This window comes from Trichocoleus sp. Lan (assembly GCF_039961855.1).
Lineage (GTDB): Bacteria > Cyanobacteriota > Cyanobacteriia > Cyanobacteriales > FACHB-T130 > FACHB-T130.
In genome coordinates, this window is the sequence record NZ_JAMPKA010000024.1 from 1 (window position 1) to 57,671 (window position 57,671).

Annotated in this window: 55 protein-coding genes, 2 pseudogenes and 1 riboswitch (1 of these 58 running past the window's edge); of the genes and pseudogenes, 30 read left to right on the top strand and 27 right to left on the bottom strand. The window is 47.4% G+C overall.

Annotation, left to right across the window (positions count from 1 at the left end; all coding sequences use genetic code 11):
* From NDA03_RS20125 to NDA03_RS20155, 7 genes and pseudogenes are all read left to right on the top strand, one after another.
* Positions 1–113: pseudogene (locus tag NDA03_RS20125) on the top strand (photosystem II protein D2); the annotation flags it as partial.
* Positions 114–797: 684 nt separating this feature from the next.
* Positions 798–881 carry a hypothetical protein gene (locus tag NDA03_RS20130; RefSeq protein ID WP_347275959.1) on the top strand — a complete coding sequence of 28 codons (84 nt, stop codon included), beginning with the start codon at positions 798–800 and terminating at the stop codon, positions 879–881.
* Between the two features lie 647 nt (positions 882–1,528).
* Positions 1,529–3,220, top strand: a complete 1,692-nt coding sequence (locus tag NDA03_RS20135; RefSeq protein ID WP_347276576.1) for an iron uptake porin — start codon at positions 1,529–1,531, stop codon at positions 3,218–3,220.
* A gap of 197 nt (positions 3,221–3,417) precedes the next feature.
* A complete protein-coding gene (locus NDA03_RS20140) occupies positions 3,418–5,412 on the top strand; it encodes an iron uptake porin (RefSeq protein ID WP_348238956.1) in 1,995 nt (664 codons plus the stop codon).
* Positions 5,413–5,655: 243 nt separating this feature from the next.
* Entirely contained in the window at positions 5,656–6,093 is a 438-nt protein-coding gene (locus tag NDA03_RS20145) for an Rrf2 family transcriptional regulator (RefSeq protein WP_348238957.1), read from the top strand.
* A 123-nt stretch (positions 6,094–6,216) separates the two neighbouring features.
* The gene (gene cysK, locus NDA03_RS20150; RefSeq protein ID WP_190411710.1) at positions 6,217–7,179 is read left to right on the top strand and encodes a cysteine synthase A; all 963 of its coding nucleotides are present in this window, start codon (positions 6,217–6,219) and stop codon (positions 7,177–7,179) included.
* A 107-nt stretch (positions 7,180–7,286) separates the two neighbouring features.
* Positions 7,287–8,123: a J domain-containing protein gene (locus NDA03_RS20155; RefSeq protein WP_190411709.1), complete on the top strand. Its 837-nt coding sequence runs from the start codon at positions 7,287–7,289 to the stop codon at positions 8,121–8,123.
* 147 nt (positions 8,124–8,270) lie between these two features.
* On the opposite strand, the gene NDA03_RS20160 is transcribed toward NDA03_RS20155, so the two are convergent.
* The 4 genes from NDA03_RS20160 to groL form a co-directional block, all read right to left on the bottom strand.
* Entirely contained in the window at positions 8,271–8,936 is a 666-nt protein-coding gene (locus tag NDA03_RS20160; RefSeq protein ID WP_190425235.1) for a hypothetical protein, read from the bottom strand.
* Between the two features lie 188 nt (positions 8,937–9,124).
* Positions 9,125–10,294 (bottom strand): magnesium/cobalt transporter CorA, encoded by a 1,170-nt coding sequence (gene corA / locus NDA03_RS20165; RefSeq protein WP_190432336.1) that lies wholly within the window; start codon positions 10,292–10,294, stop codon positions 9,125–9,127.
* A gap of 51 nt (positions 10,295–10,345) precedes the next feature.
* On the bottom strand, positions 10,346–11,506 hold the full coding sequence (locus NDA03_RS20170; protein ID WP_348238958.1) for a hypothetical protein: 1,161 nt from the start codon (positions 11,504–11,506) through the stop codon (positions 10,346–10,348).
* A 323-nt stretch (positions 11,507–11,829) separates the two neighbouring features.
* Positions 11,830–13,524 (bottom strand): chaperonin GroEL, encoded by a 1,695-nt coding sequence (gene groL / locus NDA03_RS20175; protein ID WP_190432341.1) that lies wholly within the window; start codon positions 13,522–13,524, stop codon positions 11,830–11,832.
* 252 nt (positions 13,525–13,776) lie between these two features.
* On the opposite strand from groL, the gene NDA03_RS20180 reads away from it, so the two are divergent.
* Positions 13,777–14,850 (top strand): M4 family metallopeptidase, encoded by a 1,074-nt coding sequence (locus NDA03_RS20180; RefSeq protein ID WP_348238959.1) that lies wholly within the window; start codon positions 13,777–13,779, stop codon positions 14,848–14,850.
* A 45-nt stretch (positions 14,851–14,895) separates the two neighbouring features.
* On the opposite strand, the gene NDA03_RS20185 is transcribed toward NDA03_RS20180, so the two are convergent.
* A complete protein-coding gene (locus tag NDA03_RS20185; RefSeq protein ID WP_190411705.1) occupies positions 14,896–15,195 on the bottom strand; it encodes a protealysin inhibitor emfourin in 300 nt (99 codons plus the stop codon).
* Between the two features lie 134 nt (positions 15,196–15,329).
* Positions 15,330–16,094 (bottom strand): 3-oxoacyl-[acyl-carrier-protein] reductase, encoded by a 765-nt coding sequence (fabG, locus tag NDA03_RS20190; RefSeq protein WP_190411704.1) that lies wholly within the window; start codon positions 16,092–16,094, stop codon positions 15,330–15,332.
* A gap of 141 nt (positions 16,095–16,235) precedes the next feature.
* Between fabG and trxA the strand changes: the two genes are divergently transcribed.
* A complete protein-coding gene (gene trxA, locus NDA03_RS20195; RefSeq protein ID WP_190411703.1) occupies positions 16,236–16,553 on the top strand; it encodes a thioredoxin in 318 nt (105 codons plus the stop codon).
* Between the two features lie 102 nt (positions 16,554–16,655).
* Positions 16,656–16,901 (top strand): hypothetical protein, encoded by a 246-nt coding sequence (locus NDA03_RS20200; protein WP_348238960.1) that lies wholly within the window; start codon positions 16,656–16,658, stop codon positions 16,899–16,901.
* A 102-nt stretch (positions 16,902–17,003) separates the two neighbouring features.
* Here the strand turns inward: NDA03_RS20200 and psb29 are convergent, their stop codons facing one another.
* Positions 17,004–17,741 carry a photosystem II biogenesis protein Psp29 gene (psb29, locus tag NDA03_RS20205; protein WP_348238961.1) on the bottom strand — a complete coding sequence of 246 codons (738 nt, stop codon included), beginning with the start codon at positions 17,739–17,741 and terminating at the stop codon, positions 17,004–17,006.
* A gap of 217 nt (positions 17,742–17,958) precedes the next feature.
* Here psb29 and NDA03_RS20210 point away from each other — a divergent pair, with 217 nt between their 5' ends.
* Positions 17,959–18,573, top strand: coding sequence for a chromophore lyase CpcT/CpeT (locus NDA03_RS20210; RefSeq protein WP_190425386.1), 615 nt, complete (start codon positions 17,959–17,961; stop codon positions 18,571–18,573).
* A gap of 50 nt (positions 18,574–18,623) precedes the next feature.
* On the opposite strand, the gene NDA03_RS20215 is transcribed toward NDA03_RS20210, so the two are convergent.
* The 4 genes from NDA03_RS20215 to NDA03_RS20230 all read right to left on the bottom strand — a co-directional run bounded on the left by NDA03_RS20215 (position 18,624) and on the right by NDA03_RS20230 (position 20,976).
* The gene (locus NDA03_RS20215; protein WP_190411700.1) at positions 18,624–18,992 is read right to left on the bottom strand and encodes an STAS domain-containing protein; all 369 of its coding nucleotides are present in this window, start codon (positions 18,990–18,992) and stop codon (positions 18,624–18,626) included.
* Between the two features lie 262 nt (positions 18,993–19,254).
* A complete protein-coding gene (locus NDA03_RS20220; protein ID WP_190425388.1) occupies positions 19,255–19,677 on the bottom strand; it encodes an anti-sigma factor antagonist in 423 nt (140 codons plus the stop codon).
* A gap of 74 nt (positions 19,678–19,751) precedes the next feature.
* A complete protein-coding gene (gene hemF, locus NDA03_RS20225; protein WP_348238962.1) occupies positions 19,752–20,798 on the bottom strand; it encodes an oxygen-dependent coproporphyrinogen oxidase in 1,047 nt (348 codons plus the stop codon).
* Positions 20,799–20,817: 19 nt separating this feature from the next.
* On the bottom strand, positions 20,818–20,976 hold the full coding sequence (locus tag NDA03_RS20230; protein WP_190432348.1) for a hypothetical protein: 159 nt from the start codon (positions 20,974–20,976) through the stop codon (positions 20,818–20,820).
* A gap of 187 nt (positions 20,977–21,163) precedes the next feature.
* Between NDA03_RS20230 and NDA03_RS20235 the strand changes: the two genes are divergently transcribed.
* From NDA03_RS20235 to NDA03_RS20255, 5 genes are all read left to right on the top strand, one after another.
* Positions 21,164–21,655 (top strand): SRPBCC family protein, encoded by a 492-nt coding sequence (locus NDA03_RS20235; RefSeq protein WP_190411696.1) that lies wholly within the window; start codon positions 21,164–21,166, stop codon positions 21,653–21,655.
* 258 nt (positions 21,656–21,913) lie between these two features.
* A complete protein-coding gene (locus tag NDA03_RS20240) occupies positions 21,914–22,978 on the top strand; it encodes an Mrp/NBP35 family ATP-binding protein (RefSeq protein WP_190411695.1) in 1,065 nt (354 codons plus the stop codon).
* 71 nt (positions 22,979–23,049) lie between these two features.
* A complete protein-coding gene (gene rodA, locus NDA03_RS20245) occupies positions 23,050–24,303 on the top strand; it encodes a rod shape-determining protein RodA (RefSeq protein ID WP_348238963.1) in 1,254 nt (417 codons plus the stop codon).
* A 96-nt stretch (positions 24,304–24,399) separates the two neighbouring features.
* The gene (locus tag NDA03_RS20250) at positions 24,400–24,597 is read left to right on the top strand and encodes an NAD(P)H dehydrogenase subunit NdhS (RefSeq protein ID WP_190411693.1); all 198 of its coding nucleotides are present in this window, start codon (positions 24,400–24,402) and stop codon (positions 24,595–24,597) included.
* Between the two features lie 115 nt (positions 24,598–24,712).
* Positions 24,713–25,381 (top strand): HAS-barrel domain-containing protein, encoded by a 669-nt coding sequence (locus tag NDA03_RS20255; protein WP_190411692.1) that lies wholly within the window; start codon positions 24,713–24,715, stop codon positions 25,379–25,381.
* 51 nt (positions 25,382–25,432) lie between these two features.
* Here NDA03_RS20255 and NDA03_RS20260 read toward each other — a convergent pair whose 3' ends face one another.
* Complete coding sequence (locus NDA03_RS20260) at positions 25,433–25,612, bottom strand: hypothetical protein (protein WP_190411691.1); 180 nt, start codon at positions 25,610–25,612, stop codon at positions 25,433–25,435.
* A 59-nt stretch (positions 25,613–25,671) separates the two neighbouring features.
* On the opposite strand from NDA03_RS20260, the gene NDA03_RS20265 reads away from it, so the two are divergent.
* Positions 25,672–27,789, top strand: coding sequence for a cation:proton antiporter (locus NDA03_RS20265; protein WP_348238984.1), 2,118 nt, complete (start codon positions 25,672–25,674; stop codon positions 27,787–27,789).
* 127 nt (positions 27,790–27,916) lie between these two features.
* On the opposite strand, the gene NDA03_RS20270 is transcribed toward NDA03_RS20265, so the two are convergent.
* The gene (locus NDA03_RS20270; RefSeq protein ID WP_348238964.1) at positions 27,917–28,375 is read right to left on the bottom strand and encodes a hypothetical protein; all 459 of its coding nucleotides are present in this window, start codon (positions 28,373–28,375) and stop codon (positions 27,917–27,919) included.
* A gap of 168 nt (positions 28,376–28,543) precedes the next feature.
* Positions 28,544–31,573: a valine--tRNA ligase gene (locus tag NDA03_RS20275; RefSeq protein WP_348238965.1), complete on the bottom strand. Its 3,030-nt coding sequence runs from the start codon at positions 31,571–31,573 to the stop codon at positions 28,544–28,546.
* A 61-nt stretch (positions 31,574–31,634) separates the two neighbouring features.
* On the opposite strand from NDA03_RS20275, the gene NDA03_RS20280 reads away from it, so the two are divergent.
* Positions 31,635–32,060, top strand: coding sequence for a GxxExxY protein (locus tag NDA03_RS20280; protein WP_190411688.1), 426 nt, complete (start codon positions 31,635–31,637; stop codon positions 32,058–32,060).
* A 42-nt stretch (positions 32,061–32,102) separates the two neighbouring features.
* The gene (locus NDA03_RS20285; protein ID WP_348238966.1) at positions 32,103–33,167 is read left to right on the top strand and encodes an ADP-ribosylglycohydrolase family protein; all 1,065 of its coding nucleotides are present in this window, start codon (positions 32,103–32,105) and stop codon (positions 33,165–33,167) included.
* A gap of 11 nt (positions 33,168–33,178) precedes the next feature.
* On the opposite strand, the gene NDA03_RS20290 is transcribed toward NDA03_RS20285, so the two are convergent.
* Both NDA03_RS20290 and NDA03_RS20295 read right to left on the bottom strand, forming a co-directional pair.
* On the bottom strand, positions 33,179–33,382 hold the full coding sequence (locus NDA03_RS20290; protein ID WP_190411686.1) for a hypothetical protein: 204 nt from the start codon (positions 33,380–33,382) through the stop codon (positions 33,179–33,181).
* A gap of 138 nt (positions 33,383–33,520) precedes the next feature.
* On the bottom strand, positions 33,521–34,633 hold the full coding sequence (locus NDA03_RS20295; RefSeq protein ID WP_348238967.1) for an acyltransferase family protein: 1,113 nt from the start codon (positions 34,631–34,633) through the stop codon (positions 33,521–33,523).
* A 464-nt stretch (positions 34,634–35,097) separates the two neighbouring features.
* Here NDA03_RS20295 and NDA03_RS20300 point away from each other — a divergent pair, with 464 nt between their 5' ends.
* The 4 genes from NDA03_RS20300 (at position 35,098) to sipA (ending at position 38,619) form a co-directional block, all read left to right on the top strand.
* Positions 35,098–35,535, top strand: a complete 438-nt coding sequence (locus tag NDA03_RS20300) for a nucleoside deaminase (RefSeq protein WP_348238968.1) — start codon at positions 35,098–35,100, stop codon at positions 35,533–35,535.
* A gap of 448 nt (positions 35,536–35,983) precedes the next feature.
* Complete coding sequence (locus tag NDA03_RS20305; protein ID WP_348238969.1) at positions 35,984–36,700, top strand: hypothetical protein; 717 nt, start codon at positions 35,984–35,986, stop codon at positions 36,698–36,700.
* 297 nt (positions 36,701–36,997) lie between these two features.
* Positions 36,998–37,133: riboswitch (cobalamin riboswitch) on the top strand.
* 39 nt (positions 37,134–37,172) lie between these two features.
* Positions 37,173–38,201 carry a sirohydrochlorin chelatase gene (locus NDA03_RS20310; RefSeq protein ID WP_348238970.1) on the top strand — a complete coding sequence of 343 codons (1,029 nt, stop codon included), beginning with the start codon at positions 37,173–37,175 and terminating at the stop codon, positions 38,199–38,201.
* Between the two features lie 109 nt (positions 38,202–38,310).
* Entirely contained in the window at positions 38,311–38,619 is a 309-nt protein-coding gene (sipA, locus tag NDA03_RS20315; protein WP_190432374.1) for a regulatory protein SipA, read from the top strand.
* Positions 38,620–38,709: 90 nt separating this feature from the next.
* Here the strand turns inward: sipA and NDA03_RS20320 are convergent, their stop codons facing one another.
* From NDA03_RS20320 to NDA03_RS20350, 7 genes are all read right to left on the bottom strand, one after another.
* Complete coding sequence (locus NDA03_RS20320; protein ID WP_190411679.1) at positions 38,710–39,558, bottom strand: hypothetical protein; 849 nt, start codon at positions 39,556–39,558, stop codon at positions 38,710–38,712.
* 277 nt (positions 39,559–39,835) lie between these two features.
* Positions 39,836–40,732, bottom strand: a complete 897-nt coding sequence (locus tag NDA03_RS20325) for a lysophospholipid acyltransferase family protein (protein ID WP_348238971.1) — start codon at positions 40,730–40,732, stop codon at positions 39,836–39,838.
* Positions 40,733–41,025: 293 nt separating this feature from the next.
* Positions 41,026–42,033, bottom strand: a complete 1,008-nt coding sequence (locus tag NDA03_RS20330; protein WP_348238972.1) for an endonuclease/exonuclease/phosphatase family protein — start codon at positions 42,031–42,033, stop codon at positions 41,026–41,028.
* Between the two features lie 85 nt (positions 42,034–42,118).
* Complete coding sequence (locus tag NDA03_RS20335) at positions 42,119–43,888, bottom strand: pentapeptide repeat-containing protein (RefSeq protein ID WP_190411677.1); 1,770 nt, start codon at positions 43,886–43,888, stop codon at positions 42,119–42,121.
* 111 nt (positions 43,889–43,999) lie between these two features.
* Positions 44,000–45,475 (bottom strand): hypothetical protein, encoded by a 1,476-nt coding sequence (locus tag NDA03_RS20340; RefSeq protein WP_348238985.1) that lies wholly within the window; start codon positions 45,473–45,475, stop codon positions 44,000–44,002.
* Positions 45,476–45,583: 108 nt separating this feature from the next.
* On the bottom strand, positions 45,584–46,366 hold the full coding sequence (locus NDA03_RS20345) for a TIGR03943 family protein (RefSeq protein ID WP_190411676.1): 783 nt from the start codon (positions 46,364–46,366) through the stop codon (positions 45,584–45,586).
* Between the two features lie 94 nt (positions 46,367–46,460).
* Positions 46,461–47,474, bottom strand: a complete 1,014-nt coding sequence (locus NDA03_RS20350; RefSeq protein ID WP_190411675.1) for a permease — start codon at positions 47,472–47,474, stop codon at positions 46,461–46,463.
* Positions 47,475–47,506: 32 nt separating this feature from the next.
* Here NDA03_RS20350 and NDA03_RS20355 point away from each other — a divergent pair, with 32 nt between their 5' ends.
* The 4 genes from NDA03_RS20355 (at position 47,507) to NDA03_RS20370 (ending at position 52,273) form a co-directional block, all read left to right on the top strand.
* A complete protein-coding gene (locus NDA03_RS20355) occupies positions 47,507–47,662 on the top strand; it encodes a hypothetical protein (protein WP_190984779.1) in 156 nt (51 codons plus the stop codon).
* A 121-nt stretch (positions 47,663–47,783) separates the two neighbouring features.
* Complete coding sequence (locus NDA03_RS20360) at positions 47,784–48,848, top strand: diguanylate cyclase (protein ID WP_242030496.1); 1,065 nt, start codon at positions 47,784–47,786, stop codon at positions 48,846–48,848.
* 259 nt (positions 48,849–49,107) lie between these two features.
* Complete coding sequence (locus NDA03_RS20365) at positions 49,108–50,649, top strand: ATP-binding protein (RefSeq protein WP_190432389.1); 1,542 nt, start codon at positions 49,108–49,110, stop codon at positions 50,647–50,649.
* A 130-nt stretch (positions 50,650–50,779) separates the two neighbouring features.
* Complete coding sequence (locus NDA03_RS20370; protein WP_348238973.1) at positions 50,780–52,273, top strand: HAMP domain-containing sensor histidine kinase; 1,494 nt, start codon at positions 50,780–50,782, stop codon at positions 52,271–52,273.
* A 49-nt stretch (positions 52,274–52,322) separates the two neighbouring features.
* On the opposite strand, the gene NDA03_RS20375 is transcribed toward NDA03_RS20370, so the two are convergent.
* On the bottom strand, positions 52,323–52,934 hold the full coding sequence (locus NDA03_RS20375; RefSeq protein WP_190411671.1) for a L,D-transpeptidase family protein: 612 nt from the start codon (positions 52,932–52,934) through the stop codon (positions 52,323–52,325).
* A 301-nt stretch (positions 52,935–53,235) separates the two neighbouring features.
* On the opposite strand from NDA03_RS20375, the gene NDA03_RS20380 reads away from it, so the two are divergent.
* Entirely contained in the window at positions 53,236–53,814 is a 579-nt protein-coding gene (locus tag NDA03_RS20380; RefSeq protein ID WP_190432393.1) for a hypothetical protein, read from the top strand.
* A gap of 154 nt (positions 53,815–53,968) precedes the next feature.
* Here NDA03_RS20380 and rimM read toward each other — a convergent pair whose 3' ends face one another.
* From rimM to NDA03_RS20395, 3 genes and pseudogenes are all read right to left on the bottom strand, one after another.
* Complete coding sequence (rimM, locus tag NDA03_RS20385) at positions 53,969–54,616, bottom strand: ribosome maturation factor RimM (protein WP_348238974.1); 648 nt, start codon at positions 54,614–54,616, stop codon at positions 53,969–53,971.
* Positions 54,617–54,877: 261 nt separating this feature from the next.
* The gene (locus NDA03_RS20390; protein WP_348238975.1) at positions 54,878–56,155 is read right to left on the bottom strand and encodes a valine--pyruvate transaminase; all 1,278 of its coding nucleotides are present in this window, start codon (positions 56,153–56,155) and stop codon (positions 54,878–54,880) included.
* 178 nt (positions 56,156–56,333) lie between these two features.
* Positions 56,334–56,570, bottom strand: a pseudogene (locus NDA03_RS20395) (ISNCY family transposase); the annotation flags it as partial.
* Between the two features lie 381 nt (positions 56,571–56,951).
* On the opposite strand from NDA03_RS20395, the gene NDA03_RS20400 reads away from it, so the two are divergent.
* Entirely contained in the window at positions 56,952–57,584 is a 633-nt protein-coding gene (locus NDA03_RS20400) for a hypothetical protein (protein WP_348231996.1), read from the top strand.
* 62 nt (positions 57,585–57,646) lie between these two features.
* On the top strand, positions 57,647–57,671 hold the start of the coding sequence (locus NDA03_RS20405; protein WP_348231997.1) for a hypothetical protein. The gene runs 2,867 nt beyond the window's last position; 25 of the gene's 2,892 nt are visible here — the first part of the coding sequence; it begins with the start codon at positions 57,647–57,649; the stop codon falls past the right edge of the window.

Consider the following 57,671-nt stretch of genomic DNA (forward strand, 5'->3'; position numbering starts at 1 on the left):
CCAAGAATATTCTCCTCAATGAGGGCATCCGGGCTTGGATGGCTCCTCAGGATCAACCCCACGAGAACTTTATCTTCCCTGAAGAGGTTCTGCCTCGCGGTAACGCACTGTAATGTCAGGAGTGAAATATTGAGTTAATTTTCTCTAACTCAGCATGGGCGGGGCGATCCCGCTCCTACAGCACTCCTCATTGAACGATACCCCGCCACTTGCGGGGTATTTTTTTTCAAGCCAGCCCACATCTGCTCTAGCCTGTGCTAATCTAAATGAAGGGAATGAATCCTTAGCGATTTTTCCCCTACTCCTTTTGAGAATTAGACCGTTCAGGCAACAAGGAGGTGATGCCCATGAGTGATAGTAGTAAATTTATGGGTCATCAAATTAGCGTTAACCGGCTGAGCGTCGGAGCTGTTCTCTAAAAGCCAGTTTTAATCCCCTAGTAGGATTAACTAAAGGCTGAAAGAGCTAGGCTGGTATTTGGAGTTCCTTCCGACAGTCTGGTGCTAATTTGAAGACCCGCTAGACCGCCCTCACATTGAGTGTAATGGTGATACCAAAACGCTTCCCGTGGGGGCGGATAGTTTTTTAGGGACTTTTTTTCAGGAAGGCGATGGCGTAGATACTCAGCGAGCTGGCAATTAACAAAGCATTCATCAGCTATCAAGTTAGCCAGGGAAGCAGTAGAAGAGAAAATGAAAAAAGTTTGGAGAAGCGATCGCCCAGATTAACAAATTAGTTGCTGTTGCTCCATCTCAATAGAAACAAAGCATCATCTACGAGAAATTTTGTACAATAAGGTGACGCTAACACTGACAACAGATGATAGCGATGGGTTGACAACAAAAGACTTTGATAGGGCGCAAGTCATTTTTAAAGAGTGACTTAGGTCATCCGAAAAATAACACGAAAAATCTCAATAAGCGCTCTAGCAATCATTTCAGGCGCTGGTGAGGTGGTGGCACCGTCCAATCTGTGTTACGATGACTTGAAAAATCAAGAAGGATTGTCACTCTTTCTGAAATATCTTTCTGAAAAAGTGTGTGTGAGGAAAAGAGGAAAGATGGCTAAATTAATGTGGAAATCTCTGCTAGTAAGTCCAGCAGTTTTGGGAGCGGCACTCGTGCTTTCTTCAGCTGCGATCGCAGCTGAAAAGCCCGTAACATCTGAAGTAATTCAGCCCCAAACGACTGAGGCAAACCTACCGAAAGTTCAGTCAGTGGCTTTGGTTACTGCACCCCAAGCCCCGGAAGCTAACTCAGCCCCCGTGTTTTCAGCAACCGCTAAATCAGCCGAAGCGCTGAGTGCAGTTGAAGTGGAAACGCCAGAACAGTTAGCAGTAGCGCCGATTCAAGATGCAGCAACCGCCAACTCGGCAGAAGCGCTAAAGGTAGAGAAGCTCGATAGCACGTCTGTACCTGTAGTGCCAGCAGTAGAGACGCCAAAACAGTTGGCAGCAACGCCCATCCAGGACGCAGCAACCGCCAATTCAGCCGAAGCTCTAGGCGTAGACAACAGCGTGTCGGTTCCAATGGCAGCACCGACGAACACCAAGCTGGCTCAAAGCGCCCCAGCAGGAAATACAGTTGACAACAACAGCGTTTTAGAACAAATCAATCGCTACAGTCGGGAAGGAAATAATTCCCAAAGCCAAGTCACAAACGTCTCCCAACTGTCAGACGTGGAACCAACCGACTGGGCATACGAAGCGCTGCGAAGCCTAGTAGAGCGCTATGGCTGTATAGCAGGATATCCGGATGGCACCTATCGGGGCAACCGGGCAATGAGCCGTTATGAATTTGCGGCGGGTTTGAACGCTTGTTTGCTGCAAATCGAGAAATTAATTGCCGCGTCTACAGCAGATTTTGTTACCAAAGAAGATTTAGCCACACTTCAGCGGCTGATCGATGAATTTGGGGCAGAACTGGCAACCCTCCGGACGCGGGTAGATAACCTGGAAGGACGGGTGACGTTCCTAGAAAACCATCAGTTCTCGACAACCACCAAATTGGTGGGTGAAGCGATCTTTGCTGTCACGGACTCGTTTACGGGTGATGTTAGCGTTAGCGACTTGGATGTGGATGTCGATGACCGTGGCACCAACACCATCTTTGGAGACCGGGTACGTTTAGACCTGCAAACTAGCTTCACAGGTCGAGATGTATTGCACACTCGTCTCGCCGCTGGGAACCTGGGACTTTTAACCCCCGACACATTCGAGGGAACTCAGACTTTTAACCTCGGTTTCAACAACGACAACAGCAATGATATTGGCTTAGACTGGCTGGCGTATGAGTTTCCGTTTGGCGCTTCCCAAGTTTACATCTCAGCCACTGGAGGACGCCATTCCGACTACACCCCTGTTTTGAATCCTTACTTCTATAACGGAGTCAGTGACAGTGGTAGCGGCTCACTCTCAACCTTTGCTCAGTACAGCCCCATTTATCGCATCGGGGGCGGTGCTGGTGCTGGTCTGAGACTGGGTGTCGGTCGGGCACCAATTCTCGGTCCCACTTCATTAACGGTGGGTTATCTAGCAGATAATGCCAATAATCCTGCCGATAGCACACCGCTTGGACTAGGTATTAATCAGCATGGTGGTCTGTTCAACGGTGACTATTCTGCTCTGGCGCAGCTAAATTTCACTGTCAGCGACCGATTCGGCTTGGCGGCTACCTACGTTCACGGTTACCATAGTTCCGGCAACTCGATATTCGACAGTGGCAGAGGCCAGGGTGTAGTTGGTACCGCTTTAGCCAACAATCCAGGGGTTATTGGTCCCTTCGTTTCATCCGCACTTGGTATATCAGCTGACGCAAGTCCAACGGTCAGTAACTCCTATGGATTACAAGGTGCTTTCCGATTGGGTGACAGAGTTTCACTCAGTGGCTTTGTCTCTTATAGCGACGTCACAGTGATTGGTGACGGAGATGGTGAAGTCTGGAGCTATGGATTAGGGGTAGCCTTCCCTGACCTAGGGAAACGGGGTAACGTTTTGGGGATCTTCGCCGGTGCCCAACCCTATCTGGGAAGTCTCGAACTTGAGGGTGCTCGGGTTCCAGTTGGTAAAGATCGACCCTACCACATTGAAGCTTTCTACAAGTACCAGCTGACGGAGAATATCTCTGTTACTCCTGGAGTTGTCTGGCTGACAGCTCCCGGTCAAAGCAATGATAACGACGACGCTGTTATCGGTACGCTCAGAACTACGTTCAGCTTCTAGTGGCACAAAAGCTAGGCGGCTGGGTTATATAGCTTGCCTAATATTGTGAAATGAAATCAGTAAAGCCTCGCTCAATGCGGGGCTTTTTTGTATGATTTATTACCTAATGCAATTTCTGGGCTGTGGTAGGATGACAGGAAAAATTAAGAAGGATGTCAATCTTTCTGAATAAGGTGTGTGTGAGGAAAAGAGGAAAGATGGCTAAATTTATCTGGAAATCGCTGGTATTCAGCCCAGCAGTTTTGGGGGCAGCATTGGTGGTTTCATCGGCAGCGATCGCTGCACAAACGCCTGCTGCTAAAGAAGTGATTCAGCCCCAAACGGTAGAGGCACTACCAGAATTGCAGCCAGTAGCGATCGCTACTGCGCCAGAAACCCCAACAGTCAGCTCAATCCCTGTATTTTCAGCTACCGCTGAGAAGTCAGAGTTAGAGCAGAAAGTTGTTGCGACGGAAGCGCCAGAACAGTTGGCAGTCGCACCCAGCCAGGAGCCAGCAACCGCCGACTCAGCTCAAGCACTAGGGGTAGAAACGATTGAAGGCACATCTTTGCCTGTCGTGCCAGCTGCCGACTCAAAGCTGGCTCAAACAGCTCCAGCAGGAAATACAGTTGACAACAACAGCGTTTTAGAACAAATCAATCGCTACAGCCAGGAAGGAAATAACTCCCAAAGCCAAGTCACCAACGTCTCCCAACTGTCGGACGTGGAACCAACCGACTGGGCATACGAAGCGCTGCGAAGCCTAGTAGAGCGCTATGGATGTATAGCAGGATATCCGGATGGCACCTATCGGGGCAACCGGGCAATGAGCCGTTATGAATTTGCGGCGGGTTTGAACGCTTGTTTGCTGCAAATCGAGAAATTAATTGCCGCGTCTACAGCAGATTTCGTTACCAAAGAAGATTTGGCAACGCTGCAACGGCTGATCGATGAATTTGGGGCAGAACTGGCAACCCTCCGGACGCGGGTAGATAACCTGGAAGGACGGGTGACGTTCCTAGAAAACCATCAGTTCTCGACAACCACCAAATTGGTGGGTGAAGCGATCTTCGCTGTCACGGACGAGTTTAGCGATCGCGAGGACACTAATACCATTTTTGGCGATCGCGTTCGTTTAGACTTCCAAACCAGCTTCACGGGTCGAGATGTATTGCACACCCGTCTTGCGGCTGGTAACACTACACCTTTTCAGCCTAATGGTTCATTCGAGGGCAACCAGACCTTTGACCTGAATCCCGGTAACAACAACGATATTTTTCTAGACTGGCTAGCGTATGAGTTCCCCTTTGGGGCTTCCAAAGTATACATTGCTGCTGCCGGTGGAATTCATGCCGACTACGCTCCCGTCCTCAACCCTTACTTTTATGACGGAGACGGTGGTACCGCAGCACTCTCAACCTTTGCTCAGCAGAGTCCTATTTATCGAATCGGTGGCGGTGCCGGTATCGGGATCAGGCTCGGTGTAGGTACAGCACCGATTCTCGGTCCTACTTCATTGAGCCTGGGTTACTTGGCAGATAATGGGAATAACCCTGCTGATAAGGTTGGCCTGTTCGGTGGGGACTATTCTGCTCTCGCCCAACTCAACTTTACCGTTAGCGATCGCTTGGGCTTAGCTGCCACCTACGTCCACGGCTACCATAACCGGGGTGACGGGATTTTCGACCTTGGTGGAAGTCCGCGCTCGGCTGGCGCTAGGCCGGTAACAGGTTCTCGCGGAGCTAACGATCCAACTCTTGCAACTGGAACAGGCGCTCGGTTTCCATTAGTACTGGCTAGGGATACCGCACTGATTACTAACTCCTATGGTCTTGAGGCTGCCTTACGACTGAGCGACAGATTCTCCCTGAGCGGATTCGTTGGTAAGACTGATATTAGCGCGGTTGAAAATAGTACCAGAGGCGAGGTCTGGTACTACGGATTAGGTGTGGCTTTCCCCGATTTGGGTAAGCGGGGGAATATCCTGGGAATTTTTGCAGGTGTAGAACCCTACTTGGCAGGTCTTGAAGTTCAAGGCAGCCCAGTCGGGATTAAGAACGATCTCTCTTATCACCTCGAAGGATTCTACAAGTACCAGCTGACGGATAACATCTCCGTGACTCCCGGCATCATCTGGATTACCGCTCCCAACCAAAATGACGATAACGAAGATGCCGTTATTGGCACGCTCAGAACAACGTTCAGCTTCTAGGGAGACGTAAGTAGTAGCCCGCACATTGCTAGGACAGGTGGTAATGGGTAAGGGGTGATTACTCCCTCTGTCCCTCTTCTCCCTTGCTCCCCTGCTCCCAGCTTTTGTGTCGTAAATTTTGCGAACCCGGTTATGCCCCGCATCAGCGGGGCTTTTTTCTTGGCGAATGCTTAAACCGGCAAACTCCGGTGGAGAACCGGGGTATACTGGAATTGACGATCCCTCACACTCGATCTCAAGCTTGTGGAACTTTCCTGTAAAACAGAATATGCGCTGTTGGCTCTGTTAGAGCTAGCGTGTCACTACAGCGACAATGAACCGTTGCAAATTCGGCAGATCGCGGCTCAACAGAATATCCCCGATCGATATTTAGAACAGCTGCTGGCGACATTGAGGCGTGGCGGTTTAGTGCGTAGCCAACGTGGAGCAAAGGGAGGCTATTTGCTGTCGCGGGAACCTTGGAAAATTACGCTCTTAGAAGTTGTGAGTTGCTTGGAAGGATTGGATGCCAAACCTTCTGAGAACAACAACACTTCCAAAACGGTAGAAAGTGCCGTGGTAGAGGAAATCTGGCAGGAAGTGCATCAAACAGCTAATTCGGTCTTACAAGGATACACGCTTCAAGATTTAGCAGAAAAACGGGATTCTAGGCGTCAGCTAGACATCATGTATTACATTTAAAAATTAAAAATTGAAAACTAAAAATTAAACATGAAGTATGCTTCTTTTAATTTTTAATTTTGCACTTTTTAATGATTGATGTTGACTTCTGACTCCTCATAACCAAGAAAAAAACTAAAATCTATGCGGATTGCTCAAAACATTACAGAATTAATCGGTCGGACGCCTTTAGTACAGTTGAACCGCATTCCCCAAGAGGAAGGCTGTTTGGCTCGGATCGTGGTGAAATTGGAGGGTATGAACCCAGCTGCCTCGGTTAAAGACCGCATTGGGGTGAGTATGATTAATGCGGCAGAAGAGCAGGGGTTGATCCACCCAGGCAAAACAATTTTAGTGGAACCGACTTCTGGGAATACGGGTATTGCTCTAGCGATGGCGGCAGCAGCCAGGGGCTATCGGCTGATCTTGACAATGCCAGACACGATGAGTACCGAACGACGGGCGATGCTGCGGGCTTATGGAGCAGAACTGGAACTGACCCCTGGCATTGAGGGGATGAGCCGCTGCATTCGTAGGGCGCAAGAAATTGTTGACAGCACGCCTAATGCTTATATGCTGCAACAGTTTAGCAATCCAGCCAACGTCCAGATTCACCGGGAAACCACTGCTGAGGAAATCTGGGAGGATACGGACGGGCAGGTGGATATCCTGGTCGCTGGAGTGGGCACCGGCGGCACGCTTACGGGTGTTGCAGAGGTGATTAAACCACGAAAACCGGGTTTTCAAGCGATCGCCGTCGAACCCATCAGTAGCTCAGTGTTGTCCGGCGGACGCCCTGGCCCCCACAAAATTCAGGGCATCGGTGCTGGGTTTATTCCCCAAGTGCTGAAAGTTGAGCTGATTGATGAGGTAATCGCAGTGACAGATGATGATGCGATCGCCTACGGTCGTCGTCTTGCTCGTGAAGAAGGACTGCTTTCCGGCATTTCCACGGGTGCTGCCCTCTATGCTGCCATCAAGGTCGCTCAGCGCCCCGAAAACGAGGGGCGATTGATTGTCATGGTGCAGCCTAGCTTTGGAGAACGCTACTTAAGTACACCCCTGTTCCAAGATCCAGAACCGCGAGTGCCAGCTGTGCTGGGTTGACGCTACAGTAACTGTTAGTGGTCATTAGTTAAAAGCTCATGAGCTATGAGTCATTAGTCATACCTCTACCTACTAATGACTCATGCCTCTGACAGAAAGCTATTTCCATGACAGATTCCACTCACTACGACACCCTTGATATTAGTCCCGCAGCGACTCCGGTACAGATCAAGCAAGCTTACCGGCGTCTAGTGAAGCTGTTTCATCCAGATGGTAATCGCGAAACAGCGAACCACGAGCAAATTGTCCGGATTAATGCTGCTTACGAAATACTGGGCGACCCTCAACAGCGGCAGTCTTATGACCAGATGCTGCTCAAAGATCGCCTGAGACACGAACAATCTGTTAACAATCATCCGTCGCGACGAGCCGAATCATCAGCGACATATACTTCGGCGCGATCGCAGCGATACCAGCAAGCCGATGCTTCGGCGCGATCGCAGCGGCAACAGCAAGCCGACACCGAAAACCGATACTACGCGCATCGACAACAGCAAGCCAACGCTGAAAACCGATACTACGCGCATCGACAGACAGCAATAGATGCCGACGAACAACTGGAGCAATGGCTTCAGAAAGTCTATGTGCCGGTCAATCGCTTGATCTGTCGCATTCTCAATCCTCTGGCAGACCAACTAGACCAACTTTCAGCCGATCCTTTTGATGATGAACTGATGGAACAATTTCAGGCTTACCTGAAAGAGTGTCGTAACTATCTCAAACAAGCTCAGCTGGCTTTTCGTTCTTTGCCTAATCCAGCCAATGTTGCTGGCGCAGCAGTTCATCTTTACTACTGCCTCAATCAAGTAGCAGATGGCATTGAAGAGTTAGAACTTTTTACGCTCAACTATGATGAAGGCTACCTGCACACAGGTCAAGAACTTTTTAGAATTGCCACTGGTTTGCGCTGCGAAGCGCAATACGCAGTCAAAGACATTGCTTAACCATTAAAAATTAGAAACTAGCTTTTTTTCTCGTTACCAGTAGGGGCTTTTTCTGTACCGTCCCCTACTGTGGTAACGGGGCTTGGATGAAAGTAAAGCCTCCCCAGTGCCCAAAACAAAAATAAAAATTTAAGAATTTCTCAATTTTTATTTTTTAGTTGTTTCTCTGGGATTCCAACGCATTACATCTGTCCAAGGAGCTTTTTTAACTGTAAAGTCACAAGACAAAATGTGAGTAACGGAATTGCCCGTCTCACTCGTAGACCTAAATAAATGCAGCACCAGCGTTAGAGAAAAGTGCAGCGTACTCTCAGGACTAGAGAGTTTTTTGAGTTTGGATGGATCAAAAAGGGACGCTGAGATTTTCAAAACATCGGTTTGCAAGTCGCGCTGGAGAACGTCTTCAACAGTTATTTTTTCTTTAAGAATTTTTCCAGATCCAATGAAGCTATAAACTTGACGCTGGGAGAGATCCAGAATCATGCTGGGCGTCAGGCGAATCACTCGCCGCGATCGCCCGTCGAAATCTGTCAGCGAACTGCGATCCCAGTCTACGTCAATTGAATGCTCCGCAGATTTATTGTCAATCTGGATCGATAGTTCGCGCAGTCGATCTAGTTGGTATCGCTTTTCCAGCTTAAATTGGATATCGACGCGATCTCTTAGATTTTGTGCTTCCAGTTGTCCATTTAAGGATTCTCGATCGAGATGGACTATCACTTGATTTCTATCTACCGATTTAAAAACTCGGTATAAAACGTAGGTGACACAGATGATGTAGACAGTCAAGATGAATAAATTGCGGTCATCCAAAATTAGTAATTAGTGATTGGTAATTGTTAATTGGGGAAAGTTTTTAATTACAAAGTTTATTTTTTGAAAAAAAGAAACTTACTTATTTGTACTTTAGAATTAAGTAATTAAAAACAAAAATTTTTGTCTCCCATTAATTTTTAGCAAAAAATTACAGGCTATAAGAAAAGTAATTTATGAACATGATGCTAGTCATCCTTAACTGTGGAAAAATTATCAAACCAGCCGCGCCGCCAGAAAAAGTAAATTAAACCAGATGCGATCGCTATCATTAATGCCCAGCAAAGCGGATAGCCCAAATACCAGTTTAGTTCCGGCATATTGAATGGAGATTTTTCTGTATTAAAGTTCATGCCGTAGATTCCAGCAACAAAAGTGAGGGGAATAAAAATACTGGAAATTACAGTCAAAAGCTTCATAACTTCATTCATTCTGTTACCAACCGAGGACATATAAACATCCATTAACCCAGAGGATAGTTCTCGATATGTTTCCACCATGTCCATTACTTGAACCGCATGATCGTAACAGTCTCTTAGATAAATTCGGACTTCTTCACAAATAAGAGGACTCCCATCTCGAATTAAGGAATTTATGGCATCTCGCTGGGGCCAAATAGCGCGACGGAGTGCCAACAATTCGCGCCTAACTTGATATATTTTGTCTAGAGTTTTACGTGTAGGATTGGCGATAACTTCTTCCTCTAAGTCTTCAATTCGCTCACCATAAACTTCCAAAACCGGAAAAAATCCATCAATAATTGAATCCAACAGTGCGTAGGCTAAATAATCGGCACCGCGCTTGCGGATAGTGCCCTTATTGTGACGAATGCGATCGCGCACAGGTGTAAAGCAATCCCGGAGTGGTTCCTCCTGCACAGTGAGCAAATAGTGTTTCCCCAAAATTAAACTCACTTGTTCGCTGTAGAAGCCAGTGCCTTTTTCTTTAGGCATCACCATCCGGCTAATAAGCACCAGATGGTCTCCCTGATCATCCACTTTGGGTCGCTGGGGTACATTTACCACATCTTCCAAAACCAATGGATGTAAATGAAAAACCTGTCCCAATTCTCGCAAAATTTCTTCATCTCCTAAGCCCAACACATCCACCCAAGAAACCGACTCGGTATCCAAATAGCTAGCGCACGCTGCTGGGGTCTCAAGTGGCATGCAGATGCGGTTTGCCTCGTTGTAGTCAATTAAGATAATTTTGGGTGGCGGAGAATTTTTATTAATAAAAATTGTTCCTGGTAGACTACCGGGTTTATCGTAAAAGTCTTCAAACAAAGAATTATCATCGTCTTCGTCTACATTGTATTGTGTAACTACTTCCGCAGGCTGGGGGCGTCTTTGTGTCATTTGCATTTACTCCTATTCAGTATTTATTTTAGAATTTTATCTATTGTTTATTCAGCAAAATTCTCTTTTAATTAATTCAATTTCTTCCTGAAAACTATTAGCATAATTCCACCCGAAATATCCTGCAAATTTGCGAGCTTCATTAGTATCGAATATATAAACATGGTGTATATTGGCAAAATTAACATACATTTGTATACTACCGCTACCATCTCTAAAATTTAGATGCAGTAATTTTTTATCAAAGATATAGTTTACTGGAGTTAAAACATTTTTAACTTCAGGTATTTTTTTTAAGCGAGATATAACATCATACATAATATTTTTACCAGATAAAATATTATCAGTAATTAAATTAGCTGTTTTAGAACAATTCATATACCAGTGATGAGCATCAACAACTCCTAAAGCTAAGGCTGCATCCACTTGACCGACAGTATAGGCAGTATTTTCCGCCAGGTTAGCATGATCTAAAATATACTCATCTTGTAAAAATATGTTATCAGACGAATTAATGTTAAAGCTTGTCCGAAGCGGATAGGCAATAATATCCGAGGAATGAATTATATTAATCCATCTCAAACCTTGGTTTTTATAATTCTTAGCAAAACATTTAACTTTATTAGGATTAATACCTAACATGGTGTTAAAGAATAAAATAGGAGAACCCATTGTGGTAATACTCCTTAGGTAAACTTGTCTTCTGGAGGTGGAATCACCTATTCCTTTAATCATTGTACGAATATGAAACGCCGCATCATCAGAATCAAATCTATCGGAGAACAAACTATCCCATAGGATGACGCTTCCCAAGGAATGGGCAACAATATGAAGGTCAGTTTCTTCAGGGTTACGTCTTATAAAGTCCTCTAGTTGATCTGCAATCAGTTCTCTAATTTTTACGCCCCGTTCTTGATTAAGGTAGGTGAAAGCATCTCCAACGAATTCAGATAGAAAGCCTTGTCTAAAGTGTTGATACCTCAAAATGGTTTGAATATCTAAATTTGGAGATTCCTTTTTAACTTCCTGTAAATCTTGATGAATCCAGTTCCACATCCTCCCAACATCATTTAAAACATCGCCCCAAAAACTATAATAAAAGTGAGGGAGTAATTCACCTCTTTTGGTAAACTCTTCTGTAATAAAACCTTTCAATTTATCTCCATATTTAACATCCCGTGTAGCAACCCCGTGAAGAAAAAAGACTAGCATTGTTAAAGTTAATCCTCTATCTGAAAGAAAAATATCTAAGGAACTACCTTCATATAAGATTCCCGATGATTTACCTAAAGTAACAGTATTTACTGAAAATTTTCCTAAAATGCTGATTAAACAGAAGTTTGAGGAATTATCCTAGTTAAGTAGGTTTGAACCCTATAATTTTTCAATACTGTAACACTCTTACAATGAGCGATCGCTACAAAAAAGCAGCTTGCCGTTTGAGACAAGCTGCTTTTCTTTCAGTCCACAAAGGTGGGCTTTGTTTTTTTAGCTTCAGGTTTCAACCTGTGGGCGCTGGGGACGCGAACAATGGACTACATCATGCCCATGCCGCCCATGCCACCCATGCCGCCCATGCCACCCATGCCGCCCATGCCGCCCATGCCGCCCATGCCGCCCATGCCGCCCATATCCGGGGCACCAGCCGCTTTCTTCTCAGGCTTCTCGACAACCAGGGCTTCAGTGGTCAACACCATCCCGGCAATCGAACCGGCATTTTGCAACGCCGAACGTACAACTTTCGCAGGGTCGATAATCCCAGCGGCGATCAGGTCTTCAAATGTGTCGGTAGCCGCGTTGTAACCGATATTCAAATCAGTCTCGCGCACCTTCTCGACAATGACAGAGCCTTCGACACCGGCATTATCTGCCATCTGACGCAGGGGGGCTTCTAGAGATCTGCCCACAATGTCAGCACCGACTTTTTCTTCGGCGTCCAGACTATTTTTAATGTCAGCAACTTTCTTGCTCAGGTAAATCAGCGTCGCGCCACCGCCAGGAACGATACCTTCTTCCACAGCAGCTTTGGTCGCGTTGAGGGCGTCTTCAATCCGCAGCTTGCGGTCTTTGAGTTCGGTTTCGGTCGCCGCACCCACTTTGATGACGGCGACACCACCGGCAAGCTTAGCAATTCGCTCTTGCAGCTTTTCTTTGTCGTAGTCAGAATCCGTTTCTTCTAGCTGCTTGCGAATTTGGGCAATCCGCTTTTGCACATCTGCCGTCTTGGCATCACCAGCGACGATGGTGGTGTTTTCTTTATCAATGGTGATTTTCTGAGCGGTTCCCAGCATCTCCAGGGAGACGGTATCTAGGCTCAAACCAACTTCTTCTGAGATTAGCTGACCGCCAGTGAGAACGGCGATATCTTGCAGCATCGCTTTGCGGCGTTCGCCAAATCCAGGCGCTTTGATGGCGGCTACATTCAGTACGCCCCGCGCTTTATTTACCACCAAAGTTGCCAAAGCTTCTCCTTCGATGTCTTCGGCAATAATCAGCAAAGCTTGACCGGAACGGGCAACTTTTTCCAAGACGGGAATCAAATCCTGGATAGAGTTGATTTTTTTATCCGTCATCAAAATCCGGACGTTTTCATATTCCACCACCATCCGTTCGGAATCGGTGATGAAGTAGGGAGAAATGTAGCCGCGATCCAGCTGCATCCCCTCGACGACATCCAGTTCCGTTGCCATCGATTTGGATTCTTCAACGGTGATCACGCCGTCTTTGGTGACTTTATCCATCGCTTCGGCAATCATTTTGCCGACTTCTTCATCGTTACCAGCGGAGACGGTTGCCACTTGCGCGATCGCACTACCTTCCACTGGTTTCGCGATCGCTACAATTTCCTCCACTAAGAAGGCGATCGTTTTTTCGATTCCCCGCCGCAAACTCACTGGATTTGCCCCAGCCGCTACGTTCTTCAAGCCCTCACGAATCATCGCTTGAGCCAGAACCGTCGCCGTAGTCGTGCCATCACCCGCAATATCTTTCGTCTTGGATGCCACTTCCTGAATCAGTCGAGCGCCTGTATTTTCCAGGGGGTCTTCTAATTCAATTTCCTTGGCAACGGTGATACCATCGTTCACAATTTGGGGTGCGCCAAACTTCTTCTCTAGAAGGACATTCCGCCCTTTCGGCCCCAGCGTAATGCGAACGGCGTCTGCCAGGACGTTCACGCCCCGCTCTAGTGCCCGCCGCGATTCGTCATTAAATGCAACGATTTTTGCCATGTTTTAGGTTTTCAGAGCGCTTCCATTAGTCAATTTAGCACTCACTGGCACAGAGTGCTAATCCGAGAGGATGAGAGTCCTCACCTCGACTGATATCGGGGAGGCACATAATAAACAGCTAGAGCGATCGCACGCACTTTTGAGTTACTTTTTGTAACGAAATTGCCGAATTCTCGATAACTAGAGCGGATTGGATTGAATGCGTTTATCATCCACTTTTTGATGCTCTGTCCTTGACAAAGGAAATAATTTATGCGTTCACCAAAAAAAAGAGCGGTAGGGCTGCAACCTTGCTGCGATAGACTTCATCCCATTTGTTGTATCGTTCCTCCTCATATGCTGAAGGAGGTTCTCCAGAATGGCAACCCTGAGCAGCGGGCATGGGCTTTTCAAACCTTAACCGTGTCAGAACAGTTTCGCGGACGGCGCTTGACAGTGGGAAATATCTCGTTCGCAGCATCACCGGGAGAGAAGCGTCGTACCATCTTTGATGCTAAAAATGGCAACGATCTACCAGGCACCTTGGTGCGGAGTGAAGGCGATCCTCCCAGCGAAGATACCGCGATCAACGAAGCCTACGACGGATCGGGTGCAACTTATGACTTGTACGAGCAGGTGTTCGAGCGGAATTCCATCGACAATCGAGGGCTGCGTTTGGACTCGACGGTTCATTTTGGCGTGAAGTATGACAACGCTTTTTGGAACGGCGACCAAATGGTCTACGGTGATGGGGATGGAGAGATTTTTGAACGCTTCACCAAGGCGATTGATGTGATTGGGCATGAGCTAACCCACGGCGTCACCCAATATGAAGCCAATCTAATCTATTACGGCGAATCCGGCGCACTGAATGAATCTTTTTCCGATGTCTTTGGTTCTCTGGTAAAACAGCGGGTTCTCAATCAGACCGCCGAGGAAGCTGACTGGATTATCGGGGAAGGTTTGTTTACCGCCAATGTTAAGGGCGTTGGGATTCGCTCAATGAAGGCACCGGGGACAGCATACGACGACCCAGTGCTAGGCAAAGACCCCCAGCCTGCGACTTATAAAGACCGCTACAAAGGGCTGGAAGATAACGGAGGCGTGCATATTAACTCAGGGATTGCCAACCGTGCCTTTTATTTAGCAGCAGTGGAAATTGGCGGCTACGCTTGGGAAAAGGCAGGGAAAATCTGGTATATCGCTTTACGCGATCGCCTGCGCTCTAGAGCGAATTTTAAACGGGCTGCGAATACTCTCATTACAGTCGCTGGAGAACTCTACGGCGAAGGCTCCAAGGAGCAGAATGCAGTCCGCAAAGGTTGGCAAGAAGTGGGAGTGATTTAAATTAAAAATGCGTGCATTAAAAATGGAAGAGGCAATTCTTCATTTTTAATTTCTGCGTGCAGCTGCCATCAGCCATTCCAGCAGCGGTCTTAAGTTTCCAGGTACGGCGGATTCACTCACTAAAACAGTATGTTGCTGAGTGTTTTCTTCCACCGTTAGCTTGTACTGAAAGCGGTCGGGTTGGGGAGTGTTGGAAGCGATCGCGGCAGGCAAATCAAAGAAATCAGCTGCGTCAATCAGGAGGCGCAGCTGATTTGCTTCATTTGCAGGCAGAGTCGTAGTGTCAAAAACTTTTGTCAGGCGCATCCCAGCAAAGCCGCCAGTCCGTTCAAAAGAAATTCGCATAGTTTCCCTCGCAGGGAGCAAGACTAACTCCATAGTAAGCAGTGATGGATGTTATTCTTTGTCGGCCTCTCTCTTTCCCACTCCGACCGCGAGGAGAGCGTCACTACGCTCACAGTCCTCTGCCGCTATGGTCGCTATGCCATCACCATACCGCCGTCCACATTGAGCGTTTGACCCGTGATATAGGCGGCAGCCGGATCGGCGGCTAGGAATCGAACTAAACCAGCAACCTCCTCTGGTTGACCGTAACGACCGAGGGGGATGAATTTTAAGATTTCCTCTGATTTGATATTGCTCGTCATATCGGTGGCGATAAATCCAGGGGCAACAGCATTGACTGTAATGCCGCGAGTGGCGAGTTCTTTGGCGACGGTTTTTGTAAATCCAATCACTCCCGCTTTGGCAGCGCTGTAGTTTGCCTGACCGGGGTTGCCCATCTGACCGGCAACGGATGAAATATTAATAATGCGCCCGGAGCGTTGCTTCAGCATCACCTTACTGATAGCTCGCGTACACAAAAAGACGCCAGTGAGGTTAAGGTCAATCACGGCTTGCCAATCTTCCGGCTTCATCCGCAACAACAGGGTATCGCGGGTAATTCCAGCATTATTCACCAAGACATCAACGCGCTTCCACTTCTCCATCACGGTGTTCAGGAGGGCGTCTACTTGATCGGCTTTGGATACGTCTGCTTGGAGGGCGATCGCACTACCGCCTGCTGCGGTAATTTCACTCACGACTTCTTCGGCTGCTCCACTAGAACTGGCATAGTTAATCGCTACACTGGCTCCCTCAGATGCCAATTCTAGGGCGATCGCTCGACCAATTCCTCGTGAAGCGCCGGTAACGATGGCAACCTGTCCGCGCAATCTTTGCTGGCTCTCTGGCAATGCTTCCATCAATAAATTCCTCTCGATCCGTTATGAACGCGGTTATTTAACTGCGCTAACGATCTTAGGTCGATTCGTACCTCGGACTGAACGAATCAATACTCCAAAAGATTACGATTGTCGTGAAAGAGCAGAAAACACTTTGATCGCATGGCAACTAAAAAGCAGTTCAACAATTTTCAAGAGTTACTGTCTGGGTCTGAAAAGCCAGTGTTGGTGGATTTTTACGCGACTTGGTGCGGTCCTTGTCAGATGATGGTCCCGATCCTGGAGCAGGTAAGCGCCCAGATGAACGAACGGTTACAGGTTGTAAAAATTGATACGGATAAATATCCAAACTTGGCGAGCCAATATCAAATTCACGCCCTACCAACGTTGGTTTTATTTAAAAATAGTCAGGTAGTTGAGCGCATTGAGGGTGTGCTGACAGCTCCACAACTCATCCAGCGCCTAGAAGCGTTGGTTTAAGGCTACATCGGCAGTATCTGGGTGTAACCAATAGCTCTCTTTGGTGAAAGCATCCGGAGCTGCTGACGAGCGCGGACGCAGATATTTACGGGAACTCCTATCTTGCCGGCTTCTGAGTCAGGTGCCAAGCCAGCCCGGAACTTGACTTCCGGGCTAATCTTTCAACTTGGTGCATATCTCGGAAAGCTGGGAGAAGTGCTGCGAAGGGAGGCTGCATTTCACCACCGAGATGCCAAACCGAAATTCATTTCTGGAGAGCAGTTGGTAATCTACAAAGCTAAAGAAAGCGAACCCTTAAATCAGTTGCCAATAGTCATTAGTTTGTTGCTAATGACTCTTGGCAAATGACTAAAGACCCATTACCACTTACGGATGTTTAGCCCATCAAAAGGGAATCGGATGAGCGATCGCTATCATACGGAAGGCTTTCTCAGCTTCAACACAAGTTGCCTAGTCTTGAGAAGTGCCTGGAGCAACGCTTGATTCTGGAGAACTATTGGGAGGAGCCACCACAACCCCTTTCTCCCCACGTTGCTCGCGTTTTTTTCGATCTGCTTTTAGCATATCTTCCATAGCCAGCTGCATTTGAGCCATTTTCTCCAAATTGCTGCGATACAGCTCTAGGTCTTTGAGTAATTTATCTTCTGGCAGGTTTAAGGCATTACAGATTTGCTTGAGCGCCTCAATCCGCTGCTTTTCGTCTTTTACCAAATCGGAATCTGCTACTTCCAGCAGCGTAAATAAACCAATCGCAAACAAACGGCTGTACTTAAACGGAGAATTGTTAGCGATCGCCTGCACAGCAGCGTGCAAGTCATCAGCGCCGTGACTAGGAGCCGTTGGGTTTAACCAGGCAACGATATCCTTCCCACCCAGACGCATAGCTAATTCTTCCAGCCGCTGGGCATCCTGCTTGTACTGTTGCGGCTCGTTCTCGACTGCTCGACAGAGGGCTTCAAAAATCGGTTCTTTATCTCGTTCTGGTCGATAGCCTTGCATGAAGCGGTTAAAGGATGTCACCACGCCCAATGCATAAATGGGGTCGTAGCGAAAGTCCACATTGACCGAAAGCAAGTGCATTTCCACCATCAACTCTTCTACCACCCGCCGGTAGATGGAGTTAATGGGGCGGGTGTGTAGGGTATAGAAAGTTCTTTTGGTGTCTGATACAGTGCGGACGTTATTCACCGGAAAATTTTAAGTTTGAGGGCGATGTAAACTCATTGTCACAGCTTTTGGACACCTTTGCCAAGGCAATGTCTTGTAGAGACTCCCGCCGATACAATGCCGGGGATCGCAGAAATTATTCATTGGTAATTGGGAAAAGGGTCTTAGAAGTTAGAGATACGCCTTCCTTATCCTAAATTCCGATTGCTGATTACCCATTATCGATTAGCCATTCCCAATGACTTTTTCTCCTGAACTAACGCTCCTGGCTCAATATATAGCTGGAGAATTTGAGAATTCAGAACAAGCGACAAGAGAACCCGCTTGGTACGTAAACCTCCGCCTTTGGCTGCGACCCGTACCGCTGTTTGCAGAAGATAGCCTCACCCTGTTTGCAGAGCAAGCGAACATCCTGCAACTGGATCGTCCCTATCGTCCTCGGATTCTGCGCCTGCGCCACAGCGACACCTCTCAAGCCTCGCTGATGGTGCAATACTATATGCTGAAAGATCCCGATCGGGTCAGAGGTGCCGGTCAAAATCCAGCCTTGCTGAAGACGCTTACACCCGAACAGATGGAACTTCTCCCCGGCTGTACCCTCGCCGTCATTCAGCAACCCTTAGCTCAAAATACCTATAACTTTTCTACCGCACCCGCGACTGATGCCCCCTGCTGTTTTACCTATCAAGGAGAAACTTACCAGGTTTCTTTAGGGTTTGAGGCGCGGCATCAAGAATTTAGAAGCTATGACAAGGGAATTGACCCCCAAACAGGCAGAGCCATCTGGGGGGCACTGCTTGGCCCCTATATTTTCACTAAGCGCGAAGATTTTTCCGCTGAGCTAGCAATTTGAAATCTTTTGTCCTTAGTTAAGGACGATTGACTGCATAACTCATGAATAATTTAGCTGACCATGCTGCGAGGCACTCCTTCAAGAGCCTCTTCCTCGGTTTCAAAAATTTCAAACACCGAATCCATCATGGTGACTTCAAAAACGAGTTTTGCCTCTGGATGGACGTTACATATGCGGAAACTGCCTTTTACTTTGTCAGCATCTCGCATTCCTGCCACCAAGGATGTTAGACCAGAGCTGTCAATAAAATTAACTTGACCGAGATTCACAACTACGTGGCGACTGAGTTTGGAAATACATTCCTGCAACTTCAGACGAAACTGCCATGCGGTTGTAATATCCAGGCGTCCAGTGGGGGCTAAGACGATGACTGTCGTCCCGTCTTGAGTCGTATGTGTTCTCTGATCGATATGAATCACCAAGACCTCCTTGCTCCGGAAGCTCCGTCTATATTTAATATCTAGATAGGAGCCGCATTTTACTACGATTGCTCCCATGATTTGAGCTTTCAGTAGTCTAACTCTAACTTAGAGATTAGAGCTACCAAAAATTCAGCTCGCCTAATCTTAAAGCAAAGCTTGAAAAAAATTACATTAAATTCGGCTTCTAGCAGACTGGATTGGCGCGATCGCCCACTAAGATAGCACTCAGAATCATACAGGTAGAAGATTCCAGTGTTACTCACAACTCTGCTTCAATATCCGGAAAAAAGGGATCGCCTCCTCTTCTAGGGGAGAGGATGGTTCCAGGGGCATCCGGGGGGTTGAAGCAGTCGTTACAGTTCTCGTAGATTTCCAATACCGAATCCATCATGGTGATTTCCAGCACCACCTTGGCGGCTGGAAGCAGATTGCAAAGGCGGAAACTCCCGTTTACCTTGTCCGCATCTCGCATCCCTGCCACCAATGAGGTGAGACCAGAACTATCAATGAAATTCACTCTCCCAAGATTTACGACCACATGACGACTGAGTGTATAAAGACTCTCTTGTAATTTCACGCGAAATTGCAAAGCTGTGGTGATATCCAGCCGTCCTGTTGGTGTCAAAACGATAATCTTCGTGCCGTTTTGGGTCGTGTATGTTTTCTGGTCGATGTGAAGCACGAACACTCACCTCTAAAGATGGGCAAGTATATCAACCGGGTGCGATGAGAGCGGGATTTTTCCCGTAGTCTAACTCAGACCGGCGATTCCGAGGGAGGTGTCCAGTTTGCCCAATCTTGCGGCTTTAAGAAAGTTTCATAAAGCTCGGCTTCTGGGGTGTTTGGTTCGGGTTGATAGCCATATTCCCAGCGAACTAGAGGCGGTAAAGACATCAAAATTGACTCGGTGCGCCCGTTCGTCTGAAGACCAAAAATGGTGCCTCGGTCGTAGACGAGGTTAAATTCCACATAGCGACCGCGACGATAAAGCTGGAAATTCCGCTGGCGATCGCTATATTCCATTTTTTGCCGCCGCTCGGCAATGGGAACGTAAGCCGGTAAAAATGTCTGACCGCAATGCTGCACAAAAGCGAACAAATCTTCCCAGTTGCGAGGCTCTGGCGTACCCACTTGGTTGCTGTAAACATCTGCTGGTCCATCGGCGTGCGGGCCGCGATACAAGGCTCCCTGACCATCTTGATAGTCAAAGAAGAGTCCTCCAACGCCCCGCGTTTCTTGCCGGTGCTTCAGATAAAAATATTCATCGCACCAGAGTTTAAACGTGGGGTAGTACTCTGGGTGATGGGCATCACAGGCTTGCTTTAAAGTGCGGTGAAATTGAGCGACATCTTCTGCAAACGGGTAGTAAGGGGTTAAATCGATCCCACCGCCAAACCACCAAACTGGCCCTGCCTCAAAGTAGCGATAATTGAGGTGAACTGTGGGGACGTAGGGATTGCGCGGATGCAAGACCATTGAGGTGCCAGTCGCATAAAAGCCGTGCCCAGCCGCCTCCGGGCGTTGCGCCAGAATCGACGGAGGTAACTGTTGACCCCAGACTTCAGAAAAATTAACGCCACCCTGTTCAAAAACTGCGCCCTCGCGGAGGACGCGGGAACGACCGCCGCCGCCTTCTTCTCGTTCCCAGGCATCTTGTTGAAATTTCCCAACTCCATCCAGTTGTTCCAAACCTTCACAGATTTGGTCTTGCAGCTGCTGCATAAACTGGCTGACCCTAGCTTTCGAGTCATCTGGGGGCAAAACCTTAGCAGAAGTAGTTACGTCCGTCTGAAAAGCTGTCATAATCTCAAGTCAATATTGTTCACAAAAGCGATTGGGAAAGGAAAAAGGTATTGAATTGAATAAATCGGGATGGGAGTTCGCCTGAGTTCACCCAGGATACCGGCTTGTAAGGGCGCGATCGCTTGTACCACGTCAGCTTGCTTTTCGGGGTGAGGGTGAGCCGCTTTGATCGGGTCAAAGCACTCAACTCTATGCGATCGCAGGGGAACTTACAGCCTATCTTAAATCGGGTCTGCTGAACCCAAGCAGCAAGTTGAATAAAGCGTCTACAGGCTATCGAAATATCCTACAGGGGGATGCTACCTAATGATCCCAGGGATTAAAGTAATAAGTTCCCTTGAAGACTTGGTGCGAGGAGGAGTGTTGTGATTCTCAATTTTTCCTTAAAGTTTATCGCTGGTCGAGAGGGTTTTTCCTTTAAGTTTTCCCTGGTTCGGACTTACCGCGCCGTTAGTTCTGCTTCGGTGGATGTCCTCTGGCAAAAATTAATCAATATTGGCGATGTATCCTGGCATCCTCTACTTGCCAGCACCAATGTCCCCAGCGGGTTGATTGCCAAACCGGGATTGATTTACAAGGTAGTCACGCGCTGGCTACCTATTCCCATCCGGGTTTTTGTTGAGCGTGTCCGTCCCTGTGAGTTACTCAGTGTGAGAATGCTGGCAATCCCAGGAGTTGAGAAACGGGTGACGTACCAGGTAGAATCGACGGTCTGCGGCACGTATGTATCTTATTCAGTGACGTTGCGCGGTTGGTTGTCACCTTTAATTTGGTGGATGATTGGGTCTTACTCAGCTCGTGTTGCCACTGAATTAGCCCAAGCTGCCGAACAGGTGGGTTTACAAGCTCAAGGGTAGGCAATAAGGCTGAGGGCTGAGGGCTGAGGGACTGAGGGCTGAGAACGCTGAGAACTGAGAATACAGGTTTCAGGAGAGGGGGAGAGGCAAATAGAGGGAGTTATCAATTAGTAATTAGTAATTAACAATCTAAATTTAGACCCTGAACTGCATAGCGCGATCGCGTCAAACAAACCGTTAAGATACTTGAAGAGAGAGAACCCCGATCGTTTTGTCCCAGGTGCAATATCTGGGATAAGGAATGCAAGTAACCTAGTTATGCTCGATGCCAGCTCAGTTTTAGAAGTATTGCGACCCGTGCAAGATCCCGAACTCCGCAAGAGTTTGGTCGAGTTGAACATGATTCGCAATGTGCAAATTGACTCCGGAAAAGTCAGCTTCACTCTGGTGCTGACGACACCTGCCTGTCCACTACGCCAGTTCATCGTGGAAGAGTGCGAACAGGCACTCAAGAAAAATTTGCCAGAAGTGACAGATGTCGTGGTAGATGTCACCGCTGAGACACCCCAACAAAAGTCGCTTCCGGATCGCGCCGGAATTGCTGGTGTAAAGAATATCATCGCGATTTCTAGTGGCAAGGGCGGTGTGGGCAAAAGTACTGTAGCGGTGAATGTGGCAGTGGCTTTAGCACATTTAGGAGCTAAAGTCGGTCTGATTGATGCGGATATTTATGGGCCTAATGACCCGACAATGCTGGGATTGCCAGACGCCAAGGTAAGCGTGCGGCAAGGTGCCAATGGTGAAGAGTTGGAACCGCCTTTTAACTACGGCGTCAAATTAGTTTCAATGGGGTTTTTGATTGATAAGGATCAGCCGGTGATCTGGCGGGGACCCATGCTGAATGGAATTATTCGCCAGTTTCTCTACCAAGTACAGTGGGGGGAACTGGATTATTTGATTGTAGATATGCCCCCCGGCACTGGAGATGCCCAGTTAACGCTAGCGCAAGCGGTGCCAATGGCTGGGGTAGTCATTGTAACGACGCCGCAGACGGTGGCTTTGTTGGATTCGCGTAAGGGCTTGAAGATGTTCCAGCAGTTGGGAGTATCCGTGTTGGGAATGGTGGAAAATATGAGTTATTTTATTCCGCCGGATATGCCCGACAAGCAGTATGACATTTTTGGCTCTGGAGGCGGTGAAAAGATGGCGCAAGAACTCGGCGTACCGTTGCTGGGCTGCGTACCGCTAGAAATGCCCGTGCGAGAGGGGGGCGATGCAGGAGTGCCGATTGTGGTTGCCGATCCAGAGTCGGCTTCTGCGAAAGCGCTGATGGCGATCGCTCAAGCGATCGCGGGCAAAGTTTCTGTCGCTGCCTTAACTTAAGAAAAATTAAAAAGGTAAAGTAAAAAATTTGCCTTTTTAATTTTTAACTTTTAATTTTTAATTGTTTAGCAATGTTGCATAAGTCACTAACTGGTTTTCGCTGGCGATCGCTGCTCTCCCCTTGGCAAGAGGTAGATTGGCTGCTATTGGGACTGATTGTTGGACTCACCATTTTTGGAGGTGTGATGATCCGCAGTGCCGAACTTAACCAGGGATTGACCGACTGGTGGTGGCACTGGCTGGTGGGCCTCATTGGGCTGATATTGGCGATGTTTATCGCGCGATCGCGTTACGAGAACCTGCTCCAGTGGCACTGGATTCTTTATGGCATTACCAACTTGTCCCTGATCGCGGTGATGATTATTGGTACCAGCGCCAAAGGTGCCCAAAGATGGATTACTATCGGCGACTTTAACATTCAACCCTCTGAATTTGCCAAATTAGGGGTGATAATCACCCTGGCTGCTATTCTACATGCTCGACCCGCCTCCACGATTCCCGCTGTTTTGAGAGCTTTAGCGGTGACTGGGGTTCCCTGGATTTTAGTATTTGTGCAGCCCGACCTAGGAACCTCCTTGGTGTTTGGAGCGATTGTGTTAGGTATGCTCTACTGGGGGAATGCCAATCCTGGTTGGCTAATCCTGCTAGCTTCTCCGGTGATTTCGGCTATCTTGTTTAACGTATTTATGCCCGGATGGTTCATCTGGACGGCAATCATGGGCATTATTGGTTGGCGCACCTTACCGTGGCCTTTGTCGGGTGCCATTGGAGCGATTGTCGTCAACTTGGTGGGAGGCGAGTTAGGGCAAATCTTCTGGGGAGTTTTGAAAGACTATCAAAAAGACAGATTGATTTTGTTCCTTAACCCGGATCTAGACCCCCTCGGCGGCGGATACCACCTGATCCAATCTCGTATTGCCATTGGTGCAGGCGAATTTTGGGGACGAGGGCTTCACAAGGGAACCCAAACCCAACTTAACTTTATTCCGGAACAGCACACTGACTTCATTTTCTCTGCCATTGGTGAAGAATTCGGACTTGCAGGCAGTTTCTTTCTGCTATTTATCTTTTGGTTGATCTGCCTGCGCTTGGTGATTATTGCCCAAAATGCCAAAGACAACTTTGGATCTTTATTAGCAATTGGCGTCTTATCGATGATTGTGTTTCAGGTGGTCGTTAACCTAGGCATGACGATGGGACTTGCACCCGTAACCGGCATTCCCCTTCCCTGGGTTAGTTATGGTCGTTCGGCGATGTTGAAGAATTTTTTGGCGCTGGGGATTGTAGAGTCTGTAGCAAATTATCGACACCGATTGAAGTTTTAGCTTTTTGTCATTCGTCATAGGTCGTGGTTTGACCTATGACGAATGACAGCTAACTGCTATTAAGCTAATAAATGAAAACTTAACCGAGAAAAAATCATGATTCTGCCTGGAGCGGTCGTTCAAGTAAAGAACACTAACGATATCTACTACGGCTATAAAGGGCTAGTCCAACGGGTTGGCGAGGGAAAGGCAGCAGTCCTATTTGAAGGGGGAAATTGGGATAAACTCGTCACCTTCCAACTATCAGAATTAGAACTTGCAGAGACAACAGCAGGTCGCAAAAAAGCAAAATAAGATTGGAAAAAAGTAATTGGTAATTAGTCATGCTTCAAAGTTCATGGTTTTTACCTAAAGAAACATGAACGACTAATTACCGATTACCCATTACCGATTATCCATTACCAAAAATATGCGACTTCCCCTGCCACAGTTTGCCACAGGCGATCGCCCCGCCAACCATATTGCTGAGGTGATTGAGACGGCAACGACTGAATTCCTGGCACAGTGTCTCGATCCAGAAGACTTGAGCTTCCCTGTCATGCCAGCCTTTGGCAGTTGGGTCAAAGCTACGGATGAAGAGTCGGGAAATCTCGTCTTTGCTGTTGTTTATCATGCGGCGACCAGTCCCATTGATTCCATTCACCGCGCAAGAGCCTTGGGGCTATCATTGCAGGAACTGCGAGAGCAGCAACCCCAAATATTTGCCATGCTGAAAACCGAGTTCCGCGCCGCTATTGTTGGTTTTGAAGCTACCCATCAAGGGGTCAATGGTTCTAAGCGCCTGGGTGGAACGATTTATCAGTACCTGCCGCCTCGTCCGCCGCAAATTCATCAAGCGGTTTACCAGTGCGAACCGGAGGAAATTGTTCACTTCAGCGAACAGATGGATTTCTTAAGAACCTTATTGCAGGTCATGGGTGCGCCGGTGGAGGCGCTGATTGCAGCAGCGATTCGAGAAATTTATCAACTACGCAAGGCTGACCGTGACTGGTTGGTGCAGGCAGGACGAACCCTCAGCGTCCTTCTCAAGGACGACTACGACCGCTTGAGGTATATTTTGAGCCAAATCCGTTTATAGGCAGCCGATGCCCTAGAAACTTAACGCCTAAAAATTAAAGGTGTCTTGTCCTCAAAATATCCGTCCTTCGCGCTTAGGGCGCAAAAACTTCTGTAACTCTACTTCCATTGGGGCACCCCGTAGATCCAAAATATATTCATCTACTGCACCCAGCACCCCTATTTCTTTAGGGTAGGGCGCAAAAAACGGTTTTTCTGTAGGATGTCTCCAGTGATACCACCATGTTTTCAAAAGTCAGCATCGCTGACTTTTGCAAGCATCGCTTCAAACTCATCTCCAAGCCGCTGTTTATGGAACCGATTTTGCATGTGTTCCGAGAGGAACCAATTGTTCCCTTCGCTCTTTTGCTAGTAGTCATCTTGACCGTGCCCATCCTTTTTGAGCGGCTGCGACTGCCAGGACTGGTTGGTTTGCTGGTAGCGGGAGTGGTTCTTGGGCCTAATGGGTTGCAGCTGCTTCAGAAAGAATCAGAGACGATGAAGCTGCTATCAGATATCGGGTTAGTTTACCTGATGTTTGTGGCAGGGCTAGAAGTTGACATTGAGCAGTTCCGCAAAACGAAGCATCGCTCTGCCGGTTTTGGCACGTTTACCTTTTTAGTGCCCCTAATTATGGGAACAATCGTGGGGCGTGTATTCAACTTTGACTGGAACGCTTCAATTTTGATTGGCTCTCTGTTTGCCTCCCATACCCTCTTGGCTTACCCGATTGTGAGCCGTCTTGGCGTAGTAGGGAACGAAGCCGTCACGGTGACAATTGGAGCGACCATCTTCACTGACGTTGGCGCTCTACTGGTATTGGCTGTTTGTGTGGGAATTCATGGGGGTGACTTCACGGTTGTGAAGCTACTCACCCTTTTTGGTTCTTTGATTGTCTACTCTGCCGTCATTTTGTTTGGCTTTGACTGGGCGGGTCGAGAGTTTTTCCGGCGCACTGGGCAAGAAGAAGGCAATCAATTTTTATTTGTACTCTTGGCACTATTTCTCGCATCGTTGGGTGCCCAGCTAATCGGTGTGGAAAAAATTGTCGGAGCTTTCCTTGCCGGTCTGGCGGTGAATGATGTTGTGGGGGAAGGGCAAGTAAAAGAAAAGGTGGTTTTTGTCGGAAGCGTCCTGTTTATCCCCATTTTCTTTGTGGATATGGGGCTACTGATTGATATCCCAGCATTTATTAAAACGCTCAGTTCTATCTGGCTGACGCTAGCGATTGTAGTGGGTTTGATTGGTAGTAAGTTTTTAGCGGCTCTGTTGGCTAAATTTGTCTACCGCTACAACTGGCGCGAGATGCTCGTGATGTGGTCGCTGTCGCTGCCCCAGGTTGCGGCAACGCTGGCTGCTACTCTCGTCGGCTACCGGGTTGGACTACTAACGGAAGAGGTTTTAAACAGCGTTATTGTCTTAATGCTGGTGACGGCAACGCTAGGACCGTTGATTACCAGTCAGTTCGCACCCGGATTAATCGTAACGGAAGCTGAGCCACTAGAGAGCGATAAAACTCGACTGGATGGGGAAAAGGCATCGGCAAGCCATCCTTTTACAGTAGTTGTACCCGTCTACAATCCGCAAACTGAGAAGTATTTGATGGAAATGGCAGCGCTATTGGCGCGGCATGAAGCTGGACGAATTGTGCCTTTAGCGATTACGACAACCAATGCTCAGATGGACGCACCGCAGATGGAAGCTGCGTTCCAACGCAGTGAGATGCTACTTGAGCGAGCCACGGAACTGGCTGGGGAACTGGGTGTGAAAACCGAGCCGTTGCTGCGCCTAGATGACGACATTGCTCGCGGAATTAGCCGCGCTAGCCGCGAACAAAAAGCGAGTTTAATTGTGATGGGCTGGGGCAAACGGACGGGCTTCAGGGCGCGTTTGTTTGGCAATGTGATTGATAGCGTGCTGTGGGCGTCCCATTGTCCAGTTGTGGTGACACGCCTCTTGGATTCACCTATGAATTTTCACCGCATTTTGGTGCCGGTGGAAAACTTGACGGGGCAAGGGACGCAACCGTTACGGTTTGCGAAAATTCTAGCCGATTCCAATCAAGCTCAGGTAACGTTGTTACACGTCTGCAATGCTAGAACTTCGGCTGCTAAGGTAGCGTGGACGCGATCGCAACTGTCTCTTTTAGCCTCGAAGTGGGCACCGGAGACGAACTTTGAGATTGAAGTGATTAAGCATGAGAATGTGGCGCAAGCGATTCTCAATACAGCTCGTTCGTTTGATTTGATTGTCTTGCGATCGCTACGATACCGCACTGCGGGCGGTCTGGAAGTTAGCGATATCACTACCCAGCTGGTTCAGCATCTCACTTGCTCTGTGGTGCTGTTAGGGGAGCCGCAACGAACCACTACCGGCGTGCTTCTCCCCAAGCCGTCGCCAAGGGTTGCCAACGATAATGTCTTAACGTGAGTAATTCGTTTCTCACCTCTGCCCCACCCTTTCCTTGTAAGGGGTGGGGTTTGGGGTTTAGGGTTCTTATCTCAGATCCCAGAAGTATTGCCAAGGGTTGCAAACGTCCCCTGATGCGGCGTTCCCTCTAGTTACTGCCTCTCTTTTTTAGGTCTGCTTCTAAGGCTTCTAGTTGCTTCTTCTTCTGTTCGAGTTCTTGTTCTAAAGTTTGAATTTGTTCGCGACGCGCTTCCATTTCCAAATTTTTGCGAGCTAATTCCTGACTTTGTAAAGTAAGGTCTTGCCGCCAGTGTTCAGCACGTTCGGCTTCCTGCTGCAAAAAAGCGGGAGTAATACTACTTGTCAGGTACTGCTGCACTAAATCCAAAACCCAGTTTTTGGCTTCGTGAATACTTAGAATCTGCTGATTCTCGCCAAGGTCTGCCAGAACCAACAAACCTTCGCTTAAGGATGAAGTCTCAGGGGCGGGAATGACAGATTCCTTCTCCACCACTGCCCAGATATTGTCAGAGGTTTGCTCAGCTAGGATTCGCAATTCCAGATTGCCCGATGATTCATTTTTTTGCACTTCGGCAAAATATCGCATTGCTATTTTGTCTTTAAATTAATAAAACTGGGCACCCTAACTTTACGGGCGTATTCTACTTTAAACAACCCTTTTCTTCTTCCCCCGCAAGAAGGAGTGTGTAACCCAGAGTGGGATTCGTAGGGGCGAGATATCTTTGCCCCTACGCGATCGCTTCTACAGTCTTTTCTACAGTCGCGCCAGTCGTTCGCGCAGAATTTCTGCTTGCTTCTCGGCTTCGGCAAGGGCATCCCGCGCTCCCTTAACGACATCTACGGGGGCTTTATCAACAAATTTGGCATTGCTCAAACGTCCCGAAAGGGCTTTTGCTTCTGCTTCAACTTTGTTCAAATTTTTCTCTAACTTGGCACGCAGAGCATCCACATCGACGACACCAGCCAGGGGAATCGACACTTGCACCGTACCCACGACACCAGCGATCGCTTGTGGCGTATCCGCTTGTACGGTACTTGCCGGTTCTGGGGGAGAAACGGTGGATGGAGGATTCGTCGCACCAACTTGTTTGGCTTCTGAGACACGGGTTCCGAGAATTTGTTTTGCCACTGTTGCCACCGCAATTACACCAGTGCCCACTAAAAAGAGCAAGGGCAGCAACAGTAAAAATGGCAAGAAAATTGGGCTAATTTTAAAGTTGCCTTTTTCGTTGGCAGATACCGCCTGATTGGGTGTTTCGGCAGATGAAGGCGGCTGTTGTGTTTCGGCTGTCCCTGGGATGGTTAATTCTTCCACCTTCGCCAAGTCTTGAATATAAGACTGCCCAGCCAAGAGGATATGCCGTTCGCGATCGCTTTCAGTTTGCAAGATTGCTGACACCTTCACCCCAGGCTTAATATCTGCTTCTGCCCGTAAGTTGCGAATCGTCCGAATTGTGCCAATCAGCAGCTCAAATTGTTGCTCTAAATCCGGGTTAATGAGTGCTGGATCGGATTTGGGATAAGATTCCAACGCTAAGCTTTTGCCTTCATTCGCTTGAGTCAGCGTATGCCAAATTTCCTCGGTAATGTGCGGCATGAAAGGATGGAGTAATTTTAGAATTCCTTCCAGCACATAAGCGAGAGTTTGCTGAGCAACCAACCGCGAGGAAGCGGGGGCGTCTGGGCGCAGGCGAGGTTTGACCAGTTCAATGTACCAGTCGCAGAAATCGCCCCAAAAGAATTCATACAGTCCCTTAGCGGCTTCACCAAGACCATAGTTGTTGATGTAGTCGCCGGTTTGCTGCACTACTTGATGGTAGCGGGAGAGAATCCAGCGATCGCAGAGTTCTAAATCTCCTCCGTTACTTTTTGTTTCGCCCTCCCCGTTAACGGGGAGGGTTGGGGTGGGGTTCCCGAATTGTTGCGGTGTCTTGCCATCCAGATTCATCATCACAAACCGGGCAGCATTCCACAATTTGTTCGTGAAATTGCGGCTAGCTTCAACCGTTGCCGATTCATCGGTCTTGCGGTTGTACTCCATCCGGATATCTTGACCCGCCCCAGCCACTTCTTTAATTAAGGTGTAGCGCAGGGCATCGGTACCGTATTTGTCAATCAGCAACAACGGATCGATGCCATTGTTGGCAGATTTAGACATTTTCTTGCCGTTCTCATCCAGCACTAAGCCGTGGATGTAAACGTCCTGGAAAGGCATTTTCCCCGTAAAATGCCCCGCCATCATCGTCATTCTGGCAACCCAGAAGAAGATGATGTCAAAGCCGGTCACGAGGGTTGTGGTGGGATAGTAAGTTTTTAAATCCGGCGTTTCTTTAGGCCAACCTAGAGTCGAAAAAGGCCACAGACCGGAAGAGAACCAGGTATCGAGAACATCTGGATCTTGTTCTAGCTTGACATTTTCCCCGAATTGTGAAACTGCTTTCTCCCGTGCTTCTGCCTCAGTACGGGCGACAACAAACGGCGTTTCGTCGGTAATTGCGTCGCCGGTTTCACTCACTGCATACCAAGCCGGGATTTGATGTCCCCACCACAGTTGGCGAGAAATGCACCAATCTTTTAATTTCACTAGCCAGTCGCGATAAACCTTCGTCCATCGTTCTGGCACAAACTCCGGTGAATTCCGATCGTCTAGAAACCCTAGCGCCCGGTCAGCGAGAGGGCGAATTTTAACAAACCACTGAGTAGAGAGGAGGGGTTCAACGGGGACTTTCCCGCGATCGCTATAAGGAACCTTATGCTTATACTCCTCTACTTTCACCAGAACGCCGTCTGCTTCCAGTCGCTGCACCACATTTTTCCGGGCAACAAAGCGGTCTTGCCCCTGAAATTCTCCGGCATTTTCGTTTAAGGAGCCGTCCTTATTCATGATGTTGATAAACGGCAAAGAGTGACGCTGACCCATTTCAAAGTCATTGGGGTCATGGGCGGGTGTCACCTTCACGCAACCCGTCCCGAAAGCTGGATCGACCAATTCATCGCCAATAATCGGAATTTCTCGCCCCATAATGGGCAGCGTCAGCGTCTTCCCAATCAAATGCTTGTAGCGGTCATCGTTGGGATTCACCGCCACTGCTGTATCGCCCAGCATCGTTTCGGGGCGAGTTGTGGCTACTTCCACATAGCCGCTGCCATCGGTGAGGGGATAGCGGAAGTGCCACAAATGCCCGTTGACTTCTTGATTATCCACCTCCAAGTCAGATACGGCAGATTGACTCGCGGGACACCAGTTCACCAGATAATTGCCGCGATAAATCAGTCCTTCCTCATACATTTGGATAAAAGCTTCCAACACTGCTTTGGATAAGCCTTCATCCATCGTGAAGCGTTCCCGCGTCCAATCCACCGAGACGCCCAAACGCCGCAGCTGATTAACAATGGTTCCCTCTGATTCCGATTTCCACTGCCAAGCCCGTTCTAAAAACTTCTCGCGTCCCACCTCATGGCGAGTTTTTCCTTCTGCCTTCAGTTGTTTTTCCAGTACGGCGTTCACTGCGATACTGGCGTGGTCGGTTCCCGGTACCCACAGAGTGTTGCGTCCTTTCATCCGGTGGTAGCGCACGAGGGTGTCAATTAGGGAACTCTCAAAGGCGTGTCCCATGTGCAAGCTACCCGTGACGTTGGGTGGCGGAATCACGATGCAGTAAGGTTCGCCTGGATGATTCGGGTCGGCTTTGAAGACTTGGTTTTCTTCCCAGAACTTCTGCCACTTGGTTTCTGTCGTAGTGGGGTCGTATTGGCTGGCGAGGGCGGGGATTGTTGCGGTCATGCTGGGAAGAATAAATGAAGACGGCTTTACATAAATTTTGCCATACGGTAGGGAAGGGTATATGAGAACGAACCGCCAAGACGCCAAGGACGCCAAGAGAAGAGAGCCAAGTGAGGAGGTGGATAAACTTGCGTATGCTGTGATAGGTGCGGCGATGGAGGTGCATCGAGTGCTGGGGCCGGGATTTTTGGAGTCTGTGTATCAGGAGGCGTTAGAGGTAGAGTTTCGGTTGCGGGGAATATTTTCTAAACCTCAGAAAACGCTAGCTGTGACCTATAAAGGTCATCAAGTGGGTGAAGGCAGATTAGATTTTCTGGTTGGTGATGTCCTAATTGTTGAATTGAAAGCTGTTCAAAACCTAGATCCTATTCACCAAGCCCAAGTCCTCTCCTACCTTAAAATGACCAACTATCCCCTTGCCCTGCTCATCAACTTTAACGTCTCCCTCCTCAAAGACGGCATCCGCCGCATCGTTCTCTCTTCCTAACTCTCTCTGCGTCCTCTGCGTCCTTGGCGGTTCGTTAATCCCATGCCCCTTCAAAAAGCAGATGCAATCATTGGCTGTATACTTGGAACTGCTGTAGGTGACGCCATCGGACTCCCTTACGAAGGCTTATCTAAACAACGACAACATCGCCTTTATCCTCAAATAAACAGGCACCATTTCTTCTTTGGTAAAGGCATGGTCTCCGATGATACGGAACACACCTGCATGGTTGCCCAAGCTTTAATCGTTGCGGGTGGGGATGTCCAGATATTTGCGAAACAACTGGCTTGGAAATTGCGCTTCTGGTTACTGGGTCTGCCAGCAGGTATCGGATATGCTACCTTAAAAGCGATTTTGAGGCTATGGCTGGGATTTTCCCCCAATCGCGCTGGTGTTTTCTCTGCTGGAAATGGCCCCGCGATGAGAAGCGCCATTATTGGTGTCTGTTATGGGGACGACATCCAAAAATTACGCGAGTTCGTCAGAATATCCACCCACATCACCCATACCGATCCTAAAGCAGAATATGGGGCTTTGGCGGTAGCGATCGCATCCTATCTTTCAAGCCACCAATCCTCTGTTTCTCCCCAAAATTACTATCGCACTCTAGAAAAGATCCTAGGAGCAGAAGCTGGTGAATTCTTGCAGCTAATTAAAAAAGCTTGCGACAGTGCAGATGCCCAAGAAAGTACAGAATTCTTTACCGCTCACATGGGGTTGGGCACAGGCGTCACTGGCTATATTTATCACACAGTGCCAGTGGTGATTTATGTCTGGTTGAGACATCAGCAAGATTATCGAACCGCCATCCTAGAAATCATTCGTTGCGGCGGGGATACAGATACCACAGCGGCAATTTTAGGCGGAATTATCGGGGCATCTGTCGGCAAAGTCGGCATTCCCTCCCTGTGGCTTGATGGTCTTTGGGAAATGCCGAGAAATATTAATTGGATGGAAGTATTGGGAAGGAGATTAACTGAGGTGTCTGAGCAGGGTGTAAAACAACGAGCATTGTTTCTGCCCGTACCTAATCTTTTCCTGAGGAATCTGTTTTTCATGCTTGTGGTGATCTTGCATGGATTCCGTAGGTTATTACCACCCTATTGAGTAGGATTCACTCATTCCCCTAGTTTCAGCAAACCATGACGGACACCATAAAATAGCCGATTGAGCATGGTTTGTTCTTCTTCATCCAGCCAATCTTTAGTGAGCAGGACAGTTTGCAGCTGGTACTGGTTCACAGGAGTAATCCGGCGGGAGACGAATATCTGAGCAACTAGATCCTCGATAGTCACTTGGGTCGGAAAAAACTCAGCTGTCATGGTCAGATCAAGAATTTGATATCTCTACTCTCAGCTTTTTCCGAACCATCCCCAGTGATGCAAGCTAGAAAAAATTGTGACAACACCTTAAAAACTAAGTGATCCCGGTCATTTCTGGAGTCATGAGGAAGTGCTGTCTCAGATTTTCAAAAACCACTTTTGGCGATACATTGCGTACAGAATCGCCCACCAGAACAGCAATGTCACGATGGCAAACAATAAAGAGGCGTTTATCGCTCCTGCCCAAGACAGAAAGACATTCTCATAGATCCAGTTGTAAGTAGTTGGGGCGGTTTCGCCGGTTCCAACGTGGGTTTTAGCCAGGATTTTAATCAGCACAACTGAGGCGACGAACGCGAAGATAGCGTTTAACCCCATAACTTCAAACGGCTTTCCCCATCGACGGAACTTCCGCACTTCCATCAATTCATAACAAGCTGCCAGCAACAGCAACGCCCAACCAGTTGTGAAAAGCACAAAAGAACTCGTCCACAGTTTCTTGTTGATGGGAAACGTTAACCCCCACGCCCATCCAGCGACTAGGCAAGCAATGCCAAACAAGACCAAGCCGATACTGGTGCGTGACTGTACTGGTTGGGTGCGTATCCAGTCAACCGTAAAGTAGCCGGTGAGGACGGTGACAACTGCTGGAAGAGTGCTGAAAAGACCTTCAGGATCTCCCATTGAGTTGAAATTATCTCCCTTATACAGATGCGCTGTGCCAATAATCAGGCGGTCAATATAAGCGCCAAAATTCCCTTCCCTCGTTAAGACACCAGCTCCATAATCGGGAACCGGGATCAAAGACATCGCCATCCAGTACCCAATGAGTAGCAGTGCTGCGAGTACCCACTGTCCTTTGCGTGGCACGTTAAGAACTATCAGAGCAGCCACCAGGTAGGCAAGGCTAATCCGCTGCAAGACGCCCATGATGCGGATGGAGCTGAAGTCATAATTCCAGAAGCCGTTCAGCAGCAAACCAAGAATAAAAAGAATCGCCGCTCGGCGTAAAATTTGTCTATAAACATCGGCAGTAGGGCGGTTCCCTTCCGCGTATTTGGAAAGGGAAAAGGTCATTGCCCCGCCGACAATAAATAGAAAGAAGGGAAATACCAAGTCTGCCAAGGTGCAGCCGTGCCATTCTGCGTGTTCCAGGAAAGGATAAACTTGGTCGGCAACTCCCGCCTGATTAACTAAAATCATTCCCGCAATGGCAATACCTCGAAACACATCGAGCGAAGTCAAGCGCATAGTAGAGTTTCCAGAAGCAAGACATTAATAAATAACAGGGTGATAGGCATCACTCTATCGAACGAAGACGTTCATCTTGTCGCTTAGGGTAACATCACGGGGAAGGAAATCAAAATAATTCCCGATTAATTAAAGAGTTGTAGGAGCGTGATGCTAGCTCTAGCCGTTCAAGCTTATACTAGGGTCACGAAACTGCTCGATAAAATTTTGGTATCGCGAATTACTCGTACTGACCCGCAACAACGCCGCGCTTAGTTGTTGCAGGCTTTGCTGAAGGAAACCGAACATATTCTGAGGATAGAATACTTTACTGTGGTTGATATAGATTGATAATGATCAAAAATTAAGCAATTATTTTTTAGCATTTTATTTAGTTGATTTAAGTATGAGAATTTATAGGCTTACATTAAAATAGGATAAAATAAGTCTCATCCCGAAAATTATTTTTTGGTCGCATAAGTTAGATGAAAACAGAGAAATTCATGAAGATAGCCCTGGAAGAAGCAAAGCTAGGAGATGCTCCTTACGGTGCAGTAATTGTTAAAGACAATCAAGTAATTATTAAAGCGCACAATACTGTCGAAACGGATAATGACCCAACTGCCCATGCAGAAATTAACGCAATTCGGTGTTTAACAAAAGAAATAAAAAATCCTTCTTTAGAAGGTTATACCTTGTACACAACTTGCGAACCGTGCCCAATGTGTACAACAGCTTGTATATGGGCAGGGATATCTGAAATGATATTTGGAGCTTCCATTCAAGACTTAATTGAGGCTGGTGTTCCCCAGCTTGACTTATCTAGCGAAGAAATTATTAGGAAAGGGTCTAAGAAAATAAAAGTGACCAAAGGGCTTCTAAAAGAAGAAGCTCTACAATTATTCAATCATTCATGCGGCTAGGTTAATCGGGTAAAGACAGCTTAACAGAGGGGTAAAAAAATATTGTTGACACGCTTACCCACTGATGATAACCCTTGAAAACGAGGACTTTGAGTGGCTCGGTTCCTTCCTTTTTAAGCTTCCCTAGATCAGGGTAGTTTCATTTATTAAAAGAAAATTCTGTAACGTTAATCAAGCATATCAATTGGCAAACCCTCTTCTGTCCTTGCGAAGGTAAGAGAAGAGGGTTCGCTGTGGAAAATAAAGAAAAATTAAATGGGGTGGTTCCGTCTAGGAGGAAGCGTTTCCGAAGAACCGATATTTCTTTTAAAGTCAATTCGTATTTTCCCTGAAATAAAGATGTAAAAATTATTAAATTCACAATTTTATTAATTTGACTTTATTATAACTTTATTTAAATAAACGTATTCTGGTTTTAGTGAGCAAAGCATCTACAAAATAACAAGTTATGAAAAAGCTTTTGATGTTGGTAGCGATCGCGCTGTTTGTTCCATTCTTTGCCCAGCGCTCCGCAGCCGCCACGATACTTAAGGTGTCGCAAGAATCTAAACCCGGCTTGGGTGACTTTGATAGTAATATCTTGGGTTTTGTTGAAGCTTTCAGTACAAATAAAACAGCAGCCAATTACTACCAGTATAGCAAAGGTTATAATTCATCCTTTAGTAACCCAGCCCTGAGTTTAACGGCTAAGCAATCTCACCTTTTTTTTGTAGATGCTATTGATGGGCTGTCACTGTTCATCGTTCATTCTAAGCCGGGTAATCTAACAGGTGGAGCAGCTAAAATGAGCTTTAACTTGTTGGGAGATACGGCGGAATTAAAAATTGTTGACGATTTAGGTGAGGCAACTGCAAATTCCACTGGCAGCCTCTTTACTTCAAATCAGGGTTGGGGAGCTTGTTGCACTGATGGTTTAGCCATTGGTTCGCTTGACAGCAATTGGGAAATGTTAGTGAAATTCACTGCGCCGCCTAGAGAGTTGAACAGATGGCAAGTGTATTCTTCATCAACCTCGGCAAATATTTCACTCTCGATGCAAACAGGGCGTCGAGTAAAATTAAACGTTGCACCCGTATCTACACCCGAGCCTTCAAGCATGACTTCCTTAGTTTTTGCCGGGTTAGCACTGGCTGTGCATCGTCGCACTCAGGGCGGTATTTTGTAATGGATAATTTGTATTTTTTATCAGACTTCTAGGTATGGGGTTATCTTTATCTTTATACAGTCAGCAATGGTTTGGATTGATAAGGTTCTATAAGCTACAAAAAACGGGAGCATCCCGCTTTTGTAAAAAAGCCACAAACGGTCAATCAATTCTAGAGTTGCTCGATCGATCGCCAAACTTGCGAATGATACTCGATAAAGTTGGAAAAATTTTCCTTCAGTTTTGATGGGGCATCAAAAACTGGCATCTGGAGAGTCTTGGGAATACCCCCTCCCCCTGGATTTTGAGCTGCGACCGGATCGGCTAAGATATCAAGGCACACGTAAAGGGTAACAACGTGGGGAAACGCCGGTGCAAATCCGGGGCTGTGCGGCAGCTGTAAACGAGGTGACTCTCGGAAGCCAGAATGCCTACTTAGTACCTTCATACAGTCTAACTTCCTGCCTTGCACGGGAAAGGAGCAATCAAATTGATGCCTAGTATAAATTCAACCGATCTGATGGGACTGCAATCCCCTACTCCCCAGTCGATTCAATTGCCGCCGCTACCTTTGCGTCGTCCGTTGTTGATGGTTGGTCATGGCACCAAAGATGAGGATGGACGGCAGAGTCTTCTAGATTTTGCCGATGCGTATCAAGCGTTAGACCCGTCGCGTCCTGTTTTACCTTGTTTTCTAGAACTCACTACCCCCACGATACAGGAGGGGGTGGATCGCTGTGTAGAAGAGGGTTACACGGAACTCTCTGTATTGCCGATTTTGCTATTTGCAGCTCGACACAATAAGTTTGATGTTACGAATGAGTTAGACCGGGCAAGGGTTAGACATCCCCAGGTGAAGTTTTACTATGGGCGTCATTTTGGGATTACGCCAGGGATTTTGGATTTGTGGCGATCGCGTCTTTTGGAATTAGACCAACCCCAGTACAATCGCTCAGAAACGGTTCTGCTCTTTGTCGGTCGGGGTTCCAGCGATCCTGATGCGAACAGCGATGTTTATAAGCTTGCCCGGATTCTGTGGGAAGGTAGCGGCTACGCCACCGTTGAAACTTGCTTTATCGGCATTACCCATCCCCGTCTGGAAGAAGGGTTCCGCCGTGCTAGACTCTACGACCCAAAACGCATTATCGTCCTGCCGTACTTCCTATTTACCGGAGTCTTAGTTAAAAAGATTTTCGACATCACGGCGCAACAACAGGAGCAATACCCGGATATTTCCATGACTTGCCTACCAGAAATGGGCATTCACCCTCAGTTGTTGTCTGTATTAAGAGAACGAGAAATTGAGACGCAGTTGGGGCAAGTGCAAATGAATTGCGAAATGTGCAAATTCAGGATAGCAGCCAATAGCAACAGTAACGGGCACACTCCCGCCCACGATCATTCCCATCATGGACATGGGCATGGGCATGGGCATGGGCATGGTCACGATCATGCTCACCCTGCTGAAGATCCATACAGAAATGTAGAGCAATATCATCAAAAGATTTGGCAAGCGCCTTGAATATTTGATAAGTAGTCATTAGTCAGTTGTTATTAGTCATTGGTGTCACTCGCAAAGAACTTAGAACTAATGACTACTGACACCCAACTACTTCATTATCTAAAAACTGATGTCTAAAGAATTTGTAATTGGTGAGCGAGTCCGTGTGGTAACGTTGCCGCCGTACGTCAAAACAGCGGAACCGATGCCGATGCTGCGTCCTCCTGATGTGATTCAGCTTGGGGAAGAGGGGGTTGTTGTTGACCGGCGTCCAGGGGGATATTGGAGCGTCCGCTTTGCCAGAGGAGTTTTTTTGCTGGATAGCCAGTTTATAGAGTCTGTGCAGGCGATCGCTGATACCGAATCAGCGACAGAGGCAACTGATGTGCGATCGCACAATGTACTACCGGAGCAAAAATATATCGTTGATCCCAGCTGAGTCAGAGGCGATCGCGTGTCTTCAAAACGAGGCGTTCGCCTAGCGCTGACCTGTCAGTTCGCACCTCAACAATCGCTAACCCCGATTAAATTACTTCCGCTTTTTCTGGTTTTTCTTGCGTGACTCCTTGGACATCTTTTTTTTAGACTTGGCTTTGGGATCGCTCTTGCCAGGGCGAAAGCCTTTTGCTTCCTGAGAAATTGATGAACCCGTGAAGCCAGAATCGCTGACCCCCTTTCTTTGAAAGCTCTGGTTAAATTCTTTCTTCGGTAATTCTTCAGGCGACTTCAAGCCCAATCCCACCTGCACATCATCCCAGTCTCCTACCAAGAAACGATCCACGGTATCAGCAGCAAAGACACGCTCTATCAGCGGCGCGGACTCTACCGCCTTCAGATCGACCAGGGAACCTATGAGAAAGCTATTCAATTCTGAGCCGTTTTCTGCAAACGATTCCAGTTGATGGGTGAGAATCGCAACACACTCAGGACGAGCCTCAGGATGATCGATTGCAATGTCTTCCAGACAGTTAAGAGCCGTTGTGCGGGGGAATATCGCCTGAGAGGTATCCGCTAGATAAGCCGCCAGAGCCGGAATCGCGGCTTGCCCGATCATGCTATAGACTAATGGCAGTTCTTCGGCAATCCATTCCCAATAGTTGCTTTCCTCTTTCTCAAACAAGCCCATGAGCGGCTCAATGCCAGCCTCAGCGCGGAGTTGGCCCAATGCTCTCCAGGCATGAATGGGTGCCCAGGATTCGAGCGTGTCTTCATCATCCCGGTATAACTCGTTGTCTGTTGCCATGCGGATCAAGTTAGGAATGTCCGTGGGGGCAATACCGAGTTCCAGATAGTCAGGCCAATTGTCAAAGTCCATCTCGGCGCAATTGCCATAGGTGAGCAGCTGGTTTACTGGTGGTGGATAACTCTCTATGCTCATCTCAACCCCTTTGTTTTCATCTCGATTGCTTCTCCCTAGATTCACTTGAGCTTTGGCACCCTCAAGTCCTCATCTCTATCACGATACCGAGGATGAATCAATATAGATAATTAGTCGCGGGATAGCGAAGCAACGTTACTCTCAAGCGTGCTTCGCCTTCATTAATTCACCGCTACTAGGTGAAAAAGTGAGTTGGGAGGGGAAGATCCCCGGTCCGATCGCCCTCTTGTATTCTTTTCTCTGGCTTCTTCGCAGTTGGTTTAGTTCCTGTGCCTTTTTAGGGTGCGGATGATTGCCTCGCGCTAACTTCTAGAACTAAACGGTCTAGTGCAAGTTGCATCTGGGTACAAACTTTTTCATAGCAAGCATTCACATAAGCGCGATCGCTCGCTGCTGCACGACCATAGCGTTCAAACACAATCGGGGCAAGGACACGAGTATGAATTTGCACTGGCAGCGGAAAATTCGGGATCGGGCCAATTGCCACTCCCCAAGGCAACCCTAAATAAAGTGGAAATACACCCGTTTCAGCATCTAACTTCCAGGGAAAGCCCCATTCATGCAGTTGTCGCACTTGCTGGTAGAAATCTGCTAGAACAATCAGCGTCTCGTGGGCACCATGAGAAATAATCGGTACAATTGGCGCTTCTTCCCGCAGTGCCAGTTTGATAAATCCCTTACGCCCTGCTAGATGAATTTGATAACGCTGGTTGTAAGGACGAAACATATCTTCAGCCCCGCCAGGATAGACGAGTACGGCAGCACATCGCTGGAGGGCAGCGATCGCTACTTTCGGATGAGCGATCAGTGCCCCTACCTGGGCAGCGGGCACCGCGAAAATAGGAGTTTTCCAAGCAGACGGATGCATGAGTCCATAAGCTAAGCGTTCGTAGCCAAACCGGCGGAACCAGTCATACAAAAACATCGAAGTATCGGGCGAAGCCAAACCTCCATTATGGGAACCGACAACCAGCACCTTCCCTTCGGGGGGCATATGATGCCAGCCATCCGTTTGAACCCGAAAATAGTGGCGGTAGAACCATTCCCATACCGGCATCCATGCTTTAATCGCACCGAGATTTCGCTCTTCTAGCGACCAACCATCAAACTGATGACCAGCGGTTTTGCCGTCACTGCCTCTGCTACCCGTAGAAACATTAATATTGTCAAACAATGGTTCTTAACCACCCGAAACTCATAAATTGCGTTCTTTAGGATAATCTGCTGCCGAGTCTATTGGCAAACATTTTCCCTTTTTCTAGCGATCGTTTCCCAATCTTTTTCGGTTAAGGCTCGATCCCCAAACCCTGATTAACAAAAGGGGCAAATTTCCTCCCTTTTAAGGGGCTAGGGAAGGGATTTCTAAGGAGCGAACACCACTAAGGGGACGTATTGCATTACTTGCGCTCTCAGTTTACCTATCTTGCCCTCATTTCTACCTTTTGTGTTGTTTGCGCCTGGAGTGGTTCATTTCTTTTCTGGAATTACTAAGTCTGCAATTAAAGGTCGGTGATCTGAACCAACATTCGGCCCAGTGCGAATATTCTTGACTTTAATTTCTGGACTGATTAAACAATGATCGATAGGAATGGATAAAGCAAAAGAGAAAGGTGGGAGAGTTTGAGAATAAGAAGCTTTCATAGGCCAACTCGGTAGAATTCCAAATCCTTTCTGGGCATTATGCAGCCCAGTTTTATTGATAAATCTTTTGTAATAAGGAGACCACATAGTTATATTTAAATCCCCAACCATTACAACTGGGGTTTTCAATTTTTGTATATATTGGCTGATTTTGTCTAGCTGTTGATTCCGAGAATGAAAGAAGGTAGGTTTGACGGGCGGTAGCGGATGAGTGGCAATCAGGGTAATCAATTGTCCGTTCATCGTAAAGTTGCCAACAATACTATTATTTTTATCTGTCCCAAAAAGATTGATAGAAGCGTTGGTGAGAGGCTGCTTACTATAAACGGCGATACCTAGATTATAAGGATTAGGTTTTTTAATGGAGTAGGGAAGAATATCAAGAAGAGAATCTAATTGTTTTATCCAAGCGTCGTTAACTTCTAAAAAGACAGCAATTTCTGGTTTTTCTTTTCTAACGACAGATAATATTTTTGAATAGCTTTTATTTTGCGTATTCAGATTTGAGCTTAAAATTCGGATAGATTCAATATTATTTCCCGGTTTTGGCGATAGAGAAATATACCAAGGGAGTATCTCTGCCAAAAGTAGAGAAATACAAAATAGGCTAATCAAGATTAAGAGTTTTTTGCGAGTCAGTAAGAGTAAGGCAAATAACACTAACCCTACAATAAGATATTGCAGTTTAAAGTGAGAAAGCTGTTCTAAAAAGATATTCCAGCCAACTAAGCTAAGCAAAGAAAGCAGCGTTATCCCCAAAATCCCCAAGAATAATAAATAGGGAATTACCTTGATGAAGAGATGGTTGTGGGAATTTTTATTCAGCGATCGCATACACGGTATCACCAGCGCTTCCCTTGAGCGTACCAGGTTGAACGCGGGTGGGAAAGCTAGAGCTGTCTCATCTACATAGACAACTCTATTTTTGCGGAAGGTGGGGCCAAATGAGCGCGATCGCTAGCCGTAACGACTCCCCCACCATCGAAAAACGCGCCGTTTCATCCGCCGTCTTCTCCCACTGCAACAACTGCTTTTGGAACGTCTGGTCTTGCTTTGCTCGCTTTACCAGCGCCTGACTAATCATTGTCTTTTGGATTTCTTCGGTCGAGATCCCCTCGTTCTTCAGGAAATTCAACAACCGCTGCACGCTTTCGACCAACTGCTCTGGCGCTTGGGAGAGGATAATCAGTTGGATCTGTTTCACCACCTCTTGATAAATCCGCAGCCGATAATCGGGTGGAGGCGACGGAAGTAACGGTGGCGGTGGCGGTGGCGGTACCTTCAGCGTTACAGGTGGATTTTCTGGGCGAACCTTGATTTCCAGCAGATCCAAGATCGCTTGTCGCTTAGACTCCACCAACTGGAGCATCTCCGGGTAGATCTGCAAAACTCGTTGAGACAGAGTTTTCGCATTCACAAAATGACTCGACGCCAGTTTTAGCAGATACTGCTCCTCCTGGGGTTGGTAAGACTTAATACTGAGTTGCAAGTCAGGAGAATCGAGTTGCACCTGAGCCAAAGTAAACACTAGCGCTTCCCAATTCGGAGCTTCTTTCAAAAAAACTTCTATGGTAGTGGCACCCTCCGCACCCTCCGCGTCCCCGGTGCTATCGTCCTTGCCAAATTCCCCCGGCTCAAAATCCCGACCGATTGGAAAGCGCTCAGTCGGTTTTTTAGTCGCGTAATTAAACCGGGTAAAAACATAACGGCACTCCACCTTAGAAAGATCGACATCCTCAAGATGCCAGTTGCTGATGCAACAGCCGGTCAGTTGCGCTTGGTCCAGATTGGTGCGAATCAGATGACTTTCTAGAAGATAGGCGTCGCCCAAATTTGCCTCGGACATCGTGCAGTCGCCCAGGTATGCCCCGCTCAAATCAGCTTTCCGCAGATCCGCCCCGCGTAAATTTGCCTCGCTCAAGTCGGCACGTAACAAATACACATCCTGCAAGATCGCTCGCAGTAAATAAGCTTTTCGCAAACTGGCTTTGAGTAAATACGCTCCCGTTAAATTTACCCGACTCAAGTCAGCACTATTGAGAATCGCCTCGCTCAAATCGGCACCGATGAGAATTGACCGATGCAAGTCTGCCTCAGTCAAATTTGCCGCCCGCAAGTAGGCTGAACTGAGGTCGGCTTCCGTCAAGTTGGTGCCGACTAAAATTGCATCTCGTAAATTCGCAGCTTCTAGATGCGCTTCCCGAAGATTTGCACTGCTGAGGTTTGCGCCAACCAAGCTAGCGCGACGGAGATTTGCCTCCATCAACTCGGCTTCGATTAACTGAGTGCCGTTGAGTTTGGCATTTTCGAGATTGATTTGATCCAGCTTCGCCCTACGCAAGTCAGCACCGCTCAAGTCGGCTTCTTGAAGCACCGCCCAGTTGAGGTCGGCGTCTTGGAGAGTGGCTAAACGCAAGTCCACTTTCACCATCCGAGCGCGACTCAAAATTGCCTGGTTAAGATTGGCACCTGTGAGGTTGACACTCCGCATATCGGCTTGGCGCAGACAAGCACCAATCAGCTTGGATTGGTTCAGAGAAGCCCAACTGAGGTTGGCACCGCTCAAGTTCGCTCCGGTTAAGTTTATATCGCGGAGATTGACCCCGCCGAGGCTGGCTCCACTGAGGTCTACATAGGAAAAATCGCGTTCTCCTTGTCGGTACCGATCGAGGAAGTTATGTATTTGCACACCCTTGAAGGATAAAAATTATTAAATTTTAAAAATAAAAAATTTAAAAGGCAAAATTTTTAGGGATTTCCTTCTTTATTTTGCCTTTTAAATGAGTAAAACTTGGCTCTTTTATGGTACCCAGCGCGGATGAAATCCAGCGAAAGGCAGCGCCTCTGGTTGGAGCTGGGCTTGGGGTTGTGCAGCTTCTGGCTGGCTCAGGGGAAGCAGCCAAAGGCGACTGGTCGCGATCGCTTGTCCTTCACTGGTTCTCAAACTGTCTGCCGCGGTTGCCGTCTCGTTGGTCACAACTTGGTCGAACAGCAGCGCTAACCCATCCGGTGCCAGACTCATCTGAATATCCCGCTGGGTGGGCAGGAGCAACAGCGGCTCGATCGCCTTTGCATCCAGAGTCCCTTTCTCTGTCTGGAGGTCAATTTCCGCAATGTAAGGCTGTTCTTGGTACTCTTCTCCTGGCAGTAACTGAGTCAGCAGGCAGTAGAGCGTTTCCTTATAGGGAGCAAACTGACAGTTGAGGATTGAGCCATTTGTTCGCAGCAGTTCTTTCTGTGCGCCTTGGTTGGTGACTAAAAAGAGCGATCGCGTGTAATCTGTATTAAATTTCACCATCGCTGCTGCTGAGCCATCTCTGGCAAAATCCAGCGCCATCCCAAACTTGGGCAGAAAATCTAGCGGTTTGGCTCCTGGTGTCAGCGGCAGAATCGCGATGCCCTCTCCCTGAGCGCTTGCCACCGAGGCACTATCCGGCGCAATCAAAAAATCCCCGCCCGGTTGGTTATTCAGCGGTTGCGGCGGTGCATTCGGTCGGACTACCCACAAGCCAAATTCGGCTGGATTTTGGCTGTTCACCCGCTGAACAACAATCGTTTGCCCATCCGCCGCTAAGTCAAATTTGAGATTCTGGTAGTTTTTATTATCTAAAACCAGATTCATTCTGCCTGGGGGATCGAGATCCTTTTCAGATTTTCCTTTGGTTTTGTAATGGAGTCCGGTACTGACGGTGTACAGTTGTTGCGCCAATACACCGGGTTGGTTATTCGTCGCGTCGGTGGCAGAAAACAAAACCTTGTCACCATCTGGATACACCTTAAAGTCCATCACTACGAGGTCTTTAGGCGTCAGAACGGTTTTTTTGTTTTGGGTGAGGTTGTAGAGGATTAACTGTCCCTGTTCTTCTTTCTCAACGCCCAGGTAGATAAAAGCGCGATCGCGGGTGCGAAACTGACTTGTAAACGGCTGAATTGCCCTCCCTGTTTTTCCTTGAGTCCCCAAGCGCTCTCGCGCCCCCTGCAATTCCACTTTATAGTCGGTGTCATAGGATGCTGGGGAAGTCAGGGTATAAGACATCTTCCGCCCCGCCCAACTGAATTTACCCCCCAGGGGTGGAGCGATTCGCAGATTTGCTTCGACGCTGCTGTGTTCCATTGGGCGGCTAAAGGTGAGGATAAAGGAAGTATCCTCAACACCTATTCTTTCTCCCTGCCAGTTGAAATCCCGCACGCGAGGCCCGGTGACTAAAAAACAGTTCGTGCCGCAGGCATCGCCACCCCACACCACTAGCCCAATCACCACACTTAGCACCAGCATCAGCGCTAGCGCTAGACGGTCAACAGGTTGCCCCCATTTTCGATTTTCGATTTTTGATTTTCGATTTATCACTGCCTTCGTCCTCGCCAATCTAAAATCTAAAATCGTCTAATAATCATACGGGTTCTTCGGTGCTTCTATTTTTTTGAGGGAGTTTGCCTTGATGGTGAGTTGGCGTTTGTTTTCTAGAGTTTCAGTGATCATCTCACCTTCAACTTCTAACCAAGTATCAGGGGCATAAGCTGTCCGGTTTTCAGTGAGTTTCACTGGCAGTCCCACGGGATAAGCATCTGCGGCACAGCAGGTAATCACAAATTGCGAAATTAACAGATATTGCTCAGAGAGTTTTGGTGGATGGACAACAAATCCCTTTACTTTAACTTTTTGACCCGTGTAGGTATCGGGTTCTGGATTGAAGTTGAGCGTCCGCACCCAGTCCATGAGCGATCGCTCTTCCGGTCTTGTTGAAGAGCGAAATGATTGGGGTTGCACTCGTGTCAAGGTCAAAGAATCGGTAATTCCCCGATCGAGCGCTGTGCTTGAGTTAAAGGCGCGGGGGGCAACCAATAAACCAGCGATTGCCGTCAACAGTAACAATACACTGCTCCAACCAGGAGGAAATAGGGTGATGTGCTGAAGAACTGCCACCGACCGCTTTTCCTTCCGGTTATTTAATATTTTCCCAATCAGTTGCATGGCGCTCAATGCCGCCATAATTAACAAGCAGATGGCAGTGACAACAACATATTTAAAGTAATCTTTGTGAATCAGCAGGTATAACTGACCCGTGAACCAATATTTCAGGAGCAAAGCTCCCCAAGCCGTTAGTGCTAGGACATCCAAGCCGGGAATTATAAATTTTTGAGAAATAATTTTTGGTTGATTGGTCATTGGTAAGGGTACGAATCGCTAATTTAAGACGGGTTGATTGTGAATCGTTCTAGGAATCTGTTTTCCCTGAGCCAATTGCAACTCACCACTCATCTTAGAAAAAGTACGTATACAGGAGAGTCATTATAAAAGTCAGCTGAGCTGCAAGACCAAATAGGTAAAACACAGCTCTGGGTTTGAAAATGGATAACATCAAACCGATGCCTTTGAGGTCAATCATGGGGCCAAATACCAGAAAGGCTAACAAGGAGCCGCTGGTAAATGTTGTGGCAAAGGAAAGGGCAAAAAAGGAATCGACCGTTGAACAAATGGACACGAGAGCCGCTAATCCCATCATCGCAAGGATGGAGGTGATTGGTCCCTGACCCAAGCTGAGGATCAGTTCGCGGGGAGCGAGTACCTGAATCGCCGCTGCGATCGCGCTTCCCAAAATTAACACGCCTCCCAATTCCCGCAGCTCTTGCACTGTATTATCAAGGAACATCCGCAGCTTGAAAGGCAGGGGTTTTGACGTAATCGATTGACCCATCATCCCACCGCCGGAGACGCCAACGGCGCTCATTATCGGTTGCGGTTGTCCCAGCCAAAACGTGCCGGATTTTAACAAGGTGGGAGTATCGTCTTCCCGTGCCCCTTGAGTTTGCATCTGAGGTATGGCGCAAGCGATCGCGGGTTGCAGTAACGGCTTCAGATTAGATTGAACGCTGAAAACCGAGGCAATAATTGTCGCGATCGATAAAGAAAATACCACCCGCAACACGACAATTTCTGGCTGATCTCGAAACGCTACCCAGGTTGACCAGATGACGATCGGATTAATGGTCGGTGCCGCTAGCAAAAACCCAACTGCCACAGGTGCAGGCACTCCCTGCATCAGCAACCGTCGCGCCACCGGCACGTTGCCGCACTCACACACCGGAAACAAAAAGCCCGCACAACTGCCTACAAATGCCCCCAATATGGGGTTCTTCGGCATAGCAGAAATCAGCTTGCCCTCATCAATCCACAACAGGAGCAAACCGGAGAGCAATACCCCCAGTAGTAAGAAAGGCATTGCCTCTACCAGCAAACTCAAAAACAAGGTGAAAGCGTTGTGCAGTTGATTCATGCTTTGGATCGTGAGAAGCCTTTTTTAGCTTTATGAGGTTGCCAAGACATTTTAGCGGTTATTACTACTCATCACTAGGGCTGATGAATGTGCTAGTGGACGAACCCGATTACCAAAAGTTGCTCGCTTTCTCCCTTATCTATCGGTTGCTTTACCGTAAATTTACGGAGTTTACCGAACCTTTGTAGTTTGTAACACGGACGATTGCTAGTGAAAATGCTATCCTAAGCTTGAAGTATACTCAAGCTTCCATTGCTGCGTTTTCATGCAGCGGGGTACCCTGTGCTGAACGCATTTTTATCACTTCCTTTGTCATCCAATCGAAGCCAGCAAGACTTGTGTTTAGAGTCCACGCTGCGATCGCTATCGCTTCACGATTGTCAGATTGAATATCATCAACTTGGTTGGGAAGTAACTCAGACTCTTAAAGCCAATCCCCTACTCCCAGGCGTCATCTTGATGAAGCAGGGTCAATTCGCGGGGATGATTTCGCGGCGGCGATTTTTGGAATACATGAGCCGTCCCTACGGATTGGAACTCTTTTCCAAACGTCCCATTGAATGTTTATATCGTTCTGCCGAAACGGAAACTTTGATTCTGAACGGCGATACGTTAATTGTGGCGGCGGCGCGTCACTCTTTGCAACGAGCGGCTGAGTTACTTTATGAACCGATTGTGGTGGAGGTCGCGCCGCAAGTTTATCGATTATTAGATGTACATGAATTACTGATTGCTCAGTCGCAAATTCACGAATTAGCAACTGAACTGCTCACTCAACTTTATACTCATCTGGAAGCAGCAAACCAACAATTGCTGCGCCTTGCCACTTCTGATGGTTTGACTGGGGTTGCTAACCGACACCGTTTTGATAGCTATCTCGATTCCTGTTGGCACCAGATGCAGGCGAGTAATTCAGCATTATCGCTGATCTTGTGCGATGTTGATTTCTTCAAAAAGTACAACGATACCTACGGTCATCAAGCGGGTGATGACACTTTGCGACAGGTAGCGGGTGCCATCCAGCAAGCAGTGCAGCGACCGGAAGATTTAGTGGCACGCTATGGGGGCGAAGAATTTGCCGTGATTTTGCCGCACACATCGCTAGAGGGTGCCCTTCAGGTCGCAGAACACATCAGACTGACCGTGAAAGCCTTGAAGATAGCCCATGCTTGCTCAGAAAGCGATTACATCACCTTAAGTTTAGGTGTTGCTACGATCTTTCCTAGCTCAACGTTTATGCCTGCAATGCTGATTGCAGCAGCGGACAAAAAGCTTTATCAGGCAAAACAGACAGGACGAGATAAGGCTGAAGGCCATCTGCTTTGCGTACCGCGCGATCGCTCATCCGTTTTTGAGCCATCTGCAACTTCTTGAATACAAATTATTCCGCTTTAGATAAATATATAGAGTTGTTTTAGTTTAGTAAAAAGTGTAAATTATTGTATTTTTATAACAATTAAAAAACCTCTTGAGTCGTCATTTTTTAACCAAAAGTTAATCAAATCTTTAAATCATATTTAAAGTTAAACTAAGGTTTTAGCTGTAAAATTTATAACTTAAATCAGTAGAATGTGGGGATAAAGTAAATTTTGCATCTCCCTATACAGCGAATAAGAACTGATTGAGGTAATTTATGATGGCTTGGCAAGAATCTCCGCCGGAATTATCAGTTCTTCCTCTGTCCCAGATAAAGAACCTCAATTTAGAGTCAACCCTTCAAGAGCTTCCGCTATACGATTTTCAGATAGAAGCCTCTGGTCTGGGGCAGGAAGTTAACAAAGAATTTGAAGGAAATGCGCTGCTACCAGGAGTCATTTTAACGATAGAAAGTCAGTTTGCGGGAATGATTTCGCGGCGACGATTTTTAGAACAAATGAGCCGTCCTTATGGACTAGAATTATTTTTAAAACGACCCTTACAATCTTTATATCAATTCGCCAGTACCCATGTTTTGAAACTTTCTGGCGATACGTTAATTGTAGCGGCGGCAAAGCAGTCTTTGCAACGACCTCCTGAGCTACTCTATGAACCGATTGTGGTAGAGTTAGCGCCAGGAATTTACCGATTACTAGATGTACATCAATTATTGGTGGCGCAGTCAAAAATTCATGAACTCACAACCGAGTTACTCAACGAGCAAACCAAAGCTCAGATGCTGCAAACCGAAAAAATGGCGAGTTTGGGACGGACGGTTGCTGAGGTTGCCCATGAGATTAGAAACCCCATTAACTGCATTAATGGGAATTTTGGTTTTGTAGAAACTTATTACAAAAATTTAATCGGTTTATTGGCAGCTTATGAAAAAGCTGAAACTTTGAATACAATCGAAGAATTGAAAGAGGAAATTGAATATGATTTTCTTCTAGAAGATTTGCCTAAGTTGATAGGAAGTATGAAGCTGAGTGCGGAACGATTAACAAAAATCGTTGGCAGTCTGCGAAACTTTTCTCATATGGATGAAACCAAGAGACAGCCTGCTGACTTACACGAATGTATTGAAAGTACCTTATTAATTTTAAATAATCCCATCAAGCAGGGGATTCAATTAATTAAAAAATATGGCGATTTACCACTGGTGAATTGCTACTCAGGTCAACTGAGTCAGGTATTTATGAATATCATTAGTAATGCGATTGATGCACTCAAAGATCGAGTCACTGACGGGTCGGATTGGCAACCCCAGATAGAGATTACGACGGAAGTTTTAGAAATCCAAGATTCTGAATGGGTTGTAATCCGGATTGCGGATAATGGGCCGGGAATTCCACCAGAAATTCAGGATCGGATTTTTGAGACGTTCTTTACTACAAAGCCGGTGGGCAAGGGAACGGGATTGGGATTGGCAATTAGTTATCAAATTGTTACTGAGAAACACGGGGGTCATTTATCGGTGCGATCGCGTAGTGTATGTCCAGAGGATTGCTCGCCTTTGGCGTATCCTCCTCCTAGCACCGCCTCCCATAATGGTTCCGTAGTTGAAGCGTTGTCGGTGCCCGTAGCTTCCGCCGTAGGAATAGGAATCGCAGATTCCTATCCCCGGCAAGACAGAATCTATAGTGCGGCTAGCGGATGCGAGGCACCAGCAGCGGCACAGTTGCTAGCTAATTCCAGGGAGATAGAAGATTCACAACCAAGGATGGGCACAGAATTCGAGATCCGATTGCCACTCGGTTAAGGCGCTTGTTCACAATTTTTCTGGAAAATAGTAGCAGAAATTAACCTCAAGGGCAGGTGGAAAACTGCTGAAAATGGTAGTCTATGGTCATAGCTGATTCCAGCTTCACTGCTGCATTTGTGGGCGTTGTGTGTCGGTACCAAACGGATTTATATCACTTCCGTCCTTGTCCCAAGGGAGCGATCGCGACCTCTCTATAGAGTCAACTCTTGGGGAATTGCCGCTGTACAACTTTCTGGTAAAACCCATCTGTCTGGGTGTGGATATTGCCCGGATTTTTGAGAAGCATCCTCTACTGCCAGGAGCCATCTTAGTCGAACAGGGTCAGTTTGCCGGGATGATTTCGCGGCGGCGGCTTTTGGAGTACCTGATCCGTCCTCATCGACTAGAGCTGTTTTTGCACAAACCGCTGCACATCCTCTACAAGTACGCCCACTCTGAGGTTTTAATCCTTCCCGATAGTACGCCGATTTTGACAGCAACCCAGCAGGCGCTGCGGCGATCGCCTGAATTTTTGGCAGAACCTGTCGTAGTGCAAGTGGGAGAATCTGATTATCGGCTGTTAGATGTTCAGGATTTGAATGTTGTTTCTTGGCAAATCCGGGGAATCGAAGCTCAGGTGCGATATGAACGCACCCAAGCTCAGATGATTCAAAGTGAGAAAATGGCAAGCTTAGGGCGCTTAGTGGACGGAGTTGCTCACGAAATTTTAGACCCGGTTGGCTTTATTTGGGGGAACTTAACGTATGTCTCAACTTACACTGAAAACTTGATAGAATTGCTGTCTACTTATGAGACATATTTGCCGCAGATTCCTGAAGAAATTGTGGCTCTGAAAGAAGACATAGAATTTGATTTTGTACAACAAGACTTACCTCGCTCAATTTCCAGCATCCGAGCCGGAGCAGAACGATTGAAAAAGCTCGTGATGAGTCTGCAAAACTTCTGCCATATTGATGATGTTTATCCCAAGCCTGCCGATTTGCACGCTTGTTTAGATAGTATTGTTTTGCTTTTAAAAAGTCGTGTAAACAGCGAAATTGAAATTATCAGAAATTATGGTCATTTGCCGCCGGTACAATGCTACGCGGGTCAATTGAATCAGGTTTTCATGAATATCCTGACGAATGCGATTGATGCATTGATTAATCAAGCAGTCGTTCAGCAGTTTACTCAAGATTTTCAAGGAACATTGCCCCCGAATATTCAAGAGAAACCTCGGATCGAAATCACGACTGAGGTTTGTTCGCACAAGGCAAGTCAGACAGGAATTTCTGATTCGCGGTGGGTTTCCATTCGCATTGCCGATAATGGCCCTGGGATGTCTCCTGAAGTACAGCAGCAAATTCTTGAGTCTTTTTCTGTAGAGAAACGCTCTGCTAAAGAGACGAGTTTATCGGTAAGTTATCAGATTGTGACGGCGAAGCATGGTGGAAAATTAAGAATGCGATCGCGTAGTGTATGCCGTTTGGGCGACTCGCTTAGTGTATGTCCTGAGGATTACTCGCGCAGTGGATGCCCAGAGAGCGGATCTCCTCAGGGGTATGCCACTCCTAGCAATTCCAGCGGAGAACCTAAACCAGGCATTGGCACCGAATTTGAGATTTTGTTGCCTTTGGTTTAATTAAAAATTAACAAGCCGCTGTATTTTTAATTGGGCAACTTTCAGGACTCTAAGGCTCTACTTTTACAGGAGTTCCGATGTTGACCTGTGCATACAAAGCCAAAATATCCTGATTACGCATCCGGACGCAGCCGTGAGAAACTGCCTGTCCCACCAGTTTTTCCTGGGGGGTGCCATGAAACCCGATAAAATTGCGTCCGTCTGTCCAAAAAGCAATCCACCTGGCTCCTAAAGGATTATCTGCACCTGGAGGAACGACTTTTCCATTCCAAGGATGCTGCCAAGCTGGATTGCGTAGCATTTGCGTCACCTTAAACGTGCCTGTAGGCGTCTCCCAGCCCTTTTTCCCGACTGCGATAGGATAACTTGCTTTCACCTGATTGTCTCGGTAGACATAGACGCGGCGATCGCTTAATTTAATCACCAAATGAGTATCGGGCGTGGTACTCGCCGGGGAGAGTTCCTCCAAAGGTAGATAGAGAGAGGGTGCCCCCAGCGGAGGCAATTGGGGTTCCGAAGGCAATTCAATCGTTGTTGCCTGTCTGGTAGTTGCCATTTCTGTTGGCACTGAAGCACCAGATGGCTGCCGAACGCCCAGCAATAGAATGGCTGCGAAGTACAGCACCTTGAAGCTTCCAGACGGTAATTTACCCCTGAGCATTCCTGTCCTCTCTTTTCCCTGGTCAACGACTCTTATCGAATTATTATCTGAGATCAAAACAATAAATCGCACAGAGCTGACTGACTTATTTAAAATTGACTTTTCTTAGTCTTGTCAAGTCTCACAAAGTCAGATTTTATTCCCAGCTCTCCTCCTAAGGGCTTATATAGTCCGGTAGATTGAATCTTCAGTAGAGCTAGATAGGATTTGGGCAATAATCCAGGCATTTTCATCCGTTGCTAAGTACAACTGTTGCCGATAGTCAAGTTTATTACCCAAATATTTTAAAAGTGAGGGTGTAATGCGTTTACAAAAAACCAAAGTATTGACAGGTACGATGCTAACACTGTTACTCTCGGCAGTATCAGTGTTGCCAGCGATCGCTCGCCCAGTATCTGAAGGTGAATCAAGGCAGCTCATTAGCCAAACAAACACCGACACACCTACTGCCAATCCAACCAACACCAACACAACTACTCCTAACTCAACCGATACGAATCAAGTAGTTAGAGGCACCGTCAGCAGCGTTAGAGGCAATGTAGTCACGCTAAGACTGCCAGACGGTACAACCAGAAGTATGATGCTCTCACCAGAGGATCTAACTCGGTTGAACCTCATGCCAGGAATGGAGATTAGCGCCACATTGGATGACCAGAATATGGCTAGCAATGTGAGTATGGTTGAAGCAGCCGATGCGACAGATACTACTCGCCTCAACAGAACCCGTCGAGTGGAAGAGACAACGATTCAGCGAAGAACGGTGCAGACAACACCGTCTCCTGGTCCGACAACAACCACTGGAGAGACCACAAGCACTCCAGATACAGTTCAAACCGAACCGCAGACGACTGAGGCAGCGCCAGTACCAGCGCTTTGGTAATGACTTCACCAGCATTCTTGAGCAATTAACAAAGAATCGTTAATCTAGCCATGCCGTCCCCAAAAGGACGGCATGGTTATTTTAGGAAATAATTTTCCGAGATAGATTCCGAGATAGATGCTTGGTTGCGATCGCGCTAGGATTCTGAACAAATTCAAACGTCCTGATTCATTTCTAGCAATCCAGGCGGTGGCGTAATTTCAATTCTCCGATTCTCCAGGTCTACCACGGGCGCGATCGCTTTCACAAAAGGAATCAAAATGGTAGACGGCTTCGGTGGCTTGGGTCTAAGAACTTTCCGTTTTTTACTGGTTCGATTGACTTCCCCTTTCTGGGGTGTTTCCGGCTCATCCTCTGGCGCTACAGCTACAGGTTGCTGGTGCAACTGGACTTCCAGTAAATCGTTGCCAGCCGGAAATACATTCACCACCACGCCCAAGTTTTCTCCCGATTCTTGAAGGAAAACTTCCATCCCAATTAAGTCTAGAACGTGGTATTCATCTTCTTCCAAGATCGGGCGATCGGAAGCCTTTACCATTAACTTAGTTCCCGCAAGCGCCTCCGCTCGATCCCGATTTTCTACCTCAGCCAGCTGTACAACGTATAGATTTTTCCCATCTATATACCGCCCCTTCACCAATTTCACTGGCTGTGGTTCTGTCTCGCCCGGTCGCAACATCCAACGCTCTCCCGGTTCCTCAAAGCGTTCTGGGAATTGGGATTCAGGATATACCCGCAACTCCCCTTTCATCCCTTGAGCGGCAACAATTGTGCCAATTTCTAACCACTGGTCATTGGTCATCAGCTTTCTGTATTCCGTATTCCGTATTCTTTTTAATGCTCTACCATGTACGCACAAATCTTCTTGAACTTGCCAGTCCCCTTTTGATCCCCCCAACCCCCCAATACATTGGGGAAGCAATCAACGTTTTGCCACTTAACCAAAGATATGCGTACACGGTAGTGAATGCTTTGATAACTGCAAGGGGCGGCGACGACTTCTAAAAGTCCGCGCTTTTCTGACTTAGTTTGCATCACCGCGAATTCTGTCCGGCAGGGCTTTCTAACATTTAACAACTGAATATACTTGCTCTACCACCTTCGCTAAGCGCTGTATCCCGATTTCAATCTCCTGGTCTGTAGCAGTCAGGCTAATCCGAATACATTGTTGTTTGTGCGCCCATTCTTCGCGCAATCCGGGGAAGAAAGAGCTACCTGGTACAACAATGACACCGACTTGCTTTAACTGCTGGTACAGTTCCCAGTCTGTAATGGGTAAATCTTGTAACCAAAGCCACGCAAAGATTGCTCCTTCGCCGCGATGCAGGAACCAAGGCAAATCTTTGGGCATTGCTTGTTCGATGCTGCTTTCCACAACATCAAATTTTTTCTGGTAGTAGGGGCGAATCACCGTGGTAGCGATTTCTGCCAGCGTTCCCGTTTCAATCGCACGGGCAGCGATCGCTTGCCCATACCGAGATGAATGAATACACATATTCGTCTGGAAACACTCCAGCGCCTGAATCCACTTTTCCTCCCCAATCGCAATCCCAATCCTTTCTCCGGGTAGCCCCGCTTTCGATAAGCTCATGCAGTGCAGGATGTTCTCTCCAAATACTGGCGTCATCTCGGTAAAATTTAACGCCGGAAATGGAGGTGCATACGCAGAATCGATTAAGATTGGCACATCATAAGGCGCAGCCAAATCGGCAATTTTTTTCACTTCGTCATCCGTGAGGACGTTGCCAGTTGGGTTACAAGGACGGGAGAATAACACGCAACCCGTATCTTCTGTAATCTTCAGTTTGCTGAAATCTGGACGATATTTGAACCTATGGGCAGCGGCATCAATGTCTAAAGCTGGCTTATAGGCGAATAATGCCTCTGGGGTTAAGGTCAGACCCCCATACCCCGTGTAATCTGGACTCAGGGGCAGGATAATTTGCTTTAATTTACCGCTTGTGGTGTACCCCCCAAAGGCATTTGCGGCAAAGAAATAAAGCGTTTGACTGCCGGGGGTAATCAAAATATTGCGATGAGTCAGATTTAGCCCGTAGCGGCGATTAAAATCCTTTTGTACCGCTTCGATTAACGGCTCATAGCCCTGAGAGTCACCATAGCGACAAACCACGTTCCCGTAATTTGAGCTAGCCAGCAATTCTTCGGTGTAATCCCGCCATAACTGCTCTACTTCTGGCAAAATCACTGGATTTCCAGGACTTAAATTAATATATTCCTGTCCAATACCTGCTTGCAGGGTTTCCTTAATATCCTTCATAATTGCCCGCACCCCAGTAAGGTGGGACATACAATCGCCAAATTGAGTCAGGGCAGGATTCATAAGCTAAAGCGACTTTGAAAATTGAGAGTTTAACAACCGGGGTGCCTAGTCAGTTGAGGCTTTTTCCCCTTTAGTTAATTTAGTGAATCGTTGGTACTCTAACCAATTTAACTGTAATTTTCATAACTAATTGGCAAAAGTACAGCCAGCTTGGGGCAACAATTCTAATTATGGAATTTCAATTGGTGTTGGGCGGGAGGTCTAGCTCTAGCCCCTGGATCATAAAAGTGAGCAGGTGATCCCAACTATGAAAATAGAGATAACGGGTTAAGGTTCGCAAGTCATCAAAGAAGGTCTTACGAGTCGGCAACTGCGCTCGCAGCAGTCGGTACTTTGCATCCAATAACTCCAGCAAGGTATGAAACAGCAGGCACAGGACGTTGAGCGTAGCGAGAAACGAGGACAAATGCTGCTTGTCATGAGCGCGCTTACTGGTAGCGATTCCATCACTTAGCGAATGTAACCTACCACCATGTCAAACGACCCTGGCTGTTTCAACGACTCTGACTTTCTTGGGTCTTCCAGATGTCAATACAGTATATGCATTTCAGGGGTTTGGCTAGCTATTCGTCAAAATGAGAATTGCTGTCAGAGGGAATGATGTGTTGCCAAGTTGCGAACTTTATCGTTGGTATTTCAAGGAGCAGTTATGGTATTAATCTTTACATTTTCTTTATAAGTAAATTCTAGTGTTTAGGTAGTAGAATCATGAGAAATTTCATGATGTTCACCCGCGATCGCGGGTGACAGTTGCTTAAGCCCTGACTTTTTTACTTCAGGTAAGGATGAATTCCCTATGAATCGATTTAAGTTGGCGACATGGAAAGTGGCTGCTACCACGGCAGTCTTAGGGTTAATCGCTATTGGTGGCAGCATTGTTTATTTCAAAGACGGCATATTGTCTGCTTCAGCCCAACTGGTTAGTCAGGCAACGCCAAGTCCGGCAGCGAAGTCCGACATGGACATTTTGGGGGCGCAAGATGGGCTGATCTGGGGCACTGCCACGTTGGATGACTCTGCCCGCAGCGGCGTTCTGCAATATTCGGTGGCACGGGTAGGGGCAACAGGCTATTTTTACGGTTCCTACCAAGACCCTGAATTTCCTGAAACCTACTTCGCGAATCTGGTGCAACCGTCGGCTTGTGGTGCGGGTAAAGCGGGCTATAAGGGGTTTCAGTCGATCGCAGAAATCAATGATATCAGCAAGCTCACCTATACCACGACGAAATCGATCTTAGTGGGTGATAAAGAGTCTGGTTGCTACACCGGGCTGTTAGTGATTCGGCAAGAGACGCAGGAGAAGGATGGCAAGTTTTTCTATATGGTGATTGAGCCGATCGACGTGGACAACACCTCGCTGAAAGTGCGCTGGTGGGCAAACGTCAAAACCGGAGTTACGGATTTTTCTAAAGCACCTAAGACGTTCTAACGCTCTTCTATTGACCGGATCAGTCCCTCTGTCACCCATAGAATTCTTGGAGATTTCAGGCTATGAAACGTAACAAGTCTAAGCCAT

What these genes read in the sequence shown, in the direction of transcription:
- hemF (WP_348238962.1), bottom strand. Translation starts at nt 20,798, where the DNA reads ATGACAGCTTTTCAGACGGACGTAACTACTTCTGCTAAGGTTTTGCCC.
- NDA03_RS20170 (WP_348238958.1), bottom strand. Translation starts at nt 11,506, where the DNA reads ATGCTAGTCTTTTTTCTTCACGGGGTTGCTACACGGGATGTTAAATAT.
- NDA03_RS20350 (WP_190411675.1), bottom strand. Translation starts at nt 47,474, where the DNA reads ATGAATCAACTGCACAACGCTTTCACCTTGTTTTTGAGTTTGCTGGTA.
- NDA03_RS20250 (WP_190411693.1), top strand. Translation starts at nt 24,400, where the DNA reads ATGATTCTGCCTGGAGCGGTCGTTCAAGTAAAGAACACTAACGATATC.
- NDA03_RS20320 (WP_190411679.1), bottom strand. Translation starts at nt 39,558, where the DNA reads ATGAGCATAGAGAGTTATCCACCACCAGTAAACCAGCTGCTCACCTAT.
- NDA03_RS20345 (WP_190411676.1), bottom strand. Translation starts at nt 46,366, where the DNA reads ATGACCAATCAACCAAAAATTATTTCTCAAAAATTTATAATTCCCGGC.
- NDA03_RS20180 (WP_348238959.1), top strand. Translation starts at nt 13,777, where the DNA reads ATGCGTTCACCAAAAAAAAGAGCGGTAGGGCTGCAACCTTGCTGCGAT.
- NDA03_RS20290 (WP_190411686.1), bottom strand. Translation starts at nt 33,382, where the DNA reads ATGACAGCTGAGTTTTTTCCGACCCAAGTGACTATCGAGGATCTAGTT.
- sipA (WP_190432374.1), top strand. Translation starts at nt 38,311, where the DNA reads ATGTCTAAAGAATTTGTAATTGGTGAGCGAGTCCGTGTGGTAACGTTG.
- NDA03_RS20355 (WP_190984779.1), top strand. Translation starts at nt 47,507, where the DNA reads ATGAGGTTGCCAAGACATTTTAGCGGTTATTACTACTCATCACTAGGG.
- NDA03_RS20300 (WP_348238968.1), top strand. Translation starts at nt 35,098, where the DNA reads ATGAAAACAGAGAAATTCATGAAGATAGCCCTGGAAGAAGCAAAGCTA.
- NDA03_RS20240 (WP_190411695.1), top strand. Translation starts at nt 21,914, where the DNA reads ATGCTCGATGCCAGCTCAGTTTTAGAAGTATTGCGACCCGTGCAAGAT.
- groL (WP_190432341.1), bottom strand. Translation starts at nt 13,524, where the DNA reads ATGGCAAAAATCGTTGCATTTAATGACGAATCGCGGCGGGCACTAGAG.
- NDA03_RS20400 (WP_348231996.1), top strand. Translation starts at nt 56,952, where the DNA reads ATGAATCGATTTAAGTTGGCGACATGGAAAGTGGCTGCTACCACGGCA.
- NDA03_RS20390 (WP_348238975.1), bottom strand. Translation starts at nt 56,155, where the DNA reads ATGAATCCTGCCCTGACTCAATTTGGCGATTGTATGTCCCACCTTACT.
- NDA03_RS20340 (WP_348238985.1), bottom strand. Translation starts at nt 45,475, where the DNA reads ATGCTGGTGCTAAGTGTGGTGATTGGGCTAGTGGTGTGGGGTGGCGAT.
- NDA03_RS20280 (WP_190411688.1), top strand. Translation starts at nt 31,635, where the DNA reads ATGAGAACGAACCGCCAAGACGCCAAGGACGCCAAGAGAAGAGAGCCA.
- NDA03_RS20140 (WP_348238956.1), top strand. Translation starts at nt 3,418, where the DNA reads ATGGCTAAATTTATCTGGAAATCGCTGGTATTCAGCCCAGCAGTTTTG.
- NDA03_RS20135 (WP_347276576.1), top strand. Translation starts at nt 1,529, where the DNA reads ATGGCAGCACCGACGAACACCAAGCTGGCTCAAAGCGCCCCAGCAGGA.
- NDA03_RS20295 (WP_348238967.1), bottom strand. Translation starts at nt 34,633, where the DNA reads ATGCGCTTGACTTCGCTCGATGTGTTTCGAGGTATTGCCATTGCGGGA.
- rimM (WP_348238974.1), bottom strand. Translation starts at nt 54,616, where the DNA reads ATGACCAATGACCAGTGGTTAGAAATTGGCACAATTGTTGCCGCTCAA.
- NDA03_RS20380 (WP_190432393.1), top strand. Translation starts at nt 53,236, where the DNA reads ATGCGTTTACAAAAAACCAAAGTATTGACAGGTACGATGCTAACACTG.
- NDA03_RS20210 (WP_190425386.1), top strand. Translation starts at nt 17,959, where the DNA reads ATGACTTTTTCTCCTGAACTAACGCTCCTGGCTCAATATATAGCTGGA.
- rodA (WP_348238963.1), top strand. Translation starts at nt 23,050, where the DNA reads ATGTTGCATAAGTCACTAACTGGTTTTCGCTGGCGATCGCTGCTCTCC.
- NDA03_RS20270 (WP_348238964.1), bottom strand. Translation starts at nt 28,375, where the DNA reads ATGCGATATTTTGCCGAAGTGCAAAAAAATGAATCATCGGGCAATCTG.
- NDA03_RS20365 (WP_190432389.1), top strand. Translation starts at nt 49,108, where the DNA reads ATGATGGCTTGGCAAGAATCTCCGCCGGAATTATCAGTTCTTCCTCTG.
- NDA03_RS20155 (WP_190411709.1), top strand. Translation starts at nt 7,287, where the DNA reads ATGACAGATTCCACTCACTACGACACCCTTGATATTAGTCCCGCAGCG.
- NDA03_RS20285 (WP_348238966.1), top strand. Translation starts at nt 32,103, where the DNA reads ATGCCCCTTCAAAAAGCAGATGCAATCATTGGCTGTATACTTGGAACT.
- NDA03_RS20275 (WP_348238965.1), bottom strand. Translation starts at nt 31,573, where the DNA reads ATGACCGCAACAATCCCCGCCCTCGCCAGCCAATACGACCCCACTACG.
- NDA03_RS20375 (WP_190411671.1), bottom strand. Translation starts at nt 52,934, where the DNA reads ATGCTCAGGGGTAAATTACCGTCTGGAAGCTTCAAGGTGCTGTACTTC.
- cysK (WP_190411710.1), top strand. Translation starts at nt 6,217, where the DNA reads ATGCGGATTGCTCAAAACATTACAGAATTAATCGGTCGGACGCCTTTA.
- NDA03_RS20330 (WP_348238972.1), bottom strand. Translation starts at nt 42,033, where the DNA reads ATGCGATCGCTGAATAAAAATTCCCACAACCATCTCTTCATCAAGGTA.
- NDA03_RS20305 (WP_348238969.1), top strand. Translation starts at nt 35,984, where the DNA reads ATGAAAAAGCTTTTGATGTTGGTAGCGATCGCGCTGTTTGTTCCATTC.
- NDA03_RS20255 (WP_190411692.1), top strand. Translation starts at nt 24,713, where the DNA reads ATGCGACTTCCCCTGCCACAGTTTGCCACAGGCGATCGCCCCGCCAAC.
- trxA (WP_190411703.1), top strand. Translation starts at nt 16,236, where the DNA reads ATGGCAACTAAAAAGCAGTTCAACAATTTTCAAGAGTTACTGTCTGGG.
- fabG (WP_190411704.1), bottom strand. Translation starts at nt 16,094, where the DNA reads ATGGAAGCATTGCCAGAGAGCCAGCAAAGATTGCGCGGACAGGTTGCC.
- NDA03_RS20185 (WP_190411705.1), bottom strand. Translation starts at nt 15,195, where the DNA reads ATGCGAATTTCTTTTGAACGGACTGGCGGCTTTGCTGGGATGCGCCTG.
- NDA03_RS20265 (WP_348238984.1), top strand. Translation starts at nt 25,672, where the DNA reads ATGGAACCGATTTTGCATGTGTTCCGAGAGGAACCAATTGTTCCCTTC.
- corA (WP_190432336.1), bottom strand. Translation starts at nt 10,294, where the DNA reads ATGACACAAAGACGCCCCCAGCCTGCGGAAGTAGTTACACAATACAAT.
- NDA03_RS20310 (WP_348238970.1), top strand. Translation starts at nt 37,173, where the DNA reads ATGCCTAGTATAAATTCAACCGATCTGATGGGACTGCAATCCCCTACT.